Origin of the sequence: Bradyrhizobium sp. Cp5.3 (assembly GCF_000426265.1) — a bacterium.
Classification (GTDB): Bacteria; Pseudomonadota; Alphaproteobacteria; order Rhizobiales; family Xanthobacteraceae; genus Bradyrhizobium; species Bradyrhizobium neotropicale.
In genome coordinates, this window is record NZ_AUFA01000003.1 from 225,896 (window position 1) to 282,865 (window position 56,970).

Consider the following 56,970-nt stretch of genomic DNA (forward strand, 5'->3'; position numbering starts at 1 on the left):
GCGATATCGCCGCCGAAATGCTGGCGGATGCGGGGGCAACCGCCGTCATCGTCGGCCATTCCGAGCGCCGTGCGGATCATGGCGAGAGCGACTTCCTCGTGAAACAGAAGGCGGAGGCGGCCTGGCGCGCCGGCGTCATCGCGATCGGCTGCATCGGTGAAACCCAGGCCCAGCGAGATGCCGGCCAGACCCTCGACATCCTGCGCGGTCAGCTCAACGGATCGCTGCCGGACGGGTCGAACGCCGCCAATCTGGTCGTGGCCTATGAACCGGTCTGGGCGATCGGCACCGGCCTGACCCCCACGGCCAAGGATGTCGAGCAGATTCATGGCTTTATCCGGGAACTCCTGACCTCCCGGTTCAAATCCGAGGGGGCCAGGATGCGCATTCTCTATGGTGGCTCGGTCAAACCCTCGAACGCCGCCGAGCTGATGGCGGTCCCGAACGTGAACGGCGCGCTGGTCGGCGGCGCCAGCCTGAAGGCGGCCGATTTCCTTGCGATTGCCAAGGGCTGCCCCTAGCTAAAGGCGAAGCGCGATCCGGACCGATCGGGGGTGGCAATGCCCGTTCCGATCGTGTAACACCGCGCAACTTCAGGAAAACCCGCGAAGCGCGATGGGCCGCCGATCTCGGCGCTGTCGGCTTGTGACGGAAGGGTACAATGCAGACTGTTGTCATCGTCATCCACCTCATGATCGTCGCCGTGATGATCGGCGCCGTCCTGCTTCAGAAGTCGGAAGGCGGCGGCCTCGGCATGGGTGGCGGCGCGGGCTTCATGTCCAGCCGCGGCACCGCGAATCTTTTGTCACGGACCACGGCGATCCTTGCTGCCGGCTTCTTCCTCACCAGCCTGTTCCTGTCCTGGTATGCGGGCTTTGACCGCAAGCCGTCGTCGATCATCGGCCAGCCGGCGTCGCAGACGCAGCCGGCCGGAGGCGCGCCGGTCGCGCCGCCGACCTCGGGCGGTATCCTGGATACGCTGAAGAAGGCTGACGAGCAGCAGCAGAACCAGGCGCCCGCCGGCCCGCAGGTGCCGCGGTCGCAATAAAGCAGGGGGGCCATGCGGGGCGACGGCTACCGTCCTGCATCAACAATCCCCATCAAGGCACTGTCACCACTCTTTGTTTTGGCTCACCCACAGGCCCGCAGAATCTTTGGGGCGGAAGACGAATCGCTTTGGCGAATCGAATTCGGGGGATTAAAGGTTAAGTCCCATGGCGCGGTACATATTCATCACCGGCGGCGTGGTTTCTTCGCTCGGCAAGGGTCTGGCTTCAGCGGCACTCGGTGCTCTGCTGCAGGCCCGGGGCTACAAGGTGCGCCTCCGCAAGCTCGACCCCTATCTCAACCTCGATCCCGGAACGATGTCGCCGTATCAGCACGGCGAAGTGTTCGTGACCGATGACGGCGCGGAGACCGATCTCGATCTCGGTCACTACGAGCGCTTCACGGGACGGCCGGCGACAAAAGCCGACAACATCACGACGGGCCGCATCTACCAGAACATCATCACCAAGGAGCGGCGCGGCGATTATCTCGGCGCGACCATCCAGGTGGTTCCGCACGTCACCAACGCCATCAAGGAGTTCGTCCTCGACGGCAATGACGATTACGACTTCGTGCTGGTCGAGATCGGCGGCACCGTCGGCGACATCGAAGGTCTGCCGTTCTTCGAGGCGATCCGCCAGCTCAAGAACGAGCTGCCGCGCGATCACGCCGTCTACATTCATCTCACGCTGCTTCCCTACATCCCGAGCGCCGGCGAATTGAAGACCAAGCCGACGCAGCATTCGGTCAAGGAGCTGCGCTCGATCGGCATCCAGCCCGACATCCTGCTCTGCCGCACCGATCGCGAGATTCCGAAGGAGGAGCGGCGCAAGCTCGGGCTGTTCTGTAACGTGCGCGAAAGCGCCGTGATCGAGGCGCGCGACGTCGACAACATCTACGCGGTGCCTGAGGCCTATCACGCCGCCGGCCTAGACGACGAAGTGCTCGCCGCCTTCGGCATCGGCTCGCGGATTCCGCCGGCGCTGCAGAGCTGGCAGCAGATCAACGAGCGCATCCGCAATCCCGAGGGCAACGTCACCATCGCCATCGTCGGCAAATACACCGGCATGAAGGATGCGTATAAGTCGCTGATCGAGGCGCTCTCGCACGGCGGCATCGCCAACAAGGTGAAGGTCAATCTCGACTGGATCGAGAGCGAGATCTTCGAGAAGGAAGATCCCGCGCCGTTCCTCGAGCACGTCAACGGCATTCTGGTGCCCGGCGGCTTCGGCCAGCGCGGCGCGGAAGGCAAGATCCGTGCGGCGCAGTTCGCGCGCGAGCGCGACGTGCCGTATTTCGGCATCTGCTTCGGGATGCAGATGGCGGTCATCGAAGCCGCGCGAAATCTCGTCGGCATCGAGGAAGCCAACTCCACCGAGTTCGGCCCGACCAAGGAGCCGCTGGTCGGCCTGATGACGGAATGGCTGCGCGGCAACGAACTCGAGAAGCGCACGCAAGCCGGCGATCTCGGCGGCACGATGCGACTTGGTGCCTATCCCGCGGCGCTCAACCGCGGCAGTCGCGTCTCGCAGGTCTATGGCGGCGCGACCGAGATTTCCGAGCGCCACCGTCACCGCTACGAGGTCAACACCGCCTACAAGGATCGCCTCGAGCAGCACGGCCTGAAATTCTCCGGCCTCTCGCCCGACGGCGTGCTGCCGGAGATCGTCGAGTACGAGGATCACCCCTGGTTCATCGGCGTCCAGTTCCACCCCGAGCTGAAGTCGCGCCCCTTCGAGCCGCACCCGCTGTTCGCCTCGTTCATTCAGGCGGCGGTGGTGCAGTCGCGGCTGGTCTGACGTCCCGGCGCGACCGGCGTTGACGCGTCGGGCGCGAGCGATCCGGTGATAAGCTTCATCTGCGGCCGCCGCGTCAGTCTGTAGACGGCGGCGGGCGGCACGTTCATGACCGCACGATCCACCAGCTTGGCGCGCAGGCCCAGCCGGTCCAGCACGGGCCGCGGCACCGGGCAGCTCATGCCATAGGTGAACTGGTAGAAGGCACCGCCGGGGCGGATGTAGCTGAACGCGCCGCCGACGCTCGAAACGACCTTGCGCGTCGACATGTTGAGCAGCGGCAATCCGCTGACGACGGCGCCGACCGGCGCCCCATCATAGAGACGATGCGCCGCGAGCCGCGCTGCATCCATCCACAGCACGCGCGCGCCGGGAAAGCGCACTTGCAGCAGCTTCATGAAGTCGGAGCCGAATTCGACGAGCGTGAGGTCTTCCTGGCGGACGCCGCGCTTCAAGAGCTTGTAGGTGAACGCGCCGGTGCCGGGGCCGAGCTCGAGGATCGGGCCTGTCGATGCGGTGATTTCCCGCGTGATGAGATCGGCGAGCGCTGCGCCCGACGGCGCGATCGCGCCGACCCGACGCGGAGACGACATCCAGGCGAGGAAGAAGGAGAGGAAATCATTGGGCATGCGCACTCCGGCATTTTTGCTTTGTGCCTCGCAAATCAGAGGTGAGGCGCTTGCAATGTCGCGGGGGTGCATTGCGACAGCATTGCGCGATGCGGACTAAAATCAACTCGCGCGGATCGGCGGCAGGGTGATCTTGAAGCAGGCGCCGCCATTCGCTCCGTCCAGCACCGAGACGTGGCCGCGATGCAGCAGCACGATCTCGCGAACCATGTTGAGGCCGAGGCCGGCGCCGCGGTCGAGCGGCGTCAGTCGATAGAACGGCTCGAAGATCATCTCGCGTTGATCGGGCGGAATGCCCGCGCCCTCATCGGTGACCTCGATGCATGCGGGCTTGCTGACGCGGATTCCGATCGTGCCACGGCGCGGCCCGTGCTGGATGGCGTTCTGCACGAGGTTGGTCAGCGCGCGCTCCAACGCTGCCGTGTCGCCGAGCGTCTCGATCGGTGTCTCGGGTGCGTCGAGAGCCAGTTCGTAGCCTGCGGCGATCGCCAGCGGCGCGAGCTCGGCGGCGACGCCCTGGGCGATCGCGACGAGGTCGACGCGCGCGAATGGATGCCCGCAGCGGTCGAGCCGCTGAATGTCCAGCAGCTGCTCCGCAAGCGTGGCGAGCCGCGCGGCATCTTCGAGCAGGCGGATCTTTGCTGGTCCCGGCGGCAGCGATTCCAGCCGCGTAGTGAGGATCGCGATCGGCGTGCGCAGCTCATGTGCGGCATCGGCGACGAAACGCTTGTGGCGGGCATAGCCCTCGTCGAGCCGCGCCAGCGCGTCATTGACCGCGGTCACGAGCGGCACGACCTCCAGCGGGATGTGGTCCACCGAGAGCCGCGCGCCGCGCTGATGGATGTCGATGCGGCGCGCCTGGTCTGCCGTCGTGTCCAGTCCCTTGAAGGCGCGTCGCACGATCATCGGGGTTGCGATGAGCGTCGCTGTTCCCATCAAAAGCAGACCGGGTAGGGCGATGCCGAGGAACATCAGCGAGGTCGTGAGCACGGCTTTGGCGCCGGTGAGCCTGCCTTGCGTCGCCGTGATGATCTGCACGTTGCCGGCATCGGTGTCGACGCGCTTCAGCCGCGCCGGAGCTTTGCGCGGATCGTCCTCGAAAAGCTGCCAGCCGAGCCGCGCCTGGCTGATCTGGTCGAGCGCGCCGCCGATTGCGGCGAATTCGGCCGGCACGGCGCCCTCACTGAGCGAATGGCCCTGCCTGTCCCGGACCAGGAACCAGAGGTCGGGCGTCTCCGTGCGCAACTGTTTCAGCTCTGCCGTCGAGCGCAGGATCAGGCCGCCCTGCGTATCGCGCACGAGCGCATGCTGGACGACGTCGATGACGCGATCTTCGTCCCGTTCGGCGAGCACGAATCCTGACGCGCACAGCGCCAGGATGACGACCATAACCAGCGCAACCAGCAGCGCGGCCTGGAGCGAGAGCAGGCGCCAGCTCAACCGCGAGCGCAGGCAATAGGGATCGGCGTGCTTGCTCACGGCAGCTTCTTCAGGAGATAGCCGACGCCGCGGATGCCGTGAATCTCGACGCCCGCGTCGGCCTCGGCGAGCTTGCGGCGCAGCCGTGACACATGGGTGTCCAGCGCGTTCGACTGGATCTCGTCGTCAAAATTGTAGACGGCCTCTTCCAGCGCCGAACGCAGCACGGTGCGGCCCATGCGGCGGATCAGGGCTTCGAGCACCAGAAGCTCGCGGCGCGGCAGCTCGAACGGGCAGCCATCGATGCTAGCCTCGCGATGGCCGACATCGAAGGCGAGGCGGCCCGCCCGGATGACGTCCGGCGTGAGACCCGCGGGCCTTCGCAGCACGGCGCGCAAGCGCGCCAGTAATTCCTCGACCGCGAACGGCTTTGCCAGATAATCATCAGCACCGCTGTCGAGCCCGGCGACGCGGTCGGCGAGCTCGCCGCGGGCGGTCAGGACGATGATGGGCACGCCGTCTGCGCGCGCCCTCAACTTCGGGATCAACGCAAGGCCGTCGCCGTCGGGGAGCTGGCGGTCGAGCAGGACGGCGGCGTGGACGTCGGCGGAAATCGCTTCTTCCGCTTCGGCCAGCGTCGGCACATGGTCCACCACCATGTCGTAGCGCGTTAGCGCCGACGCCAGCGCGCCGGCCATCTCCGCCTCATCCTCGACGAGCAAAATCCGCATGATCCGGCACCTCAACCTCAACCGAGCCGTTCTAGCGGCCCTATCATTGCGGCAGCATTGCGGGAACTGGCTGCGACGAAGTCACCGCAGCGGGGCCGCCAGCCATGCGCGGAACGCCGCCGGGGCGGCCGGATGGGGCTCAAGACAGCGACATGGCCGGCCGTTATAACCGCCGGACCTGATCAGGGAGGAACCAGAATGATCTATGAAATGCGTCAGTATCGCTGCGTGCCCGGCCGCCTGCCGGCGCTGCTCAAGCGGTTCGAGACGGTTACGCTGAAGCTGTGGGAGAAGCACGGCATCCGCCAGGCCGGCTTCTTCACCACGCTGATCGGCGAATCCAATCAGGAATTGACCTATTTCCTGGCCTGGGAGTCGCTGGCCGAGCGCGAGAAGAAGTGGGGCGCGTTCATGACCGATCCGGACTGGCTCGATGCGCGGGCAAAATCGGAAGCGGACGGCCAGATCGTCGCTAACATTGTCAGCCAGCTCCTGACGCCGACCGCCTTCTCGACGGTGAAGTGACCTCGGGCCTGCCGGCGCGCGCAGCGCGGGCGCAACCCTGATATTCGACCGGCTCGGGGCCGAATAGGGTTGATCCGACCCTCATCGCCGCTATGGTCGCGCCGAAACGAGGGGAAATTGGCCTTGAGCTCTTCAACGTCAGCAGCACCGGTCGTCAGCATTGGCACGGTCAAATTCGGCAATGATCTGCCGATCTCGATCATTGCCGGGCCGTGCCAGCTCGAAAGTCGCCAGCACGCGCTCGAAGTGGCCTCTGCGCTGAAGGAGGTCGCCGCGCGGCTGAAGGTCGGCCTCGTCTACAAGACCTCCTTCGACAAGGCCAACCGCACCAGCGCATCCGCTGCCCGCGGCCTCGGGCTTGCACAGTCGCTGCCGATCTTCGCCGAGATCCGTTCTTCGCTCGGCCTGCCGGTGCTGACCGATGTGCACGAGGCCACGCAATGCGCCGAGGTCGCGCAGGCGGTCGACATTCTGCAGATCCCGGCCTTCCTGTGCCGGCAGACCGATCTTCTCCTTGCCGCCGCCGCGACCGGCAAGGTCGTCAACGTCAAGAAGGGCCAGTTCCTGGCGCCTTGGGACATGGCCAATGTCGTGACCAAGATCACGAGCGCAAACAATCCCAACGTGCTCGTCACCGAGCGCGGCGCATCCTTCGGCTACAACACGCTCGTCTCCGACATGCGCGCGCTGCCGATCCTGGCGCGCACAACCGGTGCGCCGGTGATCTTCGACGCCACCCATTCGGTGCAGCAGCCGGGCGGGAAGGGAACCTCGTCGGGCGGCGAACGCGAATTCGTGCCGGTGCTGGCGCGCGCAGCGGTGGCCGTCGGCGTCGCCGGCGTCTTCATCGAGACCCATCCCGATCCCGACCACGCGCCTTCGGACGGGCCCAACATGGTGCCGCTGCGCGAGTTCGAAGGTCTGACCCGCACGCTGATGGCGTTTGACGCGATTGCAAAGGGCCCAGCGCGCTAATGCATGAGCCTGTGGCCAGGCCGCCGTCCGACCAGAAGTTTCCGCCCGCGATCAATATCATCGCGCTCGCCAGCTTCTCGGCGGCGCTGTCGACGCGTGCGCTCGATCCCGTGCTGCCGCATATTGCGGAGGAATTTGCGATCAGCATCACCACGGCCGCGAGCATCGCCGCCGGCTATGCCCTGATCTACGCGCTGATTCAGCCGGTGATCGGCGCGGCAGCCGATCTGTTCGGCAAGGCGCGGCTGATGACGATGTGCCTGGCGCTGCTCGGCGTTGCCTGCATTCTGGGCGCGCTCTCCACCTCCTTCTCGGGCCTGTTCGCGAGCCGCATCCTAGCCGGCATTGCCGCGGGCGGCGTGTTTCCGGTTGCGCTCGGCCTGACCGCCGACCTTGTCGCGCCGGCTAAGCGGCAGGTCGCGATCGGGCGCACGTTGGCGGGTTCGATGACCGGCAATCTTCTCGGCGCGACTGCCGCCGGCATCATCGGCGATCTCATCGGTTGGCGCGGCGTCCTTGTGATCATCGGTGCGCTCGGCCTGATCGCGGCCGTCGCAGTCGCGGCGGGCTTTCGCGGTACCGCGCTGACTGCGCCGCCCAAGACCGACCTGAAGACCTTGCGGCAGGGCTACCGCACCATCCTCGCCAATCCCAACGCGCGCTATTGCTACTCGGCCGTATTCGTCGAGGGCTGCTGCGTGTTCGGCCTGTTTCCCTTCATCGCCGCCTTGCTGTTCGATCTCGGCGAGACCTCGCTGTCGATCGCCGGTATCGTGATCGCAGGGTTTGCAGTCGGCGGGCTGTTCTATACTTTCACGGTATCGCGCTTCCTGCCGCTGCTCGGCGTCAAGGGCATGATGATCGCGGGAGCCAGCCTCGTCGCGCTCCAACTCGCCTTGCTCGCTCTTGGTCCTGGCTGGAAGCTGCAATTCGTCATCATGCTGCTGATGGGCTGGGGTTTCTACATGATCCATGGCTGCTTGCAGGTGTTTGCCAGCGAGTTGTCGGTCGAGGCGCGGGCGACAGCGATGTCGCTGCACTCGTTTTTCTTCTTCATGGGGCAGACCATCGGCCCGCTCGCCTATGGGGGCGGCCTTGCTCATGCCGGCAAGGCGCCGACCCTGGTCGCAAGCGCGGTGATCATGGTGGTGCTTGGCCTCGTCTGCGCCAGTCTGCTCAAGCCGCGTGCACCGTCCGACGCGCGCGTTTGAACAGCCGAGGGTTCGAAAGTACCAATGTCGGAAGGATTTGAGATCGAAGACCTTCACGGCGTGTCGGGGAGAGATGCGCTACTGCGCCTGAACAATGCGAGCGCACGAGAGACTTCATTGCTCACGCCGGAGCGGTTCGACCAATTGATCGGCTGCGCAAGACTGGCGCTGGTCGTTCGACCCGCCGCTGCACTTCTACTGGCATTTGAGCAATCCGACTGTTACGACGGTGGTCACTTCCTTTGGTTTCGCGATCGGTTCGACAAATTTCTGTATGTTGATCGGGTTATCGTTGCCGAGGAGCATCGACGCCGTGGTATGGGCAGCTTGCTCTACGCCCATCTGTTGAAGCGGGCGGTGGAGCTTGGGCATAGCCGCGTCGTTTGCGAGGTGAACCTCGATCCGCCGAACCCGGTATCGGACAGATTTCATGCAGCCCTTGGATTTGCCGAAGTTGGAAGAGCAATCATCGAAGATGGCTCGAAAACCGTGCGCTACCTAGCCGCCAACTTGTCGTAGTATCACGTGACGAGCATGGTCGCCGTTAATTCGTTCCACCAGCCGAGATCGGCTCCATACCGCTCGAGATGATCGCGTCGCGGGCGGCGGGGGAGGCGAGGAACTTAATCAAGGCCCGACCAGCTTCGGGTTCTTTGGAAACGGTCGCGATCCCGGCTGAGAAGACCGTGATCTTCTGCAATTCATTCGGCAGCGGTCCCACGATATCGATGCCCTGGACGGGCTTCAGTTCGCTGATTTGCTGAAAGCCGAGTTCGGCCTCGCCGCGAGCGACGATCTCGCCGACCGGAGTTGCCGGAATCTTTCGCGCCTTGTCCTTCATGATTTCGGCTATGCCGAGCTTTTCAAACATCTCGGTCGAGACGTAGACGCCGCTGGCGCTATCGGAATAGGCGATCGTTTTTGCCGCCAGCAGCGCGCGCTTGACCGCCTCGGCCGAACTGATATCCGGCTTCGGCGCGCCCGATTTCACGGCAATCCCGATCGGCGATCTTGTCAGGTCGACCTGGCTGCCGGCAACGACCTTGCCCTTGTTGGCGAGGTCGGCGAGTGCATAGCCCACCATGATCAGGACATCGACCGGCTCGCCGCGCTCGAGCCGAACCGGGATCGCATTGGTGGTGGTGCCCATCGAGGGTCCGAACGACGTCAGCACCTTGTTGCCGGTGGCCTTCTCGAACTCCGGCACGAGTGCCTGATAGGCCACCGTCAATCCGCCCGAAATCATCACCCGGACCTCGGCTGCGTCGGACGCCCCGGCCAGCGACACCACGCCTAGAAGGCCCAAAGCAAGGCCGCGGAATGTTGCGGATATCGATTCCATGGTCATTCGTCTCCAGCTAATCCCGCCCGCGATAGGGTGCCACGCCTTGCTCCGGCACCCAGAGGCCCTTCGGGACGCGGCCGGTCTGCCAGAACACGTCGATCGGGATGCCGCCGCGCGGATACCAGTAGCCGCCGATGCGCAACCATTTCGGCTTGATCTCGGCGGCGATGCGCTTGCCGATCATCACGGTGCAATCCTCGTGGAAGGCGCCGTGATTGCGGAAGCTTGCGATGTAGAGTTTCAGCGATTTCGACTCCAGCAGCCATTGGCCCGGTGCGTAGTCGATCATCAGATGCGCGAAATCCGGCTGGCCCGTGACCGGGCAGAGCGAGGTGAATTCCGGCACGGTGAACCGCACCAGATAATCCGTGCCCTTTTGCGGATTGGGCACGCGGTCGAGCTGGGCTTCTTCCGGTGTGTGTGGCCATTCGACCGCACGGCCGAGCTGGAGGGATTTTTTCGCCATCGTCTGCATCCTTTGGAGCATGATCCGGACCCGGAGGGCCGCGTTAGCGCAAAGTGGGCACCGGTTTTCCGAAAGATCATGCTCAATCAAAAAGAGCTAGAGCGCGATAAGATCGCGCTCTAGAGGATGCCGGGATGGACGCAAATGCCGCCGCCGTCAACCGGCGGTGATCGTCTGGATCATGACGATCCGGTCGTTGCCGGATTCGCAGCCCCAGAGCTCGCCCGGCCGTCCGTCGAGCTGGCGGACATTGGCATTCGCCTTGTCGCTGGCGAACACGTTGAACTGCTCGGTCACAGGATCAAACCGGACGATCGCATTGGCCGAGAAGTCGGTCAGCCAGACCTTGTCCTTGTCGTCGACATAGACCGCGTAGGCGCGGGGGCGCTCGCCCGGCAGCTTCCAAGTCTTCCAGGAGCCATCGGCTGGATCGTGCACCGACACATGCCCGCTGTTCCACTCGCTGACCCAGAGCCGGCTTTTCGAATCCGACCAGACTCGCCGCGACCCCTGGTTCGGCGTCGGCGGCTCGACGACAGCCGCATTGCCGCTCGCAGGATCGATCCTGGCGATATAGCTGCCGGCGAGGGAGGCGTACCAGATGTCGCCCTTGGGGGTCACCGCGATCCCGTAGGGGCCGACGCCTTTCGGCGCCTTGAACACGCTCATCTCGCCCGACTTCGGCGCGAGGCGGCCGTAATAGCCGGACTGTCCGGTGAACCAGTAGATCCCGGTCTTGTCGAACACGCCGGTGTTGAGATTGGCGTAGGCGAATTTCTCGGGCAGGCGGAACAGCGTGACCTTCAGGTCGCCTGGGTCGACGCGCGCGATCGCATTCTGGCCGCCCTCGGTGATCCAGGGAGCGCCATCGGGACCGATCGTCACGCCGTGGGGCGCCGCGCCCGATCCGAGGCTGACGGTCTTGAAGGTGCCGCTCTTGGGATCGAGCCTGCCCAGCATGCCCTTGCCCTGCGCGGTGAACCACACGGTGCCGTCGGCGGCGGGCGTGAGGTCGTGCAGGCCGATGCCGGGACTGGTCGGGAAATATTTTGTCCGGAACGGGCCCTCTTGGGCAAAACTTGGGCGGACCGCGAGGAGGGCGGTGCTCGAGGCGAGAAACTGGCGGCGATTCATGGCGTTACCCCGACTGTTTCAGATTGAGGTTGGACGCGCAGATCAGGCGACGTCGAGCTTAATCTGCGGCGCTTCACGCGTCAGTCGAAGCGGCTCGCCCAAGCGTTCACATTTGCTTGCGCTCCGTGTAAGACGCGCGGCGAACCGATCAGCTCCAACGAACGGAAGTGCACATCATGACCGCCATTGTCGACATCATCGGCCGCGAAATCCTGGACAGCCGTGGCAATCCCACCGTGGAGGTCGACGTCGTGCTGGAAGACGGCTCGCTCGGCCGCGCCGCCGTGCCGTCTGGCGCTTCCACCGGCGCCCATGAGGCGGTGGAACTACGCGACGGCGACAAGGCCCGCTATCTCGGCAAGGGAGTCTCCAAGGCGGTCGGCGCCGTCAACGGCGAGATCTTCGAGGCCTTGAGCGGTATCGATGTCGAGCACCAGGTCCAGGTCGACCAGATCATGATCGATCTCGATGGCACGCCGAACAAGAGCCGGCTTGGCGCCAACGCCATCCTCGGCGTCTCGCTCGCCTGCGCCAAGGCGGCCGCGCAATCGCTCGACATGCCGCTCTACCGCTATGTCGGCGGCACCTCGGCGCGGCTCTTGCCGGTGCCGATGATGAACATCATCAATGGCGGCGTGCATGCCGACAACCCGATCGACTTCCAGGAATTCATGATCCTGCCGGTCGGCGCCTCGTCCTTTGCGGAAGGCCTGCGCTACGGCGCGGAAGTCTTCCACACGCTGAAGTCCGAGCTGAAGAAGGCCGGTCACAACACCAATGTCGGCGATGAAGGCGGCTTCGCGCCGAATCTGCCGTCGGCCGATGCCGCGCTCGAATTCGTCATGAATGCGATCGGCAAGGCTGGCTTCAAGGCTGGCTCCGACGTCGTGCTCGGCCTCGACTGCGCCTCGACCGAGTTCTTCAAGGACGGCAAGTACGTCTATGAGGGCGAGGGCAAGACCCGCTCGGTGTCCGAGCAGGCCAAATATCTCGCCGATCTCGTCTCGCGCTATCCGATCGTCACCATCGAGGACGGCATGTCGGAAGACGACATGGACGGCTGGAAGGAGCTCACCGACCTCATCGGCAAGAAGTGCCAGCTCGTCGGCGACGATCTCTTCGTCACCAACGTCAAGCGCCTGTCGGAAGGCATCAAGGCCGGCCGCGCCAACTCGATCCTGATCAAGGTCAATCAGATCGGTACGCTCACCGAAACGCTCGCCGCCGTCGAGATGGCGCACAAGGCAGGCTACACCTCGGTGATGTCGCACCGCTCCGGCGAGACCGAGGATTCGACCATCGCCGATCTCGCCGTTGCCACCAATTGCGGGCAGATCAAGACCGGCTCCCTTGCGCGTTCCGACCGGACCGCCAAATACAATCAGCTCCTGCGCATCGAGCAGCAACTCGGCAAGCAGGCGCTGTATGCCGGCAAGGCGGCATTGAAGGCGCTGGCATAAGCCGGCGCTTCGACAGAACAGGGGAGGATAGACATGAGCGACGGCAAGACCGGACTGCAACTGCGTTCGCTGATCAAGGCGAGCGGTGAGCTCGAAATCTCGCTCGTCGACGTGCCGACCCCCGAGCCTGCCGCGGACGAAGTCGTCGTCCGCGTCGAGGCGACGCCGATCAACCCGTCCGACCTCGGCCTGCTCGTCGGCGCCGCCGACATGAGCACGGCCAAGGCCTCGGGCACCAAACAATCTCCCGTCATCACCGCACAGGTGCCGGCGGCCGCGATGCGGGCGATGGCGGGCCGGCTCGACCAGTCCATGCCGGTCGGCAATGAAGGCGCCGGCGTCGTGATCAAGACGGGCTCATCGGATGCCGCGAAGGCGCTGATGGGCAAGACGGTGGCGATGATCGGCGGCGCAATGTATGCGCAATACCGCACGCTGAAGGTGAGGGAGTGCCTGCCGCTGCCGGCCGGCGCCACACCTGCCGACGGCGCGTCCTGCTTCGTCAATCCGCTCACATCGCTCGGCATGACCGAGACCATGCGGCGCGAGGGCCACAAGGCGCTGGTGCACACCGCGGCGGCCTCCAATCTCGGGCAGATGTTGAACAAGATCTGCATCAAGGACGGCATCCCGCTCGTCAATATCGTGCGCAGCAAGGAGCAGGCGGACATTTTGACGAAGATCGGCGCCAAATACGTCGTCGACTCCACCGCACCGAACTTTCTCGGCGATCTCACCGACGCGCTGGTCGAGACCGGCGCCACCATCGCCTTCGACGCCATCGGCGGCGGCAAGCTCGCCGGCGACATCCTCAATTGCATGGAAGCCGCGATCAACAAGACCGCGAAGGAGTACAGCCGCTACGGCTCCAACGTACACAAGCAGGTTTATGTCTATGGCGCGCTCGACACGCGCCCGATCGAACTTCCGCGCGGCTTCGGCATGGCCTGGGGCGTCGGCGGCTGGCTGCTGTTTCCGTTCCTGATGAAGATCGGGCAGGCCGATGCAGCCAAGCTGCGCCAGCGTGTGGTCGACGAATTGAAGACGACCTTTGCCAGCCACTACACCAAGGTGGTCTCGCTCCAGGAGGCGCTGGATCCGGCCAACATCGCGGCGTACGCCAAACGTGCCACCGGCGAAAAATTCCTCATCAACCCAAATAAATCTTCGTGATGTGTGCTGGCACGTCGCCCAAAGAAGGACTTGCCTTCTGAGCGAAGCGGGAGAACATTCGCGCCGCAATTGAATGCGGGGCGCAACCGCACGCAGAGAAGGGGACTCTTCCATGACTGATCTGAATCGCCGCCATTTGCTCGCGGGCGCGGCAGCCATCGGCGCGGCCGCCGTGACCGGACTCCGACCGACCATCGCCAATGCCGCAGTGCCGCAGAACGGGACGCAGGCTCCGGGCTTCTACCGCTACAAGGTCGGCAACTACGAATGCACCTCGATCAATGACGGGGCGCGCAGCTTCCCGATGCCCGACAAGTTCGTCGTCAACATCCCGAAGGAGGAGGCGCTCGCCGCCGCCGACGCCGCCTACATGCCGAAGGGCATGGTCACGGTGCCGTTCAATCCGCAGCTCATCAACACCGGCTCAAAGCTGGTGCTGATCGACAGCGGCAACGGTGTGGCGAACTTCGAGGCGAGCAAGGGCGCGGTCGGCCGCACGCTGCAGAACCTCGCGGCCGCCGGCGTCGATCCCAAGAGCATCGACATCGTGCTGCTGTCGCATCTGCATCCCGACCACACCAACGGCATCCGCCTGGCGGACGGCTCGCTCGCCTTTCCGAATGCCGAGATCATGGTGCCGGCGAAGGACTGGGAGTTCTGGGCCAGCGAGGAGAACGCGGGCAAGGCCTCCAGCGACATGATGAAGAACTACTTCGCCAACGTGAAGAAGACGTTCGCCGGCCTCGAGTCCAAGGTGACGAAGTTCGAATGGGGCAAGGAGGTCGCGCCCGGCATCACCTCGATCGCGACGCCCGGCCACACGCCCGGTCACACCTCGTTCGCGGTGGCCTCGGGCAATTCCAAGGTGTTGATCCAGTCCGACGTGACCAACATTCCGGAACTGTTCCTGCGCAATCCGGACTGGCACGTGGCGTTCGACACCGACGGCGCTCTGGCGCAGGAGACCCGCCACAAGTTCTACGATATGGCGGCGGCGGAGAAGGCGACCGTGGTCGGCTTCCACTTCACCTTCCCCTCGGTGGGCCATGTCGAGAAGGACGGCGCCAAATATCGCCTGATCCCGTCGGCCTGGAATCCGACGATCTGATTCCGGTTCGAGATTTGCACGAAAGATCGGGCCGCCTCTTGGCGGCCTGATTGTTTTGGGAAAGGGTTCATTTCCGCGAACGCAGCGTTTCCAAATCGGAACGGTTCATGCACTTGCATCCTCCCGAGGAGGTGGATTAAGTGCGCGGGCCCGTTTCCCGCTTAGAGGTTCAAGGACAACCCATGGCCTATCACATCGTCACGCTCGTCGGCAGCCTGCGCAAAGAGGGCTTCTCGATCAAGATCGCCAATGCTCTCGCCAAGCTTGCCCCGAGCTCGCTCTCGCTCGAAGTGGTGACGCCCGCGGGCATCTCCTTCTTCAACCAGGACCTCGAGGGCGCGCCGCCAGCCGACTGGCTGGCCTTCCGTGAAAAACTCCAGAAGTCGAACGGCGTGCTGTTCATCACCCCCGAATACAATCGCTCGATCCCGGGCGTGCTGAAGAACGCCATCGATGTCGCCTCGCGGCCGTATGGCAAGAGCTCCTTCAACGGCAAGCCGGTCGGCATCATCTCCAACTCGCCGGGCCCGCTCGGCGGCGTCAGCGCGGCCAAGCATCTCCAGAACATCCTGCCCGGTATTGCCGGCCCGATCCTGCAGCAGCCGGAGATCTACCTGAACGGCGTCGGCGACGCCTTCGACGCCGCGGGCAACCTGACCAAGGACTCCCTGAAGACCGTGTTGCAGCAGTACATCGACGCCTTCGCCGCACACGTGGCGAAGAACCAGGGCTGATCCGTCTACCCTTCGGAGCACGCCGGAGGTCCTCATCCTGAGGAGGCCGCGTAGCGGCCGTCTCGAAGGATCGCCGCGGGAAACACCAGGGCCTTCATGGTTCGAGACGGCGCTTGCGCGCCTCCTCACCATGAGGGTCTGCCAGCGTCGTCGGGGCGGGGGTGGGCAGGGAATTAGCACTCCCTTAACCAACGTGTCCCATCTTGCCGGACATGGTCACCCGTGCGCGCCTCAAATCGATCCTGACCGGCCTTGCCCTCTACACGATGGCCGCCGCGATCGTCGGTTATTTCGGCATCAACGCTTATACCGGCAAATACGGCCTGAACGCGCGCCAGGAACTCGACCAGGAGATCATCGCGCTGACCAGCGAGTTGGCGCAGCTTAAGCGCGAGCGCACCAGGAGCGAGCAGCGGGTGTCGCTGCTCCGCTCGCAAAAGCTCGATCCCGACATGCTGGACGAGCGGGCGCGCTTTCAGCTCGACTACGCCAATCCGCATGATCTGGTTCGGATGAACCCGACGAACTGACGCTTTCCGAAGCTTCCGAAACCGGCGCCGAAACCTCGCGGCGTGGCTGCCATCGCACCGAAATTTGTAGGACCGCGGCCAGATTGCCGCCTTGACGGCAGCGCGGTGACGGGGGCATGGCTTGGCGGAGCGCAGGGTTGCCTAAAGTTGACGCAGATCAACTGGGCCGTGCGGGTACCGCCTAGACTGCTTCCCGGAGGAAACCAGTGATGAATGGGCCAATGTCCCGGCATCACGCGGCCCGCGTCGAGGCCGCCATCACGTCAGGCCAAGCGGCGCGTTCCGCGCTGGTGGCCTCGTGGCGCCGTTCGTCCCGACTGCATCATCTGGATCCTGCCGGCCGCAACCTGCCGCTGCGGCTGAGCGAAGCAGAACTGCGCGAGGCGCGTGAACGCATCGCGCCGCTTCTGGCTGCCGCGCAGGGGGCGATGGACCGGCTCTATCAGGCGGTCGGCGCGGCCGGCTGCTGTGTGCTGCTCGCCGACGGCGAGGGCGTTCCGGTCGATCGTCGCGGCACCCCGGCTGACGACGCGACATTTCAATCCTGGGGCCTGTGGACCGGCGCGCTGTGGAGCGAGGAGCACGAGGGCACCAACGGCATCGGCACCTGCCTCGTCGAGCAGCGGCCGCTGACGATCGACCGCGACCAGCACTTCTTCACCCGCAACACGCTGCTGAGTTGCACGGCCGTTCCGATCTACGACCATGACGGGATGCTTGCCGGTGTGCTCGACGTCTCCTCCTGCCGCGCCGACCGGACTGACGCCTTCTCCAGTCTGATCGCGCTTGCGGCTGGCGAAGCCGCAAAGCGTATCGAAGCCGATCTGTTTCGCCGCGCCTTTGCCCATGCCCGCATCGTGCTGACGCCTGCATCGGACGGCCAATGCAGTGGCCTTGTCGCGGTCGATGCGGATGATCTCGTGATAGGCGCGACCCGGTCCGCCCGGCTGGGACTCGGGATCGCACCCGGGCGTCCGTTGCAGCCGGTGCCTGCGGCCGATCTTCTCGGCGGCGATGCGGCGCACGATCACCTTGCCGGCGGTCAGCGTGCGGTGTTGCAGCGGGCGCTCTTGCGCGCAGGCGGCAATGTTTCGGCCGCCGCCAAGGCCCTCGGCGTCAGCCGCGCCACGCTGCATCGAAAGCTGAAGCGGTTCGATCTGAAGCACTGAGCTTCGATTTTTTTTCTCAATCGTCATTGCGAGCGTAGCGAAGCAATCCAGAATCTTTCCGCAGAGGGACTCTGGATTGCTTCGCTACGCTCGCAATGACGGTGCGGCGCGAGCGCTCTCCTCAGGATGAGGTCGGAATGCGTGGTGGCCGCGTCAGCTGTCGCAGAACTGCGACAGGTCGGTCTGACCATCGCTTCCGCCCGGGCTGACAGAAAAACTCTCCCGCGACATCGTTGGCGCAAGTCGCACAGGCGCAAACGCACGCGACGAATTGCACAAACAGCAACATCGGGAGTGATCAATGAACAAGGTGGAATTCCTCAACGTCACCCAAGTTCCGTTCGCCGCACGCTATGACAATTTCATCGGCGGCAAGTTTGTTGCGCCGATCTCCGGCAAATACTTCGACAATGCCTCGCCGGTGAATGGCCAGATCGTCTGCAAGATCGCGCGCTCCGACCATCAGGACGTCGAGGCCGCGCTCGACGCAGCGCACGCCGCCAAGGCCGCATGGGGACGCACCAGCGTCGCCGAGCGTGCCGCGATCCTGAACAAGATCGCGGACCGCATGGAAGAGAATCTGGAGCGCCTTGCGATTGCCGAGACCTGGGACAACGGCAAGCCGATCCGCGAAACCCGCGCCGCCGACCTGCCGCTCGCGATCGATCACTTCCGCTATTTCGCCGGCGTCGTGCGCGGCCAGGAAGGTTCGATCGGCGAGATCGACCACGACACCATCGCCTACCACTTCCATGAACCGCTCGGCGTGGTCGGTCAGATCATTCCCTGGAATTTCCCGCTGCTGATGGCGTGCTGGAAGCTTGCGCCTGCGCTCGCCGCCGGCAATTGCGTGGTGCTCAAGCCCGCCGAGCAGACACCGGCCTCGATCATGGTCTGGGCCGAGATCGTCGGTGATCTCTTGCCGCCCGGCGTCCTCAACATCGTCAACGGCTTCGGTGTCGAGGCCGGCAAGCCGCTCGCCTCGAGCCCGCGGATCGCCAAGGTCGCCTTCACCGGTGAGACCTCGACGGGCCGCCTGATCATGCAATATGCCAGCCAGAACCTCATTCCCGTCACGCTCGAGCTCGGCGGCAAGTCGCCGAACATCTTCTTCAAGGACGTCACGGCGGAAGATGATGACTTCTTCGACAAGGCGATCGAAGGCTTCGTCATGTTTGCGTTGAACCAGGGCGAGGTCTGCACCTGTCCGAGCCGCGCGCTGGTTCACGAGGACATCTACGACCGCTTCATGGAGCGGGCGCTGAAGCGCGTCGCCGCGATCAAGCAGGGCGATCCGCGCGAGGCCGACACCATGATCGGCGCCCAGGCCTCCGGTGAGCAGCTGGAGAAAATTCTGTCCTATATCGACATCGGCAGGAAAGAAGGCGCGAAGGTCCTGGCCGGCGGCGGGCGCGCGAGCCTGAGCGGCGATCTGGCCGGCGGCTTCTATGTTCAGCCGACCGTGTTCGAGGGCCACAATAAGATGCGGATCTTCCAGGAGGAGATCTTCGGACCCGTGGTTTCGGTCACGACCTTCAAGACCGACGATGAGGCACTCGCGATCGCCAACGACACGCTCTATGGCCTCGGTGCCGGCGTCTGGAGCCGCGATGCCAACCGCTGCTACCGCTTCGGTCGTGCCATCCAGGCGGGCCGGGTCTGGACCAACTGCTACCACGCCTATCCCGCGCACGCGGCGTTCGGCGGCTACAAGCAATCGGGCGTGGGACGCGAGACCCACAAGATGATGCTCGATCACTATCAGCAGACCAAGAACCTCCTGGTCAGCTACAGCCCGAAGAAGCTCGGCTTCTTCTGATCGGCGGAGAGGGCGGCGCAACCTCGCGCCGCCCGTTCCGCCCAATGCGACAAGGCGCGGACGCTCCTTCGCCAATCCGCACATGTCCCCTGCATCTCGGGAGCTTTTGTCTAACCGGCCCGCCGTCATCCATCTGTCAGAGAATTGAGACAAGAAGCGCCGACATTATTCGGTTCGGCCCTTGTGGCATTCGAAGCGATGCTCGCCAAATGACGGAGGCTTGTCATGAAGAACAGTCGTTCACGGCGGAAGACGCGTGCTGGAGCGATGCTGCTCGGCGCGGCGGCCTTGGCGTTCTTCCCGCAATCGATAACCTTCGCACAGACCGGGTCGACTCCCGCCGGCGCCAAGCACTTCCTGACCCTTGACGGAAAGCCGCCACTGATCCTCGGGCATCGCGGCGTGCCGGGGCTGGTGGCTGAAGAGACCGAGGCATCGTATGACCTTGCCGCAGCCCTCGGGACCGACGCGCTCGAAGAGGACCTGCACCTGACCAGGGATTGCGTATTGGTCGCACGTCACAACCCGTGGCTGAGTGACAATACCAACATTGCCGAGGTGGCGAAAACCAATGCGGTGGTTGCGGCCCGCAAGCGCACGGTGCCTGGTGTGAAGGTCAAAGTGAAATGGGCCCAGTCTCCCACCAGCGGGCCTGCTGAATACCTCACTGATCTCACCGATCCGGCCGACCCCAAATCGGTGCTGAAATCGCTGATCGTGGACGGCGAAGATCATGCCAATGATTGGTCGATCACCGACTTCACCATGGCCGAGCTGAAGGACTGGATCGCCGGCACTACCTATGATGCGGCCAACGAAAGGCCGAAGATATTCAACGGCAAGTTCCCGATCATCAGCTTCCAGGACGTCATCGACATCGCCAAGGCCAAGAGCAAGGAGACGGGGCGTCCCATCGCCGTCTATCCGGAAACCAAGAATCCGACCTGGAACAATGCGCAGGCGATCGCAAATGGCTGTGGCGCGCCCGGCAGCCACCCGCTCGAGGATGCCCTGATCAAGATCATCAAGGACAACGGCCTCAATGCGAAGGACGCTCCCATCTTTGTGCAGAGCTTCGAGCCCGGCAGCCTGAAATACATGCGCAGCCATGGCCTGGAGACGCGGCAGGTCCAGCTCATCGATGGCAACGGTATCGACTTCAAGACGGGAAAGGTCCTCCTCAACAACATCACCAATTCGCGTCCGTTCGACTGGACCGTTTCGGGTGACCAACGCTTGTATGATGCGATGCTAACCCCCGAGGGCCTCGCGGAGATCAAGACCTATGCCGACGGCATTGGTCCGTGGAAGGCTTACATCGTTCCGCTCAAGGTCTCTCCCTGGAAGGACAGCAACGCCGATGGCACGCCCTTCAAGGGATCGACGCCTGAGGCATCGACGCAGGAAGCAACCAGCCTCGTTGCCGACGCGCACAAGCTTGGCCTGTTCGTGCATGTCTTCACGTTCCGGAACGAGAAGAAATATCTGGCTGCGGACTATCACGGCGATCCAAGCCTGGAATATCTCAAGTTCTTCCGTCTCGGCGTCGAGGGGGTGTTTACCGACTTCACGCATACCGGAGTTGGCGCCCGCGCAGCCTATCTGCGCGAGCTGGGCTGGTGAGGCCGGCTTCGCGGCGAGCAAATGTTGCCTGATCGGTGGCAAAGATTTTGCAATATTTCGGCCACGTTGCAGTGCGGCATAATGAAAGTCGTGGCATGGCACCCCAGCGCTTTCACACGCGTTTGACTTGGGTTAGAGAGGGCTGAAGTTTTCTCTGACCCGGAATTCCCATGGCCGCACCCAAGAAAGCCGCCGCAAGCGCTCCACAAGACAAGACCAACGGCGGCTCGCCCCCGGAATTCACCAAGGAGCAGGAGCTCAAGGCGCTCCGCGACATGCTCCTGATTCGGCGGTTCGAGGAGAAAGCCGGCCAGCTCTACGGCATGGGTGCGATCGGCGGGTTCTGCCATCTCTATATCGGCCAGGAGGCCGTGGTGGTCGGCATGCAGATGGCCCTGAAAGAGGGCGATCAGGTCATCACCGGCTACCGCGACCACGGCCACATGCTCGCCACCGGCATGGAAGCCAACGGAGTCATGGCCGAGCTCACTGGACGTCGCGGTGGTTATTCCAAGGGCAAGGGCGGCTCCATGCATATGTTCAGCGTGGAGAAGAAGTTTTACGGCGGCCACGGCATCGTCGGCGCCCAGGTCTCGCTCGGCGCCGGGCTCGCCTTCGCCAATCACTATCGCGGCAATGACAACGTCGCCGTCACCTATTTCGGCGACGGCGCGGCCAATCAGGGCCAAGTCTATGAGAGCTTTAACATGGCGGAGCTCTGGAAGCTGCCGGTGATCTTCGTCATCGAGAACAACCGCTACGCCATGGGTACGGCGGTTTCGCGCGCCTCGGCGCAGCAGGATTTTTCCAAGCGCGGTCTCTCCTTCAACATCCCCGGTCATCAGGTCGACGGCATGGACGTCCGCGCGGTGAAGGCCGCCGCCGACGAGGCGGTCGCCTGGTGTCGCGCCGGCAAGGGCCCGGTCATCCTGGAAATGCAGACCTACCGCTATCGCGGCCACTCGATGTCCGATCCCGCAAAATACCGCACGCGCGAGGAGGTCGAGAAGGTCCGTCATGACCAGGACCCGATCGAGCAGGTGCGTAACCGGCTGCTCGCGGCCAAGGTGAGCGAACAGGATCTCAAGGCGATCGATGCCGAGGTTCGCGACATCGTCAACGCCTCTGCCGACTTTGCCCAGCATGACCCCGAGCCGGATGCGTCCGAGCTCTGGACCGACGTTTATCGCTGAACGCGCGCAAGCTTTCTTTTGGAGCCGATATGCCAATTCAAGTGCTGATGCCCGCGCTGTCGCCCACGATGGAAAAGGGCAACCTCGCCAAATGGTTGAAAAAAGAGGGCGAGCAGATCAAGTCGGGTGACGTGATCGCCGAGATCGAGACCGACAAGGCGACCATGGAGGTCGAGGCGACCGACGAGGGGACGCTCGGCAAGATCCTGATCCCCGAAGGCACCGCCGACGTTGCCGTCAACACGCCGATCGCGACGATCCTCGCCGACGGCGAGAGCGCTGCCGATCTTGCGAAGGCGCCCGCACCCGCCAAGCCTGCGGCGGCAGCGCCGCCTGCCGCCGCGAAGGCCGAGGCGCCCCAGCCGAAGTCTGCTGCGCCGCAGGCCGTTGCCGAGCCTGATCCGGAAGTGCCCGCCGGCACCGAGATGGTGACGCAGACCATCCGCGAAGCGCTGCGCGACGCCATGGCCGAGGAGATGCGTCGCGATGCCGACGTCTTCGTGATGGGCGAAGAAGTTGCCGAATATCAGGGCGCCTACAAGGTCACCCAGGGCCTGCTTCAGGAATTCGGCGCCAAGCGCGTGATCGACACGCCGATCACCGAGCACGGCTTTGCCGGTATCGGCGTCGGCGCCGCGATGGCGGGCCTGAAGCCGATCGTCGAGTTCATGACCTTCAACTTCGCCATGCAGGCGATGGACCAGATCATCAACTCCGCCGCCAAGACGCTCTATATGTCCGGTGGCCAAATGGGCTGCTCGATCGTGTTCCGCGGGCCGAACGGCGCTGCCGCACGCGTCGCCGCCCAGCACAGCCAGGATTACTCCTCCTGGTACTCGCATATCCCGGGCCTGAAGGTCGTTGCGCCGTATTCGGCGGCCGACGCCAAGGGCCTGCTGAAGGCCGCGATCCGCGATCCCAATCCGGTGATCTTCCTCGAGAACGAGGTGCTCTATGGCCACACCGGCGAGGTGCCGAAGCTCGACGACTACGTGATCCCGATCGGCAAGGCGCGCATCGTGCGTGCGGGCAGCCACGTCACCATCATCTCCTGGTCGAACGGCATGACCTACGCGCTCAAGGCCGCCGACGAGCTTGCCAAGGACGGCATCGAGGCGGAGGTCATCGACCTGCGCACGCTGCGGCCGATGGACACCGAGACCATCGTCAACTCGGTGAAGAAGACCGGCCGTGCCGTGACGGTGGAGGAGGGCTGGGCGCAGAGCGGCGTCGGCGCCGAGATCGCCGCGCGCATCATGGAGCATGCCTTCGACTATCTCGACGCGCCGGTGACGCGCGTCTCCGGCAAGGACGTGCCGATGCCCTATGCCGCGAACCTGGAGAAGCTCGCGCTGCCCTCGGCGGCTGAAGTGGTCGAGGCCGCCAAAGCCGTCTGCTACAGGTAGACCATGGCAGGCCCGAAGGAGCAGCCATTGCCGCCCGACGTCATCGCCCGCGAGGACGCGGTCGAGATCCTGCGCGTGTTCGTGCTGGACGGCGGGCTGTCGATGGCGTTCCAGCGCGCCTTCGAAGAGCCCGACATGTGGGGCCTGCTGCTTGTCGATCTCGCCCGCCACGCCGCGCGCGCCTATGCTCGCGAGAGCGAATACACCGAGGAAGAGGCGCTGGACCGGATCCTCGAGATGTTCCGGGCCGAGATCGAACGGCCGACCGACACCGGCACCACCACGCCACGCGGGCAGAAGGGGCACTGAGCGTGGCGGTGGAATCCTATCATTACGATTTCATGCTGGAGGCGATCCGCGAGGCGGAGGCTTCGATCGCGCAGGGCGGCCTGCCGATCGGCGCCGTGCTGACGCGCGAGAAGAAGGTCATCGCCCGCGGCCACAACAATCGCGTGCAGGAAAAGAACGTCATCCTGCATGGCGAGATGAGTTGCCTGCGCGACGCCGGCGTGATCTCGTTCCACGACACCGTCATGTACACCACGCTGTCGCCATGCTCGATGTGTGCCGGCGCGCTCGGCCTGTTCAAGGTCTCGCTGGTGGTGATCGGGGAGTCCGTCACGTTCCCGGGCTCCAAGGACATCCTCGACAAGTTCGGCATCCCCTGGATCGATCTTGCCGACGACCGCTCCATCACCATGATGAAGACGTGGCGTTCCAATCCCGCCAATGAGCGCCTGTGGCAGGGCGACATCGGCAACTAAACCTGGTCTGTTCGTCTTTCAGTGTGGGAGACGACATTTTGAGAAGTTCTTCGTGAGGTCAGCATGCCCATCAACATCCTGATGCCAGCTCTCTCGCCGACGATGGAGAAGGGCAACCTCGCCAAGTGGCTGAAGAAAGAGGGCGACAAGGTCAAATCCGGGGACGTCATCGCCGAGATCGAGACCGACAAGGCCACCATGGAGGTCGAGGCCATCGACGAAGGCACGATCGCCAAGATCCTCGTGCCCGAGGGCACGCAGGACGTTGCGGTCAACGATGTCATCGCGGTGCTCGCCGGCGAGGGCGAGGACGTGAAGGCCGCGAGCGCAGGCGCTGCGAAGCCCAGCGCCTCGGCTGCGCCACCGAAAGCCACCGAGGCCCCCGCTGCAGCGCCGGCTGCACCAGCTCCTGCCGCGCCGAAGGCTGCACCGCCTGTCGCCGCACCGGCGCCGCAGGCCGCGGCTCCCGCCGTGCAGGGCAACGGCCAGGGCGGCCGCGTGTTCTCATCGCCGCTGGCGCGCCGTCTCGCCAAGGACGCCGGCATCGAGATTGCGATGGTCACCGGCACTGGCCCGCACGGCCGCGTGGTCGCGCGCGACGTCGAGCAGGCCAAGTCTGGCAAGGGCCTGAAGGCGCCGGCAGCCGCGCCGTCCGCCGGACCTTCGATTGCGCCGACCATGTCGGACAAGCAGATCCTGGCGCTGTTCGAACCTGGCTCCTACGACATCGTCCCGCATGACGGCATGCGTCGCACCATCGCGCAGCGCCTGACCGCGTCGATCCAGAATGTCCCGCACTTCTACCTCACCATCGACTGCGACATCGGCAAACTGCTCGTCGCGCGTGAGGAGATCAACGCGGCGGCTCCGAAGGACAAGGAGAAGAAGCCGCTCTACAAGATCTCGGTCAACGACTTCGTCATCAAGGCGATGGCGGTCGCGCTGCAGAAGATCCCGAACTGCAATGTGAGCTGGACCGAATCCGGCATGGTCAAGCATCACCAATCCGACGTCGGCGTCGCCGTGGCGATGCCGGGCGGCCTGATCACGCCGATCATCCGCAAGGCCGAGACCAAGACGCTCTCGACCATCTCCAACGAGATGAAGGACTTTGCCACGCGCGCCCGCTCGCGCAAGCTGAAGCCGGAGGAGTACCAGGGCGGCACCACCGCGGTGTCGAACCTCGGCATGTTCGGCATCAAGGATTTCACCGCCGTGATCAACCCGCCGCACGCCACCATCCTCGCGGTCGGCACCAGCGAAGAACGCCCGGTTGTGCGCAATGGCAAGATCGAGATCGCGCAGATGATGAGCGTGACCTTGTCTTGCGATCACCGTGCCATCGACGGCGCGCTCGGCGCCGAGCTGATCGGGGCCTTCAAGCAGCTGATCGAAAACCCCGTCATGATGATGGTCTAAGCCGCGGAGCGTGGCGATGCCGCACACCCAAGCCTTTGCTGCTGCCGGTATCGCAGCGCTTGGCGTGGCGTGGTTGATTGCTGTGCAGATGGTGCTGACCTTTCGGACCTCGGACGAGTTTGGGTTGGTCATGGGCGCGATCACAGCCGATCTCGCAATCGGCTTTGCAATTCTGGCGTTCGTCGTCTCGAAGCTCGGGAGCGAGCGCGTGATGACGCTGAGCGTGCTGGGGGTCGCACTTGCCACGCTGATGTTCTCGGGCTGGCCGGTCTGGATGGATGCGGTCGAGGCGCGCTCTAGCAATCCCTATCCGAGCAGCCATCGCGATGCGCAGATCGTGCTCGAATTTCTAGCGCCGTGCCTTGCCGGATTGGTCGTGCTGTGGCGCCTTCTGGTCCGTGCATATCGCAAGGCGCTGGGGCAGGATGCGCGAACGCTGTGGCCCTGGTTCACGATCGGGGCGGGCCTCGTGCTGGTGTTCAATCCGCTCGGCATCGAGGTCGTCGGTTCAGCGATCGCCCCCTCGGCGACTGATTGGCTGGCCAGCCTCTGGCGTTTCGTGGCCGTGGTTGCTGCTGCGGTTCTCGTCGTTCTTGCTGTCATCGAGTTCGCGCTGCGCGCGCGTCGTTTACGTTTACCGGTTCAGGCGGAGGTTTGAGTGGCCGACACGTCTTTCGATATCATCATCATCGGCTCCGGCCCGGGCGGCTATGTCACCGCCATCCGCGCCGCTCAGCTTGGCTTCAAGACCGCGATCGTCGAGAAATCGTATCTCGGCGGCATCTGCCTGAACTGGGGCTGCATTCCGACGAAAGCGCTGCTGCGTTCGGCCGAGATCTACCACTACATGCAGCATGCCAAGGATTACGGTCTGTCGGCGGAGAAGGTGTCGTTCGATCCGAAGGCCGTGGTGCAGCGCTCGCGCGGCGTCTCGAAGCGGCTGAACGACGGCGTCGGCTTCCTGATGAAGAAGAACAAGGTGAGCGTCATCTGGGGCGCCGCTTCGATCGATGCGCCCGGCAAGGTCACCGTGAAGAAGTCCGATGTCGAGGGCCCGAAGGGCGCGCTCGGCGAGGGGACCTACCAGGCAAAGCACATCATCGTCGCGACCGGCGCGCGTCCGCGCGTGCTGCCCGGGCTCGAGCCCGACCCGAAGCTGGTCTGGACCTACTTTGAGGCCATGATCCCGGACCGGATTCCGAAGTCGCTCCTCGTCGTTGGCTCCGGCGCGATCGGCATCGAGTTCGCCTCCTTCTTCCACACCATGGGCTCCGACGTGACCGTGGTCGAGGTGCTGCCGCAGATCCTGCCCGTCGAGGATGCGGAGATCGCAGGGCTTGCGCGAAAGCGCTTCGAGAAGATGGGCATCAAGGTCATGTCCTCGACCAAGGTCACGAAGCTGGAGAAGAAGGCCGACAGCGTCGTCGCCACCATCGACGATGGCAAGGGCAAGCCCATCACCACTGAGTTCGAGCGCGTGATTTCGGCGGTCGGCGTCGTCGGCAACATCGAGAATCTCGGCCTGGAGAAGCTCGGTGTCAAAACCGACCGCGGCTGCATCGTGATCGACGGCTACGGCAAGACCAACGTTCCCGGCATCTATGCCATCGGCGATGTCTCCGGTCCGCCCATGCTCGCTCATAAGGCCGAGCATGAGGGCGTGATCTGCGTCGAAGCGATCAAGGGCATGCATCCGCACGCCATGGACAAGAACATGATTCCGGGCTGCACCTATTGCCATCCGCAGGTCGCGTCCGTCGGTCTGACCGAAGCCAAGGCCAAGGAGAACGGTCGCGAGATCCGCGTCGGCCGCTTCCCCTTCGTCGGCAATGGCAAGGCGATCGCACTCGGCGAGGACCAGGGCCTGGTCAAGGTGATCTTCGACAAGAAGACCGGCCAGCTCCTGGGCGCCCACATGATCGGCGCGGAGGTCACCGAGCTGATCCAGGGCTACGTCGTCGCCATGAACCTGGAGACGACGGAGGAAGAACTGATGCACACGGTCTTCCCACATCCGACCCTGTCGGAAATGATGAAGGAAGCCGTGCTCGATGCCTACGGGCGGGTGCTGAATATTTGACGATTGAGCGGCGGCACCCGCCGACCCGTCATCCTGAGGCGCGAGCTGCGCGGTGCATCGCACCGCGCAGGAAGCTTCGAAGGATGAACGGCCGGGATGCAGCAGCCGGGCCCGTCGCCCTTCGAGGCTTCCGCTTCGCTCCGGCACCTCCAGCGACAATGGCTTCGCCATTGCGCGGGGGTGACGGGACCAAATACTGAAAAGCCCAGAACAACAAGAGGGACAAACCCATGCAAGAAAACGACAACCTCACCACCGAACGCCCGACCTTCGTCACGCATCTCGAATGCGCGATGGAAGGCGACCATTATCCGGCCGATGAGGTCCACAACCTCTCCAAGGCCGGCAAGCCGCTGCTTGTTCGCTACGACCTCACCGGGGTGAAGAAGGCGCTGACCAAGGACGCGCTGAGCCAACGTCCCGCCGACATGTGGCGCTACCGCGAGCTGTTGCCGGTGCGCAAATGCAAGGACATCGTCTCGCTCGGCGAGGTGACCACGCCGCTGATCCGGCTGCCGAAGCTTGGGGCAAAGCTCGGCGGCGGCGAGATCATCGTGAAGGACGAGGGACGCTTGCCGACCGGCTCGTTCAAGGCGCGCGGCCTCGTGATGGCCGTGTCGATGGGCAAGGCGCTTGGCATCAAGCACATGGCGATGCCGACCAACGGCAATGCCGGTGCGGCACTCGCAGCCTATGCGACGGCCTGTGGCATCAAGACCACGATCTTCTGCCCGGCTGATACGCCCGAGGTGAATGTCAGCGAGATCGAGCTCCAGGGCGCGACCGTCTACCGCGTCAACGGCTATATCGACGATTGCGGCAAGATCGTCGGCGAGGGCAAGGCGAAGGTCGGCTGGTTCGACACCTCCACGCTGAAGGAGCCGTACCGGATCGAGGGCAAGAAGACCATGGGCCTCGAACTCGCCGAACAGCTCGGCTGGGACGTGCCCGACGTGATCTTCTATCCGACCGGCGGCGGCACCGGCCTGATTGGCATGTGGAAGGCGTTCGATGAGCTCGAGAGGATTGGGTTCATCGGAAGCAAACGTCCGCGCATGGTCGCGGTGCAGGCGTCCGGTTGCGCGCCGATGGTGCGCGCCTACGAGGCCGGCACCGAGCATGCGACGCGCTGGGAAGACGCCCACACCATCGCCTCCGGCATCCGCGTGCCGCAGGCGATCGGCGATTTCCTGATCCTGCGCGCCGTGCGCGAAAGCAAGGGTTTTGCCATCGCAGTCGACGACGACAAGATCTCGTCCGCGCTGAGCGAAGTCGCGCGCGAGGAGGGGCTCTTGCTGTGCCCCGAGGGCGCCGCCACCTACGCCGCCTATAAGGAAAGCCTCGCCGACGGCCGCGTCAGCAAGAGCGACCGCGTGATGCTGTTCAATTGCGCGACCGGCCTGAAATATCCACTGCCGCCGGTCACCCGCACGCTCGATCGCCACAAGCCGATCGACTATTCGCAGTTCTAGCGCGTCATTTCGTCACGAATGATCCCTCTTCCCGTACGCGGGCAGAGGGCAAAGAATAACGATGACATCGCTGGGGAGAAGGCAATGAAGAAGGCCGTCTGGGCCGGGCTGATCGGGATTCTCGCGTTCACTGGTGTTGCGTTCGCCGACGATTTTCCCTCACATCCCATCACCATCATCGTGCCGTTTGCGGCCGGCGGTCCGTCGGACGCGATGGCGCGGGTGCTGGCGGAGCGGATGCGGGTGACGCTCGGGCAGGCCGTGGTGATCGAGAACGTCACCGGTGCAGGCGGTTCGATCGGCGTCGGCCGTGCGGTGCATTCGTCGCCGGACGGCTACACCATCTCGTTCGGCCATCTCGGCACCCATGTCGCCAACGGCGCCGTCTACAAGCTCAATTACGATCTCGTCGCAGATCTCGAGCCGGTGGTGCTGCTGCCAAGCAACCCGATGATCGTCGTCAGCAAGAACGCGGTGCCCGCGACCTCGCTGAAGGATCTGCTGGCGTGGCTCAAGTCGCGGCCGTCGCCGGCGACCGCCGGCACGGCAGGCGCGGGCTCCGGCAGCCACATCGCCGGCGTCTATTTCGAGAGCGTCACCGGCATCAAGTTGCAATACGTGCCTTATCGCGGCACTGGCCCCGCGCTGAACGATCTCATCGCCGGGCAGATCGACATCATCGTCGACCAGACCTCCAACTCCATCAACCAGGTCCGCGCCGGCACCATCCGCGCCTATGCGATCAGCGATGACAAGCGCCTGTCCTCGGCATCGGAGATTCCGACCGCGGAGGAGGCGGGGCTGAAAGGCTTCAACATGACGCTCTGGTCGGGCATGTGGGTGCCCAAGGGCACGCCGAAGGAGATCGTGACCAAGCTCAACGCCGCGGCCGTGGAAGCGCTGAAGGATCCCGCGGTGAAGAAGCAACTCGAAAGCCAGGGCCTGGAGATGACGCCCAAGGACCTGCTCACTCCCGAAGCCCTCGGCGCGCGTCAGAAAGCCGAGATCGCAAAATGGTGGCCGATCATCAAGGCCGCCAACATCAAGGTGGATTGAGGCGCTTTGCCGCGGCCGCAATGCGAAAGCCGCTTCGCCCTGAGGAGCGGCGAAGGCTCGGCGCGGCCGTATCACATCGTGGCTTCACCGGGCTCGGACAGCGCCGCCTCCAGGCATTGAATCAGGGCCGGTGTGGAAAACGGCTTGGCGAGAAAGCAGATCGCGCCGGCTCTCAGCGCACGCTCGCGCACGGCGTCGTCGGGAAAAGCCGTCATGAAGATGAAGGGCGTGAGGTGCCCGAGGCCGCGCATATGCATCAACAAATCAACGCCGCTCATGACCGCCATCTGCACATCCGCGATCACGCAGGAGGTCGTGTTGAGTTCGGTGGATTGGAGAAATTCGTGAGCGGAGCCAAAGGTGTAGACCGTGTATCCCCGCGACGTCAGGAGGTTGTTCGTCGCAAGGCGAACGGACGGATCATCATCAATGACGGAAACAATCGAAGACACTGACAATATGATCGCTCCTGATCGGGGGAGCCACGGGCCGCGGCGCAGCCGCCCATCGGGAAGGTGGGCCCCCGGAGCGAGATTGGAAAGCATACTTAGGTTTGCAGGTTTCCCCTGACGCGCGGGATTCCGAGCGCGTCGGTCATTCTGACGAGATCGGCCAATGACTTAGCGCCCATTTTTCGCATGATTTGCCCGCGGTAGATTTTCACGGTGATCTCGGCCAATCCGAGCTCGGCGGCGACCTGCTTGTTCATCAGGCCGGATGCGACAAGGCTGAGGACGTCGCGCTGGCGCGCGCTCAGGCTCTCGAAGCGAGACCGCACGCCGGAGACCGACTTCTCCGCATCGCGCCGCTTACGATCCCGTTCGATCGCAGCCTGGACCGCATCCAGCATGTCCTGGTCGCGCACCGGCTTGGTCAGAAAATCGACGGCGCCGCTCTTCATGGCCCTGACGGTCATGGGAATATCGCCATGACCGGTGATGAAGATGATGGGCGTGTGAATATTGGCCTTGGCGAGATCCGCCTGGAGGTCGAGGCCGCTCGAGCCCGGCAGGCGAATATCGAGCACAAGGCAACTGGGGGCCGCCGGCGGCTTGGCCTCCATGATCTCCGCCGCCGAGCCGAAGGCCTCGACCTTAAGGCCGACCGATTGGAAGAGATTGGTGAGCGCTCGGCGCATCGACGGATCGTCATCGACGATCAGGACGATCGGATCATCGGCGCTCGCCTGCGCCTGGGTCGGCTTGGCGTGGTCGGTCACGAGGTGTCCTTGTGCGGCAAGGGCAGGGCGACCTGGAATGTCGCACCGCCGCCGTCATTGGGAAAGGCCGAAAGCCGGCCCGCATGCGCCTCGATGATCGATCGGCAGATCGACAGCCCCATCCCCAGGCCGCCAGATTTAGTAGTGAAGAAAGGTGTGAAGATGCGCTGCGTCACCTCCTTGCCAAGGCCGACACCGCGATCCGTCACGGTGAGGAGCAGGCCGTCGCCGTCTTCGTCCGCCTGGCTGGAGCGGATCGCGAGCTCACGCGGGCGGTCGACATTGGCCTGCATGGCCTCGATGCCGTTCATCACCAGGTTGATCAGCACCTGCTGGAGCTGGATCCGGTCGCCGCAAATCCTGGGCAAGTTGGACGCCAGCTCCATTCGCACCGACACCGCATGGGTTGCGAGCTCGCGCCGAACGAGGGCCACCGCTTCCCTGACGACCTCGTTGATGTCGAGTGAAACTACCTCGATCTCGGTCTTCTTCGCCAGCGCCCTGATCCGGCGGATCACCTCGCTGGCCCGATTGGCGTCCTCGACAATCCATTCAGCTGAACGGCGCGCGGCCTTTTGGTCGGCCGGTTCGCGGTCGAGCCAGCCGATGCAGGCGTCCGCATTGGAGATCACGGCGGCAAGAGGCTGGGTGATTTCATGGGCGATCGAGGCGGTGAGTTCGCCGAGCGTCGTGATGCGCGTGACATGGGCAAGCTCGCCTTGCGCTTTGCGTAGCGCCTCTTCCGCCTGCTCGGCGCGGATCGCCGCCGTCACGTCGCTGCTGACGCCGCGATAGCCGAGAAAATTGCCGTTTCCGTCATGGAAGGGCTTGCCGCTGGTGCGCACATAAATTGGATGTCCGTTGCGATCCCGGCTGTGGTAGACGAGATCGCGGAAGGGAAGGTGGGCATCGAGCGCCGCACGATGCTGCTCCCATTTCTCTGGCTCGAACTCGGCATCAGGCGGAATGTCCCAACGGGACAGGCCGATCAAGCCCGTTGGCGGAGCAGTGGACGTATCGGCGTGTTCCGATATCCGCGTGATGCGGTGATCCGGACCGGTCTCCCAGAACCAGTCCGATGCGGTTTCGGCATAGTCGCGAAACCGCTGCTCCGATGTCTTGAGCTCGTCGAATGCTTTTTGCAGCGCCTCTTTTGCCGCGAACTGCTCGGTGACGTCGATGTGGGTGCCGATGATTTCGATCACCTCGCCGTCGCGGCCTATGACGGGATGTCCTTCCGTATGGACACGTGTGATCGAGCCGTCAGGACGCGCAATCCGAAAGTCGATCTGGAAGGCTTCCTTCTGCCGGACCGCTTCACGTTCCACTTCAGCAATCCGTCGAAAGTCTTCGGGCAGGATTCGTTGCTGGAACGCCCGCGCCGGTACATCGATCTGGTCCGGCTCAAACCCGAATAGGCGGTAGAGCTCGGCCGATCGGTAGGCGAATTCCTGACGATGCACGTCCCATGCCCAGCTGCTCGTATGGCTGAGGCGCTGAGCTTCGGCCAGGTAGGCCTCGCTGCGCCGCAGCCTCTGCTCAGCCTCCTTTGCAACCGTGACATCGGTCACGGCCCCGACAAACTCGATGCGCCCGGATGCGCGTCGTACCGCGCGCGCCACGGAATGGAGATATTTGACGGATCCATCCGGCATCAGCAGGCGATATTCGTGGTCGAAATCCTCAGCTTCGCGGTAAGCCCGATCCAGAGTCCTTCTGACCGTCTCGCGATCTTCCGGATGGATGCGCTGAAAAACGAAGTTGAGGGTCGGCTTCGTCGCCGGGTCACATTGGAAGATGCGAAAGGTCTCCCTTGACCAGACAGCCTCGCCCGTCGCGAGACTCAAGCCGAAGCTGCCGGTGTGACTCAACTCCTGCGCCTGGGCGAGGTAGGCCTCGCTCTGCCGCAGCGCATCCTCCGTCTCCTTGCGCTGGGTGATGTTTTCGCAGGCGACCAGCACGATCGGCGTTCCGTCGCCGCGCAGCATCGCCTTGGCGTTTTCGCGGACCCAGAGTACCGAGCCGTCCTTCCGGATCTTGCGAATCTCCCAGGTGTGCGACTGGTCTAAGGTCTTAAGGCACAACGCGACGCACCGACGGACGGCGTCGTGGTCCTCCTCGAAGAAGACGTTCAGCACCGATTTGCCGATCAGTTCGGCCGCCGTGTAGCCCAGTTGTGCGGCGCCAAATGTATTCACGTTGAGCACCGTTCCGGCCGGATCGACCATGAAGTACATGACCGGATTGTGCTCGAACACCTCGCGCCATTGCTTCACGGCATCGCGCAGATCGGTGTCCTGCCGCAAGTCGTCACTGACCGCGGACCGATTCTTCTCTCCGTTGCCAAATGACCGAAGCGCCGCAAGGCCGCCGAGCAGAAATTGTGCGGCCGAATTCCCAAATTTTGCAATCTGGCCAGGCATCATCGCAAGCGTCCCGGCTCGCTGGCGTCGTGGCGAGTAGAGCACTTTGCAATAACAGGGGCAATTCCCTCCGACCAAAGTAGGATTCCGCGCGAAACTCGCGGTCGCCGTGCAGCTTGCGAGCGTTGCGCCGTCTCGTTGCGCAGGTCGGCGAAGGTCCGGAAAACTACGGGACAAACCTACGTATAGCTCGCGCATCCCTAGTTCTAGCGCGCATTTACCTCCGTACAATTGAGCGAGCCGTTGCGCGAGGACTAGTCTTGCGGCCAATCGAGGAGAGTCGATTGCGGAGCACAAATAGCCGAGAAGCTCCGCGGGCAGACCACAAAGAGCCAAGCTCTGCGTCCGCCGCCCTGACTTGCCGGATGAATTGGCGAGTCACGCTTGAGAAGCCGCATTTTCCATGACGACCTTGGTGACCGTGCATTTGTGCAAAGGAAGCCAGGCCCCCTAAGAGGTCAAGAGGAGAGGATTATGTGCGATAGGTCCGAGTGCTCCGAGCGCCGCCCCGACAGTGACTCCAAAGGCTGTGCTGTCTGTGGCGGGAAGTTTGGCCTGATCCGATACTATTCGTGGAAAAGCCCGCTCTGCTCGAGGAAATGTCTCGACCATTTCAGGGCCCGTCGCGAGCGCGACCGCCGTTGGCTGTTCCGATTCCAGGCGGCGTGAGGATCAACCGCCGCATCCGCCCCGTCAGGCAATTTCTGAATCAGGAGGCTGCGTGTCGAACCGTGCTTGCAAGCTCCTCTTGGCGATCGCGCTGCCGCTTCCGCTGATGACGGGCGTGGAGGCCGAGGAGGCTGGCCAGGATGCTGCACATCGTCACCATCCGCCCCAGGATCAGCTGTTGCACGAGAAGTTCTACTCGAGCTGGCACATGCCGGACAATCCGGTGCTGAGCTGCTGCAACAGCGCAGATTGTTACCCGACCGAGGTACGCTACATCGACGGCAGGATCTACGCGCGGCGGCGGGAAGACGGGAAGTACATCCTGATCCCGTCCCAGAAAGTCGAGCGCAACAGAGACAATCCCGACGGCCGCAACCATCTCTGCGCGCCTCCGCCGTCCGCTTCTCTGGTCGACACGGTTTACTGCTTCGCGCTGGGAGGAGCCACGTGAAATTCATATTGGTGAACGGAAGGACCCCCTTCCGCAAGACGTTTTGTCTGTGGTGCTGTGAGGAGATCCGCGGCGGCTATCTGCGCGACGTCAGGACGCTGCTGCCCTATTGCGGCCACGAGTGCTACGCGCGTCATCACGAGGCTGTGTCGTCGATCGGTGGGCTCGCGCGAGCAGCGTCTTGAGCGACAGGCGGTCGAGGTGATCGGGCGGATGTGCCTTCGGCAGGAGAGGAGACGGCGTTGAGGTTCATGCTGGTCAATCAGGAACGACCCCGCCACGGCGCCTCCTGCAGCGCCTGCGCCCGGCCGCTTGGCTCGAGTTATGTCAGGCACGTATCCAAGCAAGAGCGGTATTGCGACTACGATTGCTACCGTCGGTATCAGCAGACGGCCATGGGAATGCTCTGGCCTTACCAAAGTTCGCTCGAGGCGGTCACTGTGCTGGCGGCCATTTCGAGCTGGAGCTTGATGATGCAGATGGGCGCGCTCTCGCGCTCGCTGACCGAGGCATATCTGCGCGCGCACGACCTTCTGACCGCGGAAGGAGGTGACGGCTAGCTGAATGATGCAGGCCGCGCAGAACCGTCGGCCGCAGTCACCGCGTCCCGCTTCGCGCCGTGTCCAGCCCCGGCGGTGCGAACCTAGGGCGCCGGGGCTGCGGCCGATGCCGTCGGTGCCGCGCTCACTTCATGCGTCGGGACACGCTGCTCGGACTTCGCCGTGACCAATCCGCTGCCCTCGAAGCGCGCGCGGTAGACCAGCACATTCTCCATCACGCGCTGCACGTAGTTGCGCGTCTCCGACAGCGGAATGCGCTCGACCCAGTCGACGGGATCGACCTTGGGATCGCGGGGATCGCCATGCGCCTGCACCCATTCGCGCACCCGGCCGCGGCCGGCATTGTAGCCGGCAAAGGTCATGATCTGGTTGCCGCGGTATTCCGATAGAAGCGCGCTCAGCTCGGCCGCGCCCATCTGCGTGTTGTAGACGGGATCGGAGACCATACGGTCCCAATCATAGGGCACGCCGAAGCGCTTGGCCGTGTCGCGTCCCGCTTCCGGCGTCACCTGCATCAGCCCGACGGCGTTGGCGGGCGACTTGTCGCGCTGGTCGAAGGAGCTTTCGGTGCGCGCCACCGAATAGATTACGCTCTGCTCGATCTCGGGCGCGACCTGCTTGTGAGCCGGAATCCCGATGGTCGGGAAGGCGTAATGGTCGAGCGCGAGTCCGCGCGCCAGCGCCGACTTGCCGATCTCGAGCATCGTACGGGCATCGTTGCGCCGGCCCGCGAGCTCGCCGAGCGCTTCGAGGGCGGCGACATCGCTGCTCTGCTCGGCAAGATCCTCGGCGTAATAGAAGACAACGTCGCGCTCGCCGACGGCGTAGAGCATGTCGGCCGCGCGCACGCGCTCGTCCGCAGGCGGCGCGTCGGCCGAAGCCAGCACTACGGGCGAGGGTGCGCGTAGCTCGATCCGGTCGAGGCCGAGCCTGGCGCGGGCGAGCTGGCCGTAGTAGGCCGTTGAATAGCGTGCCGCCGCCTGATAGCTCAGGCGGGCATCAGCCGTCGCGCCCATCGCCTCGGCGGCGCGACCGCGCCAGTAATGGGCCCGCGACAATGCGATCGGATTGGCCGAGCCCTCGTCGATCGAGGCGAAGTGCATCATCGCGGTCTTGGGATCGTCGAGATAGCGCAGCGCGATCCAGCCGCACATGAAGTGGTAGTCTACGCGATAGACCTCCTTTTCTGGCACTGCGGCCGCCCGCACCACGTCATAGGCGGTCCTGGACTTGCCCTGGTCGAGCAGCCTGCGCGCGAGCAGGCGCCGTTCGCGCCACCAGGCGTCAGTGTCCTGGGCCGCCATGGTATCGGGCGCGGCGGCGAGGATCACCTCGGCCGCATCATCGATGCGGTCCTTCTGGAGGTGCCACTGCGCGCGGCACAGGACATAGCCGAGATCGCGGCGCGCTTCAGTCGACACGTCGTCGAGATAATCCTTGGCTTTGTTGGCCTTGCCGGTGACCGCGGCACAGGCCTTGGCGATCGCAAGCTCGTCGCCGCCGAGCCGCTTGGCCGCGCGCTTCGCTCCGGCGTAGTCCTTGACCCCCAGGCGCTTGTCCATGCGCGCGCGATGGTCGTCCGCGGTCAGGAGATCGCGGAACGCTTCATAGGCGTCCTCCTCGCTGCGCTCCGACAGTTCCTCGGTGCGCCAGGTATTGCGGACGAGGATTTGCGCGCGGCCGCGATCGCCCTCAGTGAGCAGCACGCGGGCGAGCGCAAGCTTGCCCTTGGCCGTGGTCGGCCGGTCCATCGTGAATTTGTGCACGGTAGCCGCATCGCTCTTGTCCTGCCAGAGCCGCGCTTCTGCGCGGCGGCGCAAGAGCGCGCGGCTCGGCCAGTCCGGATTGGCCGCAATGAAGGCCGCGTAGCGTTCGAAATCTGCCGTGGTCTCGGAGTGGCGCAGGATGAACCATTCGGCAAGCTTCTGTCCGGCGGGGTCGGTGATCCGATCGCGCGCCGCGGTGGCATCGGCAGTCTTGCCCTTGCGCGCAAGGTCGATTGCGTCCTTCAGCACGGCGAGGTCGCCGGTCAGGGGCGGTGGCGCCGGCTTGTCCGAGGGCTCGTCGTCCGGCTTCTTCGACTTGCGTTTGGCTTCGGCATGTTTGCCGTGCCGCGCCTTGGCGGCTGCGGCGTGACGCTGCTTGCCGGCCTTGTTGCCAGCCTTGGCCTCATGCGTCTTCTTCGGTGCGGATGATTTGTGACCGCTTTTCGCCGCCGCTTCTGTCGAGAGGAGGGCGAGTGCGGCAACGGTGATGACACACGCGAGCGAGCGTAGGCACTGGTTCATTCCATGGTCCCCCTGCGAAACCACTACAAACCAAGGTCCGCGATCTGAATGCGGCTTGAGACTCAGAAGCGATGCGGCAGTGATGATATGGCAACGCTTCGCATTGGTCACGCTCTCGCAACAATGCGGCAAAATACGGAATGGAACGGACGGGAACTTTCCGGCGAGCGTACAGGGCGTCTCGTTTAATTCTCGTTAAGGAATAGGGCTGGCACGTCGGTTACGCCGGCTCAGGACGACCCACCACCCTCGAGAAGCCCAGATTGCGCGTGTTCCCGCGGCCAAAACCGGTGTATGGAGGTTCCCGAGCCGTTACACTCACCCTTTGCCCGCACCAATGCCGATTTTCAACCAGTCGATCCGGCGCAAGATTGTCGGCATCGCCCTCGGACTGATCGTCCTGATGCTGGTCACCGCGATTCTATCGATGGTGATGTCCAGCCAGGTCGGTGTCCTGCTCGACGAACTGACCAACCGCTACATCCCGGCCTACGGAGACTTGGCGCGCGCCAATATCCGGTCGCTGGAACGGGCGGTGGCGCTGCGGCGAATGGTGATGACCAAGATGCAGTCGCCCTCGGACGAGGAGGCCTATGCAGCGCGCCTGCGCGAGTTCGAGGAAGCGGACCGGAAGATCGAGGAGGAGGCTGAGCGCGCACGCGCGTTCATCAACGCGATCATCGACGATCCCAGGACGCCTTCGGACAATGCCACGCTGGCGCGGATCGAGACCCGCATCGAAACCGCCGTCACCGAGCTGCGCCGCGATATGAACGAGGACCACGCGAAGCTCCTCAAGCAAGTCGACGCCAAGCAGGCGGCGGAGGCTCGCAGCACGCTGGAGCACCTCGACGCGATACGCGACCAGTTCAACCAGAAGATCGATGTGATCCGCGCCGACATGCTGAAGCAGGTCTACGCCAGCACGTCGCAGGTGATCCGCCACCAGCACCAGGCGATCATCATCTCAGGGGTCGTCACCGTTCTCGCAGCAGTCGTGGGGTTTACCTTTGCGCTGCTTGTGTCCAGCGGTATCACGCGGCCAGTGCGGCTGTTGCTCGCCGGCACGCGCGAGGTTGAGGCGGGCCGCTTCGACAAGCCCATCACCGTCTCGACCCAGGACGAGATCGGTGAACTCGCCTCCGCCTTCAACCGCATGGTCGAGCAGCTCCGCCAGAACGAGCGTATCCGCGAGACCTTCGGCCGCTACATCGATCCCAAGGTGGTGCAGGGACTGATCGATCGGCCGGAGGTCGCCATCGACGGCCAGCGCCGGGTGATGACCATCATGTTCTGCGACATGAGCGGCTTCACCTCGATGAGCGAGGGCATGACCCCGCGCGGCCTCGTCAAGGTGATGAACCACTATTTCACGGTGATGTCCGGTCCGATCAGGAACAATCGCGGCGTCATCGACAAATATATCGGCGACGCCATCATGTCCTATTGGGGCCCGCCCTTCATCGAGGAGGCGGAGCAGGCCGAACTTGCATGTCTGGCCGCCATCGACATGGCCGATCAGGTGCCCGAACTGCAGAAGCAGCTGCCGGACCTTCTCGGCATTCGCGCCATGCCGGCGCCGTGCGATTTGCGGATCGGCATCGCCACCGGCGAGGTTTTGACCGGCAGCATCGGCTCCGATCTGATGATGAGCTTCACCGTGATGGGCGACGCGGTGAACCTCGCCTCGCGGCTGGAGGCCGTCAACAAGGCTTATGGTACTCGCATCCTGATCGCGCAGGCGACCGCGGATGCGATCGGACCGCGCTTCGAGTTGCGCGAGATCGATCGTCTCGCTGTCGTGGGGCAGAGCGTGCCGCAGCCCGTATTCGAAGTGCTGGGAAGGGCCGGCGCGCTGACCGTAGCGCAGGAGACCCTGCGCAAGCATTATGCCGAGGGCCTTGCCGCCTATCGCGCGCGCAGCTTCGACGCTGCTGGCGCCGCGTTCAACGCTGCCTTGGAGAGCGTACCCGGCGACGGGCCGTCGCGCACGATGCTTGCCCGCATCGCGCAGCTCAAGGTAAATCCGCCGGCGGCCGATTGGGACGGCGCGTGGCGCATGGACAGCAAATAACTGTTCGCGACGGCCGGCGCTGCCCGCGCCGGCAAAAATTGATGCTATCAAATAACGATGTTGGCCGTGACCTATTTCCTGGGCTTAGGTTGATCGTCCTTGTTGCGTAAAATGGGGACACGGCGATGACAGAGCATCAGGACAGGCTGGAACGCTTCGAGACACTCACCGCCGAATGCGAGTTGATCGCCAAGCTCGCCACCGATACCGCCAAGCGGGAATTTTATCTCAAGCTTGCCGGCCACTATTACCAGCTCGCGGCCGATATGCGGCAGGTGATTGCAAGCAACAAGGCCGCGGCCTGACGCCCGCTGCAATCCGTTCTTAATATTTCGCGCGCATCCTCATGGATGTGGAGCGTCGTGATTTGCGATTGCTCCCAATGGGAATGCCGGGGGCGGTTGCCGGTGCGACGCGCGCCCCGCGGACGTTGCTTGCGCCAGTGTCTTACAGGGCGATCCCATGCGGGTTCTTGCGGTCATCTTGCTTGCGCTCATGACAGCGGCCTGCGAGCCGGAACAGGACATTACCGGCTCGACCGCGGCCTGCCCGGTGCGGAATTACAGCTACAATTCGCGCGACATGAACCAATGTGTCAACGCCTGCAAGACGTGCGATCACGGCACCACGGTCACTTGCACGACCTCTTGCACGCTCAAGGGCGCGCGCTGAAGCGCGAGCCTCTCGCGGCGGTATCAGGCTCCGGAACGATTCACATGGGTTAATCATTGAGGAGGCGGGCAGGGCCGGAGGCCTTTGGAGATGGGTATGCTCGATCCCGGTCGGTTCCTGGTATCCTGCTCGCATTGCGAGACCTGGCCGATGGCGGCCAACGTCAAACGTTCCGGTTGGTCCGCATCCCCGCATGAGGTTCGCTTCGTCTGCCCGCGCTGCCGCAGCGAGGAGACCGCGATCATCTCGGCATCCGGCGAGCTGACCCCGATCCGGCGGCTGGATGCTCCGCCTCGGGGCGTTGAGATGGCATGGGCGCAGGCGCAGCGCATAAGAGGGCGGACGTAAGCTGCGCCGCGCTCTCTGTGGCGCATCGGGCTTCGCGCGCGCCTGCACTTTTCCGTTCTCAGGAACTCGGCCGGGTCGTCGGACGTTTGTGCCCGGACAACAACTGAGTGAGGCCGGGCGAATGATCGGCGAGCATTTCGATACCCGTACACGGATCAACATGAAGCTGGCGCTGGATCGGATTTGCCGCAATCGCCCAGATGGCGAGAGCCACTGTTTCCGCAAGGCGATTGCCGAGAACATCATTCGCTGCGCGCTGACGGGACGCACCGGCTTCGGTCAACTCGTCGATGCCGGCGAGCGGGCCGTTGTCCAGATGGGCACGGAAAGGAAGTCCGCCTAGCGCATGGTCCAAGAGAGTGTGCGGCGGCTTGCCCAGAGGATCATGCACGATCAGGAAGTCCCGAGCGCGGTGTTGATGCACCGCGAACGCGGTGGAGTGACGTTCGCTTCGGCTTGTTGTCGGCATCGGAGCCTCATTTGAGCAGCGTCTACGAGCTAACGAAGGCCCGGGCTCCCGCAGATTTCCTGTCCGGCGGAGGGGAGATGGGCGCGCGCTTGCGCGCTCACGACTGGACCAAAGGTCCGCTCGGCGAACCGTCGTCCTGGCCGCGCAGCCTGAAGACCGCCGTGCGAATCATGCTGACGTCGCGCCAGCCGATCTGGATCGGCTGGGGGCGCGAGCTGATCTATCTCTACAACGATGCCTACAAATCGATCATCGGCGGCAAGCATCCCTGGGCTCTCGGCCGGCCGACGGCGGAGATCTGGCGCGAGATCTGGACTGAAATCGAGCCGATGCTCGCGACAGCGATGCACGGCGACGAGGGCACTTACGTCGAGGAGCAACTCCTGATCATGGAGCGGAGCGGCTACCAGGAGGAGACCTACTACACGTTCTCCTACAGCCCCGTTCCCGACGATGACGGCACGACCGGGGGCATCATCTGCGCCAACACCGACGATACGCGGCGCGTCATCGGCGATCGGCAGCTTGCGCTGCTGCGCGAGCTTGCGGTAGCGACCGCGGAGGCCCGCACGCTCCGGGGCGCCTGCCGTCGCGCCGGTCTTGCGCTTGCAACCGACGCCAAGGACCTGCCGTTCGCCCTGATCTACCTTGTCGAGCCCGACGGCCGCGACATCGCGCTGGTCGGCTCGTCCGGCTTTGCCGGCGACCATCCCGCTGCCATCACCAGGCTGTCGCTCGACGCGCCGTCGCCCTGGCCGCTCGCTGAAGTCATTCGCGAGCAGAAGTCGCAGGTGGTGTCTCACCTTGCGTCGCGGTTCGGGGCCGAGTTTCCGCCCGGCGTCTGGGACCAGAGCCCGCGGCAGGCGGCCGTGATCCCGATCCCGGCGCGCGGCGAGACTGCACGCAAGGGCGTGCTTGTCGCGGGCCTCAATCCGTTCCGCCTGTTCGACGACGATTACCGCCGTTTCCTCGAGCTCGCCGCCGGCGAGATCGGCGCGAGCCTCGCCAACGCGCAGGCCTATGAGGAGGAGCGGCGGCGGGCCGAGGCGCTGGCCGAGATCGATCGCGCCAAGACTGCATTCTTCTCCAACATCAGCCACGAATTCCGCACGCCCCTGACCCTGATGCTGGGACCGATCGAGGATGCGCTCAACGACACCTCGCAGACGGTGCTGCATCCGGTCCAGCGCGAGCGCCTCGACACCGCGCATCGCAATTCGCTGCGGCTCTTGAGACTCGTGAACAGCCTCCTCGATTTCTCCCGTATCGAGGCGGGTCGGGTACGTGCCAGTTTCGCGCTGACCGATCTTGCCGCCTTCACCGCGGAGCTCGCTTCCAATTTCCGCTCGGCGACCGATCGGGCAGGCCTGCGCCTGACCATCGCCTGTCCGGCGCTGCCGCAGCCGGTCTACATCGATCGCGAGATGTGGGAGAAGATCGTCCTCAACCTGATCTCGAACGCGTTCAAGTTCACGTTCGAGGGCGAGATCACGGTGGAGATGCGCGCAAGCGGCGACGGGACTGCGGCCGAGTTTAGGGTGCTCGACACCGGAACGGGCATCCCCACCCATGAGCTGCCGCATCTGTTCGAGCGCTTCCATCGTATCGAGGGGGCGAGGGGACGGACGTTCGAGGGCAGCGGCATCGGCCTTGCGCTGGTTTACGAGCTGGTGAAGCAGCACGGCGGCGCCATCATGGTCGACAGCGATTTCGGCCGCGGCAGCACCTTCACTGTGACCATCCCGTTCGGGCGCGCGCATCTTGCCGCCGAGCAGGTCGCCGAATGCGCGATCGCGTCGCTGCCGATCGGAAGCCGCGTCGAGGCCTATGTCCAGGAGGCGCTGCGTTGGCTTCCGCACGACGCGACCGAGACGGATCTGCGTGGCGACCTCGCCCTCGAGAGCGCATCGGAGACGCCGGACGCGTTGACGAGCGACGGTGGCGAGCGGATCATCCTGGCCGACGACAATGCCGACCTGCGCGACTACGTCAAACGGCTGCTCGACGCGCAGGGCTATCGGGTCGAGGTGTTTTCCGACGGGCGGGGGGCCCTCGAGGCCGCTCGGCGGCAGCGGCCCGACCTCGTTCTTTCCGATGTGATGATGCCGCGTCTCGACGGCATCGGGCTGCTCGCCGAACTGCGCGGCGATGGTCAGCTGCGGGGATTGCCCGTCATCCTGTTGTCGGCGCGGGCCGGCGAGGAGGCGCGAGTCGAGGGCCTCGAGGCCGGGGCCGACGACTACGTCAACAAGCCGTTTTCGGCGCGCGAATTGCTGGCACGCGTGCGCGCCAATCTGCAGCTGGCGCGGATCCGGCGAGAGGCCGAAGAGACGCAGCGCCAGCAGGCGGCGCGGCTGGAAGCCGTGGTCAACACGGTGCCAACGGCAGTGTGGTTCACGCACGATCGGAGCGCCGAGCACATCTTCGGCAATGCCTATGGTGCGCGCCTGCTGCGGGTCCGGCCCGATGCGAACATGTCGCTGTCGGCACCGCCGCCCGAGCGTCCGGCCTGCCGCATCTTTCGCGACGGCCGCGAAGTTGCGGCGTCCGAGTTGCCGTTGCAGCGCGCCGCGCGCGGCGAGGAGGTCGGCAACGAGGAGCTGGAGATCCGCTTCGCCGACGGCGGGTCCGCAACCGCGATCTTCCAAGCCTCGCCGATCGTCGATGTGACCGGACAGTTTCAGGGCGCGGTCTGCGCAGCCATCGACATTTCCGAGCGCAAGCGCCAGGAACGCCATCGCGAGTTGCTCGTCAACGAGCTCAATCACCGCGTCAAGAACACGCTGACCACCGTGCAGTCGTTTGCGCTCCAGACCCTGCGCAATGCCCCGAGCCTCGGCGAGGGGCGCAGGGCCTTCGACGCCCGCCTGATCGCGCTCTCGAAGGCGCACGACGTACTGGTGCGGGAAAACTGGGAGTCGGCGGAATTGCGCGAGGTCGTGATCGAAGCCCTCGGCGCCTACGCCGAGGGGGCCGACGGCAGGATCGCGATCGCCGGTCCCGACTTGCGGATCAAGCCTACGGCGGCGCTCGCGATCTCGATGGCGCTGCATGAGCTCGCGACCAATGCGGTGAAGTACGGCGCGTTGTCCCGAGGCTCTGGAAAGATCCAGGTCGGATGGGACGTCGGCGAGCATTTCGAGCTGCGCTGGATCGAGCGCGGCGGTCCCACCGTTGTGGTCCCGTCGCGACGCGGCTTCGGTACGCGATTGATACAGCAGGGCCTTCCCCACGAATTCGGCGGCGCGCAGGTCGAGCTGGGGTTCGAGCGCGAGGGCGTCGTCTGCGTCATTCGCGCGCCGCTGCACGAAATCCGCGCCAATTTTGCCGCGCATGATGAAGCCACCGCTGACGGAGGGAATGACGATGTCTGAAATCGATCTCGCCGGTCAGCGGGTCCTCGTCATCGAAGACGAGGCGTTGGTCATGATGTTGCTTGAGGACAGCCTTCTCGACGCCGGGTGCGAGATCGCCGGCGTCGCCGCGCGCATCGACGATGCGCTCGAGAAGGCCACCTCGTTCAGCTTTGACGTCGCCGTCCTCGACGTCAATCTCAACGGACGGCAGACCTTCGACGTGGCGCGCCGCATTGCGGAGCGCGGCATTCCCCTCGTCTTCGCAACCGGCTACGGCGCTGCGAGCCTGCTCGCGAATTTTCACAACGTTCCGATCCTGCAGAAGCCGTTCCAGCAACAGGATCTTGAGGCCGCGCTACGTCTTGCGATCTCGAGGCGACCGGGCGAGGGCAATGTCGTCGCGCCCTGGGAGGACCTTCATTCGATCGATGAGCCTCGTCAGTAACGTGCGACAACGGCGCCATGCGACGATCGGATTGACTCCGGCTCTGGAGAGCCGGTAACATTCTCGCCGACGGTTCTCCTCACGGAGATCAAAAGGGAACGTGGTGCGGGGTTGTCCCAACGCCACGGCTGCCCCCGCAACTGTAAGCGGCGAATCTTTCGTCATATGCCACTGGGAATCTCGGTCCTGGGAAGGCGACGCAAGGTAGCGACCCGCGAGCCAGGAGACCTGCCGTCAGCCGTGGTCGCACGCGAAGATGTCGGTCGGGGAGTACAGACATTAGCTTCACCGGAGCAATAGCTCCGTCGTGAAACCTCGTTCGCTGTGACGTGCCACTGACGTCTCGCCGAGGTTCTAACTGTGTCCCTTATTGTCTTTGCCGCTAGGCGCTTTCGCGCCGGCCTTCTCGCGTCCGTTTCTCTGCTGTCTCTGGATTTCTCTGCCGCTTTTGCGCAGCAATCGGCGTCACCCGATCTGTTGCCTCCGGTCGAGGTCGTGCCGTCCAGACCAGTCGCGGGCATCGTGCAGTTGCCTCCCACAGCTCCGCTGCGGTCACGCCCACGGCGCGAGGCGCTCAAGCCGCCTCAGGCACCCGCGTCAGCGACGCCAATCACTGCATCGCCACTCGTGATTAGCCCGACCGGCATTGCGACACCGGCGGGACAGGTGGCAAGCTCAGTCACCGTGATGACCGAACGGGATATCCAGACCCGGCAATACCGCACCGTGCCCGACGTTCTGAACACGGTGACGGGATTGAACGTGGTGCAGACCGGCGGGCCGGGCGGACAGACCTCGGTGTTCATGCGCGGCACCAATTCCAACCACACCAAGGTGTTCGTGGACGGAATTGACGTTGGCGATCCCTCAACGCCGAACGAGGCCTTCGATTTCGCGCATCTTTTGACCGCCGACATCCAGCAGCTCGAAGTACTGCGCGGGCCGCAGAGCGGCCTCTACGGCTCGGACGCAATCGGCGGCGTCATCTCGATAGTCACCCAAAAAGGCGAGGGGCCGGCACGCGCGACGGCGTCGATCGAGACCGGATCGTTCAACACGTTCAACCAGACCGTGGGCCTGCGCGGCGCGCAGGACAACTTCAACTATGCTTTCAATGTGGCGCATTTCCATGCGGGCGACATCCCCGTAACACCGCTTCAGTTGCTGCCCCCGGGGCGGAAGGCGAACGGCAACAACTACGACAACATGACCTACTCGACCAAGCTCGGGCTCGACATCAACGAGAACTGGTCCGTCAACAGCGTCGTTCGCTATACCGACGCGAGTTTGCTGTTCACCGGCGACGGCGGCTTTCCGAGCACGCCGAACGCCGCGCAAAGCACCCATGCGGTCCAGCAGCTCTTCAACCGCGACGAAGCGGTCTGGTCGCTGCTCGACGGCGGCATCAGGAATTATTTCGCTGTGAACTATGCGAGCAGCCGCAGCACCGACATCGGCCCGGAAGATCCACTCGCGACAATCACGACCGGCGAGCGCATCAAGTACGACTGGCACGTCGTTACCGAGCTCACGCGGGGCAACAATCTCGTCGTCGGCGCGGAGCAGCAGACCGAGCGGATCGATACGACGGGATTCTCGGCCGAGAACGGCAACAGGGCCGCATTCATCGAATTGCAGTCGGAGTTTGTGAAGCGCTTCTTCCTCGTCACGAACGTCCGCAACGACCACAATGACCAGTTCGGCGAGCGCGCGACCTATCGCGTCGCGCCGGCCCTGATCGTTCCGGTGACCGAGACCAAGCTGAAGGCGAGCTACGGGACTGGCTTCAAGGCGCCCACGCTGAGTGAGCTCTATCAGAATTTCCCGACCTTCGGCTTCTTCGGGAATCCGAACCTGAAGCCGGAGCAAAGCGAAGGCTATGATGTCGGCTTCGAGCAACCTCTCTTCAGCGACCGCATCCGGTTCGGCTCGAGCTATTTCCACAACAGTATCACCAACCTCATCACCACCAACGCCACCTTCACGTCCTATGCGAACGTAAATCTCGCGACGACCGAGGGCACCGAGAGCTTCGTCTGGGCGCAGGTCACGGAGCGCTTTGGCATTCGCGCCGACTACACTTTCACCCGCGCCGTCGATGCCGGAACAGGGCTGCAGCTGCTGCGCCGGCCACAGGAGAAGTGGAGCGCGACAGCGACCTGGATGCCGATCGATCCGCTTATGCTGTCCGCGACGGTGCTCCACGTCAGCGACTGGCGGGATGTCACGCGCGACGGTTCGGTGTCCGGGATCGTTACGCCCGGCTACATGCTCGTCAATTTGCGCGGCGACTATGCGGTCAACGAGGAGGTCAAGGTGTTCACTCGTGTCGATAACCTCTTCAACCTGCACTACCAGAACCCGACCGGATTCCTTGCGCCTGGTCTCGGCGTGTTCGGCGGCATCCGTATTGCGAGCTATGGCGTGAAATAGCGAAGTAGCCGAGGAGAAAAATGTGCTAGAGTTCCCAGCCAGGAGATCATTCATGGCTTTCGACATTCTGCCGTCTCACGCCGACCGATTTCGTCTGCATCCGGTCGAGCCGCGTCATGCGGCGCTGTTCTGCTTCGCGTTGCTGACCGCCGCGTGCGCGCTGGCGAGCTTTGCGCTGGCCTGTGCGACACCGTTTGCGGCGTTTGCCGTGGTGGCGGCGGCGATGCTGCGGCTCGCGCCGGCGCTGCTGGTCGTGAGCGGCGCGTGGCTCGTCAACCAGACCATCGGATTCGGTGCGCTGCATTATCCGGTCGATGTCGGCACCATCGCCTGGGGCTTTGTCATCGGCGGCGCCGCGCTGGTCGCGACCGCGGTGTCGTCGGCCGTTCTCGGCGTGTTGCCGCAGAACCGCAGTCCGCTGGTGCTCGCGCTCACGCTCGTCTGTGCCTACGCCGCCTATGAGCTCGCGCTGTTCGCCGCGACCCCGTTCCTCGGCGGCCAGATGGCCTTCACTGCCGCTATCGTGACCCGGCTCGGGCTGCTCAGCGCCGTCTGGTTGGTCGGCCTCGTCGCCGCCTGTGAAATCGTCCGCCTGATCAATTCGTTCGGGCGGGGACGCGCGATCTCGACTTGAACGCGGAAGTTCACTGGCGCGCCGACATCACGTCCCTGGTCTTTCCGGTCCAGGGACACGGCGCGATCTGCGCCGTGCATCGGGGGGCATTCCGGACCCTGCTCGGCTCGGAGCCCTCGCCAGAGGAGTGCCTCGGCTATTTCCGGCGCTTTGAGGAGGCTTTTCGGGCCGCCGCCGGCGCCAAGATCGCCCGCAAGGCCATTCCGGCGGGTACGAGCCTGCATCTTACCAGTCGCGACATCGCCCGGAAGCTGCTAGAAGACGCCCAAATCGCAAGTGGAGAACAGCTATGAGCCAGCTCACGAATGCCCAGGTTACGCATCTGCCGGTCGCAGCCGGGCAAGTGGGGCGGCTTTCGCAGGCCCTAATGGCCATGGTGCTCGGCGTGTTCATCGTCGGCGTCGTGGGCTTCTCCCACATCGATGTCATCCACAACGCCGCGCACGATGTGCGCCATTCGAACGCGTTCCCCTGCCACTGACCGGGGTGGCATGGGCACGTTTCGCTCGATCGTCTTCTCGTCGGTCATTGCCGGTTTCATCGTTGGTCTCATCGTCACGGTCGCCCAGCAGTTCGGCACCGTCCCCCTGATCCTGAAGGCCGAGGTCTTCGAGAAGGCGGCGGAGACGCACCAGCACGAGCATGATTCGGCGGCGGCGCCGCAGGCGGCTGCGGCCGGCCATGATCATGCGGGGCACAGCCACGCCGACCATGACCATGGCGCCGCGGGCTGGGAGCCGCGGGAGGGGCTGGAACGCAATGCCTACACGGCCGTCGCGAACGTGCTGACCGCGATCGGCTTCGCGCTGCTCCTCGCCGGCTTTTTTGCGGTCCGCAGCGGCGCGACCGGGGAGAGCATTTCCTGGCACGAAGGCCTGTTATGGGGCTTGGCGGGCTTCGCCGTCTTCACAATCGCGCCCGGCCTCGGCCTGCCGCCGGAGCTGCCTGGCGTGCCCACCGCGCCGCTGCTGTCGCGCCAGATCTGGTGGCTGGCCGCAGTGCTGGCGACGGCCGCCGGCCTCGCACTGATCGCCTTTCGCCGCACGGTGCCGGCGGCAATCGCCGGCGTGATCCTGCTGACATTGCCGCATCTGATCGGCGCGCCGGAGCAGCAGCACGTCGAGACCAACGTGCCGTCCTCGCTGTCGCATCAGTTCATGGTCGCGGTGACGCTGACGAGCCTGGTCTTCTGGAGCCTCCTCGGTTCGCTGACGAGCACGATCTTCGCGCGTTTCGATCGTAACGCGGACCGGCCTGCCTAAGTCCGGTCCGGCTTCGCTGCGCGCCACCGCCGTAGCGCAACGGCTGACCAGATCATCTCGACAAGCCCAAACGGCCAGGCGCCCTGGAGAAAGCCGTAGGCAGCGCTGAGCGCGCAGGCTGGTGGAACCTTGATATCAACGCGGCGGAAGGTCCGAATTGAAAAAACGCGGCTCGGTTCCTCGCCGATCGTGAACGCGCGCGGGTTGACATAGGACACGGTTGAGGGGTCTAATTCATGGCACGGGGAAGCGATCTCCCCGCGAGGCGACATGCCGAAGAATCGCGTCCTGATCACGAGGGCGCAGCATGTCTCCATACACCTCAGATTTTCCTGACAGACTCTTCCGACCGATCGGTGCCGTCGACTCGCGCGAAGCGGGCCGCGGATACGGTGGTCTCCGGCCTTTCCGCCGCCGGTGTGCTCGCGGTCTCGCTCGGCTTGTCGCGAATCTACGACAACGATCTGGAACAGTCGGATGCCGAGCGTCTTCAAGAAGACAGACCATGGGCCGGCGATCCCTGAACTTCATCACCTGGGGCAGAGCGACAACCAGGAGAATAATCATGCGCAAACAGGTCATCTCTTCTGTCGCCATGTTGCTGGCGATTGCGGGTGGATTGTCGCCGGCGCAAGCCCTGACCAGACAGGAGCTTGCCGCCAGGGTCCAGGCCGCCGGCTACTCGGAGGTAAGCGACATCAAGTCGACCGCTGAAGGCACGGTCGTTCAGGCGGTGAAGGATGGCAAGCAAGTCCGGCTCGTTGTCGACAGCAGCGGCCAGATCAAGCTGCAGAAATAAGTTCGCGAGAGACATCTGATTCAAGGAGCAGAACAATGCGAAGCAGAATCTCCGTGTTGATTGGCGCCAGCGCTTGGCTCTTCGCCCTCGGCGCGAGCGCGCAGGCGGCCGATTGGCGCAAGTTCGCAGAACCATTCATTTCGACGGCGCAAGCGGCGGAAGATGTCGACTGGCAAAAGGTCGATGAGGCGCTGGGAAGAAAGCCCGCCGTCAGCGGCGACGTTCATCGCTACGGTTTTCCGCGATCCGATCTCGCCGTGACGCTCGATGGCGTGACAATCAAGCCGGCGCTCGCGCTCGGGGGCTGGGTCGCATTCAAGCCTGCCCATGGCGGCGTTATGGCCATGGGCGATCTGGTCCTGCTCGAGTCCGAGATCAGTCCGGTGATGGCCAAGATGATAGCGAGCGGGATTGAAATCACTGCCGTGCACAATCACCTGCTGCGCGCCAACCCGGCGACGTTCTACATGCATATCCTGGGACACGGCGAACCGGCCAAGCTTGCTACGGCGGTCCACGATGCGCTCGCCGAAAGCAAGACCCCGTTGACGGCAGCGGCACCGGCCAGCCCGCCGCCCGCGATCGATCTCGACACTGCACAGCTTGATCAGATCATCGGCGTCAAGGGACAGGCCAATGGCGGCGTCTATCAATTCAATGTGCCGCGGCGCGATCCCATCACCGAAGGCGGCATGCCACTGGCCCCGGTCGGACCGATGGGGGTCGCAATCGGTATCAACTTCCAGCCGACCGGCGCTGGCAAAGCCGCAATCACCGGCGACTTCATCCTGACGGGTGAGGAGGTGAACCCGGTGATCATCGCATTGCGGACAAACGGAATCGAGGTGACGGCGCTGCACAGCCACATGCTGAACGAGCAGCCACGGATGTTCTTCATGCACTTCTGGGCAAACGACGACGCGATCAAGCTCGCCAAGGGCCTGCGCGCCGCGCTCGACAAAACGGCGAGCACGAAGAGCTGACGGCCGGCACGGGCAGAACATCTTGCTGTAGTGTGGGGATCCGCGGCCTCCCCATCAGATGGATCTCCATCCAAGTGCTCGCTACCTCGTTTTCGGGGGGAGCGATCCTATGGATGGACTTGGCTTCGTTGTCTTTGCTCTTGCCGCTCTCGTCGGCGGCTTCGTCAGTGGCTTTTCCGGCTTCGCCATGGGCCTCGTCGTGTCAGGCGTATGGCTGCACATCATCACGCCGGTGCAAACCGCCACCTTGATTGCTGGCTACGGCCTGCTCACGCAGGGCTATGGCATCCTCAAGCTGCGGCATGTCCTCAACTTGCGAAAGGCCTGGCCCCTCGCACTCGGGACCGTGATCGGCGTGCCCATCGGCGTCAGCATTCTGACCTACCTCAATCCTGCCTATCTTCGGTTTGGCGTCGGGGTGCTGCTGATTGCCTATGCGATCTACGGCCTGGTGCGGCCGGCGTTCGCTCCGATGAAGATCGGAACCGGAGCCGACATCGCGATCGGCCTGTCGAATGGCTTGCTTGGCGGCTTGACTGGACTCGGCGGCGTGATCTCGACGATCTCCTGCCAATGGCGCGGCTGGCCCAAGGAGCTGCAGCGCGCCGTGTTTCAGCCGGTGCTGTTCGCGGCATTCGTGGTGATCTCGCTGTCCCAAGCCGCCGCGGGCACCATCACCAGGGACACGTTGGCGCTCTACGCGCTCGGCATCCCCTTCATGATCGCCGGCCTTTGGTTGGGCTTCAGGCTGTTCGGAAAGATTGACGACGAGACGTTCCGAAAGACCGTGTTGGTGCTTCTGCTGTTCTCGGGCCTGTCGTTGATCGTGTCCGTGTCGCCGTTTGCTCCCCGCTAGGTCAGGAGGCCACAATGCCCTTGGAGACTTTTGGCGTTATCCCCATACCCAACGGTTTGAACAGCGACTTCGATCACGCCGCGTACGATCCCAGGACGCGTCGCATTTTCATCGCGCATACCGCGCGCGATTGCATCGAGGTCATCGACCACGATAGGCAAAAGCACATTGCGACGCTTGCGGGATTTCCGGCGGTCGCCGGTGCCGTCGCCGACGATGGGGATATCCTGACGACCAATCGCGGTGCCGCAACGATCACCTGGTTGGACGCGAGGAGCTACGACATCAAAGGCGTCTTCCCATCGGGGCCACGGCCCAACGGTGCCGCGATCGTCAAGCGCCTGGGTATCGGCATAGCCGCGTGCATCGGCGATGCCCTTCAGGGCCCAACGCTTCAGGTCATCAATCTGAAGGAGCTTACGCAGCGGGCGATCGATCTGCCGGGCAGACCGCGCTGGTGCGTCACTGACGCGAACGCGGAGCGTGTATTCCTCTGCATCCGCGAACCGTCGATGATCCTGACGGCGCGGCTGCGCGACCTGGACGAGGTCGCTCATTGGCCGCTGCCGTCCGGCGGCGCGCATGGCCTCGATATCGATCATGGCCGCAATCGTCTCTACGCGGCCTGCGACGACGGCGATCTGGTCGAAGTCGACAGCACATCCGGGAAGGTCACCAATGTATGGCCGATTGCCGGGCCGCCTGATGTCGCGTTCTTCAACCCGGCGACCGGCCGGGTACATGTGGCGATCGGCGATCCCGGCCTGATTGAGACGATCGATCCAAGGACCCGAAACAGAATGCAGACGGTGACGGCGGAACGGGCGCATACCACGGCGATCGTCGTGCCCAACCGGCTTTACGTGATTTCGCCGAGGCATGGCGGCGTACTGGTGTTGGGCGATTAAGGAACAGCGCGAGCAGCCGCGAGAATGCGAAGCTGTGTCTGCAGTTTCGAATGCAAGCCGAAGACCGACGCCGCGCCTTGCTCTGTCATTAGTCGTCGTGGCCAGGCTTGCCGTCTTCGTTGAAGCTTTGCTGGCCCTAGCTAGCATCGAGAACCCGGCGGAGCCCGGACAAGCCCGACCACGACGGAAGGGTCGGCAGCGGCGACTCAGTTCAGGTGCGCGCCGTCATTGCAACAAGCGCGGGCGCGCAGACACCGTTGCAAAATCTGAAGTTGTGGAGCGTTGTCGTGCGAAAGGTATGTCAGTAAGCCTATCCGTGTCCTGCGAGCCACGATTGTGCTGTCTATGCAACATCTCTCGGCGATTTAACCCTCGTCGCAGTCCGTTCGCGTTAGCGCCGCTTTTTAGCCACACCCTGACATGAATAAAATCGCTCTAATCCTTTAGGGCAGGCGACGGCCGACGCAGGCGACGAGAAAATCCCAAGGTCGATTCAAATCTTGGGTCTGATTTTTCGGGTCTGAAAGGGTTGGCTGGAGAAACTGGTTAGCGATGGACGCGAAGACCAACATCAAGCAGAGGCTGCCGAGCCGTCACGTGACGGAAGGCCCTGCGCGCGCGCCCCATCGCTCGTACTTCTACGCCATGGGTCTGACCACCGAGCAGATCCACCAGCCCTTCGTCGGCGTCGCCTCCTGCTGGAATGAGGCCGCCCCCTGTAACATCGCCCTGATGCGCCAAGCCCAGGCGGTGAAGAAGGGCGTCGCGTCGGCTGGCGGCACGCCGCGGGAATTCTGCACCATCACCGTCACCGACGGCATCGCCATGGGCCATGACGGCATGCGCTCGTCGCTGCCATCGCGCGAATGCATCGCCGACTCCGTCGAGTTGACCGTTCGTGGCCACGCCTATGACGCCCTCGTCGGTCTTGCCGGCTGCGACAAGTCGCTGCCGGGCATGATGATGGCGATGCTCCGCCTCAACGTGCCATCGATCTTCATCTATGGCGGCTCGATTCTGCCCGGCAACTTCCGCGGGCAGCAGGTTACCGTCCAGGACATGTTCGAGGCGGTCGGCAAGCATTCCGTCGGCGCCATGTCCGACGAGGACCTCGACGAGATCGAGCGTGTGGCGTGCCCTTCGGCAGGAGCCTGCGGTGCGCAGTTCACCGCCAACACCATGGCGACGGTCTCGGAGGCCATTGGGCTCGCGCTGCCGTACTCGGCCGGCGCCCCTGCGCCGTATGAAATCCGAGATGCCTTCTGCATGACCGCGGGCGAGAAGGTCATGGACCTGATCGCTGACAACATCCGGCCGCGCGACATCGTCACCCGTAAGTCCCTGGAAAACGCGGCGGCTGTGGTCGCGGCTTCCGGCGGCTCGACCAATGCTGCACTGCACCTGCCGGCGATCGCTCACGAAGCCGGCATCAAGTTCGACCTGTTCGACGTCGCTGAAATCTTCAAAAAGACACCATATGTCGCGGATTTGAAGCCGGGTGGCCGTTATGTCGCCAAAGACATGTTTGAAGTTGGCGGCATACCGCTTCTGATGAAGACGCTGCTCGACAACGGCTTCCTGCACGGTGACTGCCTCACCGTCACGGGCCGCACGATCGCCGAAAACCTCAAGAGCGTGAAATGGAATCCGCACCAGGATGTGGTGCACCCGGCAGACAAGCCGATCACCGTGACAGGCGGTGTGGTGGGTCTGAAGGGCAATTTGGCGCCAGAAGGTGCGATCGTGAAAGTCGCGGGAATGTCCAACCTCAGGTTTACCGGCCCAGCCCGGTGCTTTGACCGTGAGGAGGACGCTTTCGAGGCGGTCCAGAAGCGCACCTATCGCGAAGGCGAAGTCATCGTGATCCGCTACGAGGGGCCGAAGGGCGGTCCCGGCATGCGGGAAATGCTCCAGACCACAGCGGCGCTGACCGGTCAGGGCATGGGCGGCAAGATCGCGCTCATCACCGACGGCCGGTTCTCCGGCGCCACCCGCGGCTTCTGCATCGGCCATGTCGGGCCCGAGGCGGCCGTTGGCGGCCCGATCGGGCTGCTCGAGGACGGCGACATCATCGAGATCGACGCCGTCGCCGGTACCCTTAACGTAAAATTGAGCGACTCTGAGCTTGCACAGCGCCAGACCAAGTGGCGGCCTCGCGCGACAAACCATACGTCAGGTGCGCTCTGGAAATACGCTCAGCAAGTTGGACCAGCAGTCGGTGGGGCAGTAACCCATCCGGGTGGCGCGCACGAGAAGCAGTGCTATGCGGACATCTAGGCGTACCATAGTTGCGTTTGCGTTCGGGGCTGTTGCGCTGGCCGCACCTGCGCTCGCCTTCGACGGCGCGCCGGTCAACCAGAAGGATACCGCGATCCCGGTGGTCACGGCGGCGCCGAGCGCTGCGGGTGCGCTGCGCAAGGCTGTACCGCCGGCCGCGACCACCCAGGAAACCTCGCTCAGCGCCCTGCAATATGCTGCCGAAGGCGGTCACCCCATCGCGCAGTGGAAGCTCGGCCGCATGTACGCCAATGGCGACGGCGTCGCCCAGGACGACCTGCGCGCGTTCGAATATTTCAGCCGCATCGCCAACGCCCATGCCGAGGACAGCCCGTCGGCGCCGCAGGCGCAGATCGTCGCCAACGCCTTCGTCGCTCTCGGCCGCTACTACCTCGCCGGCATCCCGAACTCGAAGATCAAGGCCGATCCAGACCGGGCTCGGGAGATGTTCTCTTATGCCGCGTCCTATTTCGGCAATGCGGATGCGCAGTACGATCTCGCCCGCCTGTATCTGAAGACGCCGGACGCCTCGCGCGAGGATTTCCGCTATGGCGCGCGCTGGCTCGGGCTTGCCGCGCAGAAGGGCCAGCACGAGGCGCAGGCGCTGCTCGGCCAGATGCTCTTCAACGGCGACCGCCTGCCGCGGCAGGCCGCGCGCGGCCTGATGTGGCTGACCCTGGCGCGTGACAGCGCCGGTGCCGACGAGACCTGGATCAAGGAAAGCTACAACCGCGCCTTCGCCAAGGCCTCCGACGACGACCGCGCGATGTGCCTGCAAATGCTCGAGCAGTGGGTGCAGGGCCGCCGGGACTGATCGGCGCCGCGTGGGGTGGGCAAAGGCGCCTTGGCGCCGTGCCGCCACCTCACCGAAGCTCGCACGGCCTCAGTTCAAGACCGCCTCGAAATCCAGATCCGCCCATACCGGCACGTGGTCCGAGGGCTTCTCCCAGCCACGCACGTAGCTGTCGATGCCGACATTGGCGAGCCGGTCGCTCGCCTGCGGCGACATCAACAGATGGTCGATGCGCAGGCCCTGATTCTTCTGCCAGGCGCCGGCCTGATAGTCCCAGAAGGTGTAGAGCCCAGGCTCATCCGTGACCGCCCGCAGCGCGTCGGTCAGGCCGAGGCCGAGCAGGGACTGAAAGCTCTCGCGCGTCTCGGCCTTGAACAGGGCGTCCTCGGTCCAGGCAGCCGGGTTGTAGACGTCGCGCGCGGCCGGGATGACGTTAAAGTCGCCTGCGAGGATCAGCGGCTCCTCGGTCCTAAGGCGCTCCTTCGAATACTCAAGAAGTCGCGACATCCATTTGAGCTTGTAGGGATATTTGTCGCTGCCTACCGGATTGCCGTTGGGCAGATAGAGGCAGGCGATGCGCAGCACCCCGCGCTTGAGCGTCACTACGCCTTCGAGGAAGCGAGCGTGCGCGTCCTCGTCGTCACCGGCGAGCCCCGACTTGGTCTCGTCGAAGCGGAATTTGGAGAGCAGGGCGACGCCGTTGAACGTCTTCTGTCCATGCGTGACGACGTTGTAGCCGAGCGCCTCGATCTCTAGCCGTGGGAAGG

Annotated in this window: 57 protein-coding genes and 1 riboswitch (2 of these 58 only partly in view); of the genes, 46 read left to right on the forward strand and 11 right to left on the reverse strand. The window is 64.1% G+C overall.

Annotation, left to right across the window (positions count from 1 at the left end):
- The 3 genes from tpiA to K289_RS0106375 form a co-directional block, all read left to right on the forward strand.
- On the forward strand, positions 1-521 hold the 3' portion of the coding sequence (gene tpiA / locus K289_RS0106365) for a triose-phosphate isomerase (protein WP_027550727.1). Its footprint begins 235 nt before the window's first position; the window shows 521 of its 756 coding nt (coding positions 236-756); its start codon lies beyond the left edge, outside the window; the stop codon is at positions 519-521.
- A 140-nt stretch (positions 522-661) separates the two neighbouring features.
- Positions 662-1,048, forward strand: a complete 387-nt coding sequence (gene secG, locus K289_RS0106370) for a preprotein translocase subunit SecG (protein WP_027550728.1) — start codon at positions 662-664, stop codon at positions 1,046-1,048.
- A gap of 166 nt (positions 1,049-1,214) precedes the next feature.
- Positions 1,215-2,846 (forward strand): CTP synthase, encoded by a 1,632-nt coding sequence (locus K289_RS0106375; protein WP_027550729.1) that lies wholly within the window; start codon positions 1,215-1,217, stop codon positions 2,844-2,846.
- Here the strand turns inward: K289_RS0106375 and K289_RS0106380 are convergent.
- The 3 genes from K289_RS0106380 to K289_RS0106390 all read right to left on the reverse strand — a co-directional run bounded on the left by K289_RS0106380 (position 2,813) and on the right by K289_RS0106390 (position 5,622).
- On the reverse strand, positions 2,813-3,472 hold the full coding sequence (locus K289_RS0106380) for a class I SAM-dependent methyltransferase (RefSeq protein WP_027550730.1): 660 nt from the start codon (positions 3,470-3,472) through the stop codon (positions 2,813-2,815). The genes K289_RS0106375 and K289_RS0106380 overlap by 34 nt on opposite strands.
- A gap of 102 nt (positions 3,473-3,574) precedes the next feature.
- On the reverse strand, positions 3,575-4,951 hold the full coding sequence (locus tag K289_RS0106385; RefSeq protein WP_027550731.1) for a HAMP domain-containing sensor histidine kinase: 1,377 nt from the start codon (positions 4,949-4,951) through the stop codon (positions 3,575-3,577).
- On the reverse strand, positions 4,948-5,622 hold the full coding sequence (locus K289_RS0106390; protein WP_027550732.1) for a response regulator transcription factor: 675 nt from the start codon (positions 5,620-5,622) through the stop codon (positions 4,948-4,950). Before K289_RS0106390 ends, K289_RS0106385 begins: the two co-directional genes overlap by 4 nt.
- Before the next feature lie 198 nt (positions 5,623-5,820).
- Here K289_RS0106390 and K289_RS0106395 point away from each other — a divergent pair, with 198 nt between their 5' ends.
- The 4 genes from K289_RS0106395 to K289_RS0106410 all read left to right on the forward strand — a co-directional run bounded on the left by K289_RS0106395 (position 5,821) and on the right by K289_RS0106410 (position 8,852).
- Positions 5,821-6,147, forward strand: coding sequence for an NIPSNAP family protein (locus K289_RS0106395; protein WP_027550733.1), 327 nt, complete (start codon positions 5,821-5,823; stop codon positions 6,145-6,147).
- A gap of 123 nt (positions 6,148-6,270) precedes the next feature.
- Positions 6,271-7,122 carry a 3-deoxy-8-phosphooctulonate synthase gene (gene kdsA, locus K289_RS0106400; RefSeq protein ID WP_027550734.1) on the forward strand — a complete coding sequence of 284 codons (852 nt, stop codon included), beginning with the start codon at positions 6,271-6,273 and terminating at the stop codon, positions 7,120-7,122.
- Positions 7,122-8,333: an MFS transporter gene (locus tag K289_RS0106405; RefSeq protein ID WP_027550735.1), complete on the forward strand. Its 1,212-nt coding sequence runs from the start codon at positions 7,122-7,124 to the stop codon at positions 8,331-8,333. Before kdsA ends, K289_RS0106405 begins: the two co-directional genes overlap by 1 nt.
- Before the next feature lie 24 nt (positions 8,334-8,357).
- Complete coding sequence (locus tag K289_RS0106410) at positions 8,358-8,852, forward strand: GNAT family N-acetyltransferase (protein WP_035684010.1); 495 nt, start codon at positions 8,358-8,360, stop codon at positions 8,850-8,852.
- Positions 8,853-8,877: 25 nt separating this feature from the next.
- Here K289_RS0106410 and K289_RS0106415 read toward each other — a convergent pair whose 3' ends face one another.
- The 3 genes from K289_RS0106415 to K289_RS0106430 all read right to left on the reverse strand — a co-directional run bounded on the left by K289_RS0106415 (position 8,878) and on the right by K289_RS0106430 (position 11,278).
- Positions 8,878-9,675 (reverse strand): extracellular solute-binding protein, encoded by a 798-nt coding sequence (locus tag K289_RS0106415; protein WP_027550737.1) that lies wholly within the window; start codon positions 9,673-9,675, stop codon positions 8,878-8,880.
- Positions 9,676-9,691: 16 nt separating this feature from the next.
- Positions 9,692-10,153: a preQ(1) synthase gene (queF, locus tag K289_RS0106420; RefSeq protein WP_156917850.1), complete on the reverse strand. Its 462-nt coding sequence runs from the start codon at positions 10,151-10,153 to the stop codon at positions 9,692-9,694.
- A 147-nt stretch (positions 10,154-10,300) separates the two neighbouring features.
- A complete protein-coding gene (locus K289_RS0106430; protein ID WP_027550739.1) occupies positions 10,301-11,278 on the reverse strand; it encodes a lyase in 978 nt (325 codons plus the stop codon).
- A gap of 176 nt (positions 11,279-11,454) precedes the next feature.
- Between K289_RS0106430 and eno the strand changes: the two genes are divergently transcribed.
- The 17 genes from eno to K289_RS0106515 all read left to right on the forward strand — a co-directional run bounded on the left by eno (position 11,455) and on the right by K289_RS0106515 (position 30,284).
- Positions 11,455-12,738, forward strand: coding sequence for a phosphopyruvate hydratase (gene eno / locus K289_RS0106435; protein ID WP_027550740.1), 1,284 nt, complete (start codon positions 11,455-11,457; stop codon positions 12,736-12,738).
- A gap of 33 nt (positions 12,739-12,771) precedes the next feature.
- On the forward strand, positions 12,772-13,911 hold the full coding sequence (locus tag K289_RS0106440) for a zinc-binding dehydrogenase (RefSeq protein ID WP_027550741.1): 1,140 nt from the start codon (positions 12,772-12,774) through the stop codon (positions 13,909-13,911).
- Positions 13,912-14,023: 112 nt separating this feature from the next.
- The gene (locus K289_RS0106445) at positions 14,024-15,019 is read left to right on the forward strand and encodes an MBL fold metallo-hydrolase (protein ID WP_027550742.1); all 996 of its coding nucleotides are present in this window, start codon (positions 14,024-14,026) and stop codon (positions 15,017-15,019) included.
- Positions 15,020-15,201: 182 nt separating this feature from the next.
- The gene (locus K289_RS0106450) at positions 15,202-15,753 is read left to right on the forward strand and encodes an NADPH-dependent FMN reductase (RefSeq protein WP_027550743.1); all 552 of its coding nucleotides are present in this window, start codon (positions 15,202-15,204) and stop codon (positions 15,751-15,753) included.
- A gap of 212 nt (positions 15,754-15,965) precedes the next feature.
- Complete coding sequence (locus tag K289_RS0106455; protein ID WP_027550744.1) at positions 15,966-16,283, forward strand: septum formation initiator family protein; 318 nt, start codon at positions 15,966-15,968, stop codon at positions 16,281-16,283.
- Positions 16,284-16,492: 209 nt separating this feature from the next.
- Positions 16,493-17,452 carry a GAF domain-containing protein gene (locus K289_RS0106460; protein ID WP_027550745.1) on the forward strand — a complete coding sequence of 320 codons (960 nt, stop codon included), beginning with the start codon at positions 16,493-16,495 and terminating at the stop codon, positions 17,450-17,452.
- A 301-nt stretch (positions 17,453-17,753) separates the two neighbouring features.
- Entirely contained in the window at positions 17,754-19,271 is a 1,518-nt protein-coding gene (gene adh / locus K289_RS0106465) for an aldehyde dehydrogenase (RefSeq protein ID WP_027550746.1), read from the forward strand.
- 225 nt (positions 19,272-19,496) lie between these two features.
- Complete coding sequence (locus K289_RS0106470; protein ID WP_051310507.1) at positions 19,497-20,894, forward strand: glycerophosphodiester phosphodiesterase family protein; 1,398 nt, start codon at positions 19,497-19,499, stop codon at positions 20,892-20,894.
- A 170-nt stretch (positions 20,895-21,064) separates the two neighbouring features.
- On the forward strand, positions 21,065-22,087 hold the full coding sequence (gene pdhA, locus K289_RS0106475; protein WP_027550748.1) for a pyruvate dehydrogenase (acetyl-transferring) E1 component subunit alpha: 1,023 nt from the start codon (positions 21,065-21,067) through the stop codon (positions 22,085-22,087).
- A 29-nt stretch (positions 22,088-22,116) separates the two neighbouring features.
- Positions 22,117-23,493 carry a pyruvate dehydrogenase complex E1 component subunit beta gene (locus K289_RS0106480; RefSeq protein ID WP_027550749.1) on the forward strand — a complete coding sequence of 459 codons (1,377 nt, stop codon included), beginning with the start codon at positions 22,117-22,119 and terminating at the stop codon, positions 23,491-23,493.
- Between the two features lie 3 nt (positions 23,494-23,496).
- Entirely contained in the window at positions 23,497-23,802 is a 306-nt protein-coding gene (locus K289_RS0106485; protein ID WP_027550750.1) for a DUF5076 domain-containing protein, read from the forward strand.
- Between the two features lie 2 nt (positions 23,803-23,804).
- Entirely contained in the window at positions 23,805-24,257 is a 453-nt protein-coding gene (locus K289_RS0106490) for a nucleoside deaminase (RefSeq protein ID WP_027550751.1), read from the forward strand.
- Positions 24,258-24,320: 63 nt separating this feature from the next.
- On the forward strand, positions 24,321-25,676 hold the full coding sequence (locus K289_RS0106495) for a pyruvate dehydrogenase complex dihydrolipoamide acetyltransferase (RefSeq protein WP_027550752.1): 1,356 nt from the start codon (positions 24,321-24,323) through the stop codon (positions 25,674-25,676).
- A 16-nt stretch (positions 25,677-25,692) separates the two neighbouring features.
- Complete coding sequence (locus tag K289_RS0106500; protein WP_035684016.1) at positions 25,693-26,334, forward strand: hypothetical protein; 642 nt, start codon at positions 25,693-25,695, stop codon at positions 26,332-26,334.
- Complete coding sequence (lpdA, locus tag K289_RS0106505) at positions 26,335-27,756, forward strand: dihydrolipoyl dehydrogenase (protein ID WP_027550754.1); 1,422 nt, start codon at positions 26,335-26,337, stop codon at positions 27,754-27,756.
- Positions 27,757-27,986: 230 nt separating this feature from the next.
- Positions 27,987-29,228: a threonine synthase gene (locus tag K289_RS0106510; RefSeq protein ID WP_027550755.1), complete on the forward strand. Its 1,242-nt coding sequence runs from the start codon at positions 27,987-27,989 to the stop codon at positions 29,226-29,228.
- Between the two features lie 84 nt (positions 29,229-29,312).
- The gene (locus tag K289_RS0106515) at positions 29,313-30,284 is read left to right on the forward strand and encodes a tripartite tricarboxylate transporter substrate binding protein BugD (protein WP_027550756.1); all 972 of its coding nucleotides are present in this window, start codon (positions 29,313-29,315) and stop codon (positions 30,282-30,284) included.
- Positions 30,285-30,355: 71 nt separating this feature from the next.
- Here K289_RS0106515 and K289_RS0106520 read toward each other — a convergent pair whose 3' ends face one another.
- The 3 genes from K289_RS0106520 to K289_RS0106530 form a co-directional block, all read right to left on the reverse strand.
- Entirely contained in the window at positions 30,356-30,736 is a 381-nt protein-coding gene (locus K289_RS0106520) for a response regulator (protein WP_156917827.1), read from the reverse strand.
- Between the two features lie 95 nt (positions 30,737-30,831).
- Positions 30,832-31,503, reverse strand: a complete 672-nt coding sequence (locus K289_RS0106525; protein ID WP_027550758.1) for a response regulator transcription factor — start codon at positions 31,501-31,503, stop codon at positions 30,832-30,834.
- Positions 31,500-33,929, reverse strand: coding sequence for a PAS domain-containing sensor histidine kinase (locus K289_RS0106530; RefSeq protein ID WP_027550759.1), 2,430 nt, complete (start codon positions 33,927-33,929; stop codon positions 31,500-31,502). Before K289_RS0106530 ends, K289_RS0106525 begins: the two co-directional genes overlap by 4 nt.
- Before the next feature lie 718 nt (positions 33,930-34,647).
- On the opposite strand from K289_RS0106530, the gene K289_RS0106535 reads away from it, so the two are divergent.
- From K289_RS0106535 to K289_RS51430, 3 genes are all read left to right on the forward strand, one after another.
- A complete protein-coding gene (locus K289_RS0106535; RefSeq protein ID WP_027550760.1) occupies positions 34,648-35,046 on the forward strand; it encodes a hypothetical protein in 399 nt (132 codons plus the stop codon).
- The gene (locus K289_RS51425) at positions 35,043-35,231 is read left to right on the forward strand and encodes a hypothetical protein (RefSeq protein WP_198024671.1); all 189 of its coding nucleotides are present in this window, start codon (positions 35,043-35,045) and stop codon (positions 35,229-35,231) included. Before K289_RS0106535 ends, K289_RS51425 begins: the two co-directional genes overlap by 4 nt.
- A gap of 66 nt (positions 35,232-35,297) precedes the next feature.
- Positions 35,298-35,606 (forward strand): hypothetical protein, encoded by a 309-nt coding sequence (locus K289_RS51430; protein WP_245283855.1) that lies wholly within the window; start codon positions 35,298-35,300, stop codon positions 35,604-35,606.
- Between the two features lie 83 nt (positions 35,607-35,689).
- Here the strand turns inward: K289_RS51430 and K289_RS0106545 are convergent, their stop codons facing one another.
- Positions 35,690-37,894 carry a lytic transglycosylase domain-containing protein gene (locus K289_RS0106545; RefSeq protein ID WP_027550761.1) on the reverse strand — a complete coding sequence of 735 codons (2,205 nt, stop codon included), beginning with the start codon at positions 37,892-37,894 and terminating at the stop codon, positions 35,690-35,692.
- 337 nt (positions 37,895-38,231) lie between these two features.
- Between K289_RS0106545 and K289_RS0106550 the strand changes: the two genes are divergently transcribed.
- The 19 genes from K289_RS0106550 to K289_RS0106645 all read left to right on the forward strand — a co-directional run bounded on the left by K289_RS0106550 (position 38,232) and on the right by K289_RS0106645 (position 56,224).
- Positions 38,232-39,968, forward strand: coding sequence for an adenylate/guanylate cyclase domain-containing protein (locus tag K289_RS0106550; RefSeq protein WP_027550762.1), 1,737 nt, complete (start codon positions 38,232-38,234; stop codon positions 39,966-39,968).
- A 125-nt stretch (positions 39,969-40,093) separates the two neighbouring features.
- Positions 40,094-40,273 (forward strand): hypothetical protein, encoded by a 180-nt coding sequence (locus tag K289_RS0106555; RefSeq protein WP_027550763.1) that lies wholly within the window; start codon positions 40,094-40,096, stop codon positions 40,271-40,273.
- Positions 40,274-40,430: 157 nt separating this feature from the next.
- Complete coding sequence (locus tag K289_RS0106560) at positions 40,431-40,640, forward strand: hypothetical protein (RefSeq protein WP_027550764.1); 210 nt, start codon at positions 40,431-40,433, stop codon at positions 40,638-40,640.
- Between the two features lie 96 nt (positions 40,641-40,736).
- A complete protein-coding gene (locus K289_RS0106565) occupies positions 40,737-40,988 on the forward strand; it encodes a hypothetical protein (RefSeq protein WP_245283856.1) in 252 nt (83 codons plus the stop codon).
- 121 nt (positions 40,989-41,109) lie between these two features.
- The gene (locus tag K289_RS0106570; RefSeq protein ID WP_027550766.1) at positions 41,110-41,331 is read left to right on the forward strand and encodes a hypothetical protein; all 222 of its coding nucleotides are present in this window, start codon (positions 41,110-41,112) and stop codon (positions 41,329-41,331) included.
- Positions 41,332-41,468: 137 nt separating this feature from the next.
- On the forward strand, positions 41,469-44,831 hold the full coding sequence (locus K289_RS43975) for an ATP-binding protein (protein ID WP_198024666.1): 3,363 nt from the start codon (positions 41,469-41,471) through the stop codon (positions 44,829-44,831).
- Entirely contained in the window at positions 44,824-45,258 is a 435-nt protein-coding gene (locus K289_RS43980) for a response regulator (RefSeq protein ID WP_371260789.1), read from the forward strand. Before K289_RS43975 ends, K289_RS43980 begins: the two co-directional genes overlap by 8 nt.
- A 53-nt stretch (positions 45,259-45,311) precedes the next feature.
- A riboswitch (cobalamin riboswitch) is annotated at positions 45,312-45,509 on the forward strand.
- Positions 45,510-45,618: 109 nt separating this feature from the next.
- A complete protein-coding gene (locus K289_RS0106585; RefSeq protein WP_027550767.1) occupies positions 45,619-47,691 on the forward strand; it encodes a TonB-dependent siderophore receptor in 2,073 nt (690 codons plus the stop codon).
- 52 nt (positions 47,692-47,743) lie between these two features.
- A complete protein-coding gene (locus K289_RS0106590; protein ID WP_027550768.1) occupies positions 47,744-48,325 on the forward strand; it encodes a hypothetical protein in 582 nt (193 codons plus the stop codon).
- Positions 48,322-48,618, forward strand: coding sequence for a hypothetical protein (locus K289_RS0106595; RefSeq protein ID WP_027550769.1), 297 nt, complete (start codon positions 48,322-48,324; stop codon positions 48,616-48,618). The genes K289_RS0106590 and K289_RS0106595 overlap by 4 nt, the downstream gene beginning before the upstream one ends.
- Positions 48,615-48,806, forward strand: a complete 192-nt coding sequence (locus tag K289_RS43985) for a CbtB-domain containing protein (protein ID WP_035684023.1) — start codon at positions 48,615-48,617, stop codon at positions 48,804-48,806. The genes K289_RS0106595 and K289_RS43985 overlap by 4 nt, the downstream gene beginning before the upstream one ends.
- 10 nt (positions 48,807-48,816) lie before the next feature.
- Complete coding sequence (locus K289_RS0106605) at positions 48,817-49,587, forward strand: CbtA family protein (RefSeq protein ID WP_027550770.1); 771 nt, start codon at positions 48,817-48,819, stop codon at positions 49,585-49,587.
- Positions 49,588-49,943: 356 nt separating this feature from the next.
- Entirely contained in the window at positions 49,944-50,111 is a 168-nt protein-coding gene (locus tag K289_RS50215; protein ID WP_245283858.1) for a hypothetical protein, read from the forward strand.
- 41 nt (positions 50,112-50,152) lie between these two features.
- On the forward strand, positions 50,153-50,386 hold the full coding sequence (locus tag K289_RS0106620) for a hypothetical protein (RefSeq protein WP_027550771.1): 234 nt from the start codon (positions 50,153-50,155) through the stop codon (positions 50,384-50,386).
- A gap of 35 nt (positions 50,387-50,421) precedes the next feature.
- Positions 50,422-51,369, forward strand: a complete 948-nt coding sequence (locus K289_RS0106625) for a DUF1259 domain-containing protein (RefSeq protein WP_027550772.1) — start codon at positions 50,422-50,424, stop codon at positions 51,367-51,369.
- Between the two features lie 109 nt (positions 51,370-51,478).
- Positions 51,479-52,225 (forward strand): sulfite exporter TauE/SafE family protein, encoded by a 747-nt coding sequence (locus K289_RS0106630; RefSeq protein ID WP_027550773.1) that lies wholly within the window; start codon positions 51,479-51,481, stop codon positions 52,223-52,225.
- A 20-nt stretch (positions 52,226-52,245) separates the two neighbouring features.
- Positions 52,246-53,133 carry a YncE family protein gene (locus K289_RS0106635; RefSeq protein ID WP_156917831.1) on the forward strand — a complete coding sequence of 296 codons (888 nt, stop codon included), beginning with the start codon at positions 52,246-52,248 and terminating at the stop codon, positions 53,131-53,133.
- A 552-nt stretch (positions 53,134-53,685) separates the two neighbouring features.
- On the forward strand, positions 53,686-55,410 hold the full coding sequence (gene ilvD, locus K289_RS0106640; protein WP_027550775.1) for a dihydroxy-acid dehydratase: 1,725 nt from the start codon (positions 53,686-53,688) through the stop codon (positions 55,408-55,410).
- Positions 55,397-56,224, forward strand: a complete 828-nt coding sequence (locus K289_RS0106645) for a tetratricopeptide repeat protein (protein ID WP_027550776.1) — start codon at positions 55,397-55,399, stop codon at positions 56,222-56,224. The genes ilvD and K289_RS0106645 overlap by 14 nt, the downstream gene beginning before the upstream one ends.
- Positions 56,225-56,293: 69 nt before the next feature.
- Here the strand turns inward: K289_RS0106645 and xth are convergent, their stop codons facing one another.
- Positions 56,294-56,970 carry the 3' portion of an exodeoxyribonuclease III gene (xth, locus tag K289_RS0106650; protein WP_035684030.1) on the reverse strand. 127 nt of this gene lie beyond the right edge of the window, so only the last 677 of its 804 coding nucleotides appear in the window; the start codon falls outside the window, past its right edge; the stop codon is at positions 56,294-56,296.

Excerpts from the sequence above, each read along its gene's own strand:
- secG (WP_027550728.1), top strand. The coding sequence starts at position 662 with ATGCAGACTGTTGTCATCGTCATCCACCTCATGATCGTCGCCGTGATG.
- K289_RS0106375 (WP_027550729.1), top strand. The coding sequence starts at position 1,215 with ATGGCGCGGTACATATTCATCACCGGCGGCGTGGTTTCTTCGCTCGGC.
- K289_RS0106380 (WP_027550730.1), bottom strand. The coding sequence starts at position 3,472 with ATGCCCAATGATTTCCTCTCCTTCTTCCTCGCCTGGATGTCGTCTCCG.
- K289_RS0106390 (WP_027550732.1), bottom strand. The coding sequence starts at position 5,622 with ATGCGGATTTTGCTCGTCGAGGATGAGGCGGAGATGGCCGGCGCGCTG.
- K289_RS0106395 (WP_027550733.1), top strand. The coding sequence starts at position 5,821 with ATGATCTATGAAATGCGTCAGTATCGCTGCGTGCCCGGCCGCCTGCCG.
- K289_RS0106405 (WP_027550735.1), top strand. The coding sequence starts at position 7,122 with ATGCATGAGCCTGTGGCCAGGCCGCCGTCCGACCAGAAGTTTCCGCCC.
- K289_RS0106410 (WP_035684010.1), top strand. The coding sequence starts at position 8,358 with ATGTCGGAAGGATTTGAGATCGAAGACCTTCACGGCGTGTCGGGGAGA.
- K289_RS0106415 (WP_027550737.1), bottom strand. The coding sequence starts at position 9,675 with ATGGAATCGATATCCGCAACATTCCGCGGCCTTGCTTTGGGCCTTCTA.
- queF (WP_156917850.1), bottom strand. The coding sequence starts at position 10,153 with ATGCAGACGATGGCGAAAAAATCCCTCCAGCTCGGCCGTGCGGTCGAA.
- K289_RS0106430 (WP_027550739.1), bottom strand. The coding sequence starts at position 11,278 with ATGAATCGCCGCCAGTTTCTCGCCTCGAGCACCGCCCTCCTCGCGGTC.
- eno (WP_027550740.1), top strand. The coding sequence starts at position 11,455 with ATGACCGCCATTGTCGACATCATCGGCCGCGAAATCCTGGACAGCCGT.
- K289_RS0106440 (WP_027550741.1), top strand. The coding sequence starts at position 12,772 with ATGAGCGACGGCAAGACCGGACTGCAACTGCGTTCGCTGATCAAGGCG.
- K289_RS0106445 (WP_027550742.1), top strand. The coding sequence starts at position 14,024 with ATGACTGATCTGAATCGCCGCCATTTGCTCGCGGGCGCGGCAGCCATC.
- K289_RS0106450 (WP_027550743.1), top strand. The coding sequence starts at position 15,202 with ATGGCCTATCACATCGTCACGCTCGTCGGCAGCCTGCGCAAAGAGGGC.
- K289_RS0106455 (WP_027550744.1), top strand. The coding sequence starts at position 15,966 with ATGGTCACCCGTGCGCGCCTCAAATCGATCCTGACCGGCCTTGCCCTC.
- K289_RS0106460 (WP_027550745.1), top strand. The coding sequence starts at position 16,493 with ATGAATGGGCCAATGTCCCGGCATCACGCGGCCCGCGTCGAGGCCGCC.
- adh (WP_027550746.1), top strand. The coding sequence starts at position 17,754 with ATGAACAAGGTGGAATTCCTCAACGTCACCCAAGTTCCGTTCGCCGCA.
- K289_RS0106470 (WP_051310507.1), top strand. The coding sequence starts at position 19,497 with ATGAAGAACAGTCGTTCACGGCGGAAGACGCGTGCTGGAGCGATGCTG.
- pdhA (WP_027550748.1), top strand. The coding sequence starts at position 21,065 with ATGGCCGCACCCAAGAAAGCCGCCGCAAGCGCTCCACAAGACAAGACC.
- K289_RS0106480 (WP_027550749.1), top strand. The coding sequence starts at position 22,117 with ATGCCAATTCAAGTGCTGATGCCCGCGCTGTCGCCCACGATGGAAAAG.
- K289_RS0106485 (WP_027550750.1), top strand. The coding sequence starts at position 23,497 with ATGGCAGGCCCGAAGGAGCAGCCATTGCCGCCCGACGTCATCGCCCGC.
- K289_RS0106495 (WP_027550752.1), top strand. The coding sequence starts at position 24,321 with ATGCCCATCAACATCCTGATGCCAGCTCTCTCGCCGACGATGGAGAAG.
- K289_RS0106500 (WP_035684016.1), top strand. The coding sequence starts at position 25,693 with ATGCCGCACACCCAAGCCTTTGCTGCTGCCGGTATCGCAGCGCTTGGC.
- K289_RS0106510 (WP_027550755.1), top strand. The coding sequence starts at position 27,987 with ATGCAAGAAAACGACAACCTCACCACCGAACGCCCGACCTTCGTCACG.
- K289_RS0106515 (WP_027550756.1), top strand. The coding sequence starts at position 29,313 with ATGAAGAAGGCCGTCTGGGCCGGGCTGATCGGGATTCTCGCGTTCACT.
- K289_RS0106530 (WP_027550759.1), bottom strand. The coding sequence starts at position 33,929 with ATGATGCCTGGCCAGATTGCAAAATTTGGGAATTCGGCCGCACAATTT.
- K289_RS51430 (WP_245283855.1), top strand. The coding sequence starts at position 35,298 with ATGCTGGTCAATCAGGAACGACCCCGCCACGGCGCCTCCTGCAGCGCC.
- K289_RS0106545 (WP_027550761.1), bottom strand. The coding sequence starts at position 37,894 with ATGAACCAGTGCCTACGCTCGCTCGCGTGTGTCATCACCGTTGCCGCA.
- K289_RS0106550 (WP_027550762.1), top strand. The coding sequence starts at position 38,232 with ATGCCGATTTTCAACCAGTCGATCCGGCGCAAGATTGTCGGCATCGCC.
- K289_RS0106555 (WP_027550763.1), top strand. The coding sequence starts at position 40,094 with ATGACAGAGCATCAGGACAGGCTGGAACGCTTCGAGACACTCACCGCC.
- K289_RS0106560 (WP_027550764.1), top strand. The coding sequence starts at position 40,431 with ATGCGGGTTCTTGCGGTCATCTTGCTTGCGCTCATGACAGCGGCCTGC.
- K289_RS0106565 (WP_245283856.1), top strand. The coding sequence starts at position 40,737 with ATGCTCGATCCCGGTCGGTTCCTGGTATCCTGCTCGCATTGCGAGACC.
- K289_RS0106570 (WP_027550766.1), top strand. The coding sequence starts at position 41,110 with ATGATCGGCGAGCATTTCGATACCCGTACACGGATCAACATGAAGCTG.
- K289_RS43980 (WP_371260789.1), top strand. The coding sequence starts at position 44,824 with ATGTCTGAAATCGATCTCGCCGGTCAGCGGGTCCTCGTCATCGAAGAC.
- K289_RS0106590 (WP_027550768.1), top strand. The coding sequence starts at position 47,744 with ATGGCTTTCGACATTCTGCCGTCTCACGCCGACCGATTTCGTCTGCAT.
- K289_RS43985 (WP_035684023.1), top strand. The coding sequence starts at position 48,615 with ATGAGCCAGCTCACGAATGCCCAGGTTACGCATCTGCCGGTCGCAGCC.
- K289_RS0106605 (WP_027550770.1), top strand. The coding sequence starts at position 48,817 with ATGGGCACGTTTCGCTCGATCGTCTTCTCGTCGGTCATTGCCGGTTTC.
- K289_RS0106620 (WP_027550771.1), top strand. The coding sequence starts at position 50,153 with ATGCGCAAACAGGTCATCTCTTCTGTCGCCATGTTGCTGGCGATTGCG.
- K289_RS0106625 (WP_027550772.1), top strand. The coding sequence starts at position 50,422 with ATGCGAAGCAGAATCTCCGTGTTGATTGGCGCCAGCGCTTGGCTCTTC.
- K289_RS0106630 (WP_027550773.1), top strand. The coding sequence starts at position 51,479 with ATGGATGGACTTGGCTTCGTTGTCTTTGCTCTTGCCGCTCTCGTCGGC.
- ilvD (WP_027550775.1), top strand. The coding sequence starts at position 53,686 with ATGGACGCGAAGACCAACATCAAGCAGAGGCTGCCGAGCCGTCACGTG.
- K289_RS0106645 (WP_027550776.1), top strand. The coding sequence starts at position 55,397 with ATGCGGACATCTAGGCGTACCATAGTTGCGTTTGCGTTCGGGGCTGTT.